The sequence below is a fragment of the Silvibacterium bohemicum genome (assembly GCF_001006305.1).
Taxonomy (GTDB): domain Bacteria; phylum Acidobacteriota; class Terriglobia; order Terriglobales; family Acidobacteriaceae; genus Silvibacterium; species Silvibacterium bohemicum.
In genome coordinates this window covers 114,856-171,877 of record NZ_LBHJ01000014.1, presented here as the reverse complement: position 1 = coordinate 171,877, position 57,022 = coordinate 114,856, and the positions used below count along the sequence as shown (strand labels likewise).

At 54.6% G+C, this 57,022-nt stretch carries 55 protein-coding genes and 1 pseudogene (2 of these 56 running past the window's edge); 31 read left to right on the top strand and 25 right to left on the bottom strand.

Annotated elements, in window-relative coordinates; all coding sequences use genetic code 11:
* The 4 genes from XX99_RS20710 to XX99_RS20695 all read right to left on the bottom strand — a co-directional run.
* On the bottom strand, positions 1–796 hold the 5' portion of the coding sequence (locus tag XX99_RS20710; protein WP_231581537.1) for an efflux RND transporter periplasmic adaptor subunit. 686 nt of this gene lie to the left of the window's left edge; only the first 796 of its 1,482 coding nucleotides appear in the window; its start codon is at positions 794–796; its stop codon lies off the left edge, out of view.
* A 113-nt stretch (positions 797–909) separates the two neighbouring features.
* Positions 910–2,169, bottom strand: coding sequence for a TolC family protein (locus XX99_RS20705; protein WP_050061315.1), 1,260 nt, complete (start codon positions 2,167–2,169; stop codon positions 910–912).
* 99 nt (positions 2,170–2,268) lie between these two features.
* A complete protein-coding gene (locus XX99_RS20700) occupies positions 2,269–2,571 on the bottom strand; it encodes a hypothetical protein (RefSeq protein ID WP_231581536.1) in 303 nt (100 codons plus the stop codon).
* A gap of 384 nt (positions 2,572–2,955) precedes the next feature.
* Positions 2,956–3,486 carry a TetR/AcrR family transcriptional regulator gene (locus XX99_RS20695; RefSeq protein ID WP_050061313.1) on the bottom strand — a complete coding sequence of 177 codons (531 nt, stop codon included), beginning with the start codon at positions 3,484–3,486 and terminating at the stop codon, positions 2,956–2,958.
* Positions 3,487–3,680: 194 nt separating this feature from the next.
* Between XX99_RS20695 and XX99_RS20690 the strand changes: the two genes are divergently transcribed.
* Entirely contained in the window at positions 3,681–4,556 is an 876-nt protein-coding gene (locus tag XX99_RS20690; RefSeq protein ID WP_050061312.1) for an alpha/beta fold hydrolase, read from the top strand.
* A gap of 506 nt (positions 4,557–5,062) precedes the next feature.
* Here the strand turns inward: XX99_RS20690 and XX99_RS20685 are convergent.
* Both XX99_RS20685 and XX99_RS20680 read right to left on the bottom strand, forming a co-directional pair.
* The gene (locus XX99_RS20685; protein WP_231581535.1) at positions 5,063–5,716 is read right to left on the bottom strand and encodes a response regulator; all 654 of its coding nucleotides are present in this window, start codon (positions 5,714–5,716) and stop codon (positions 5,063–5,065) included.
* Positions 5,692–8,778 carry a sensor histidine kinase gene (locus XX99_RS20680; RefSeq protein WP_050061311.1) on the bottom strand — a complete coding sequence of 1,029 codons (3,087 nt, stop codon included), beginning with the start codon at positions 8,776–8,778 and terminating at the stop codon, positions 5,692–5,694. Before XX99_RS20680 ends, XX99_RS20685 begins: the two co-directional genes overlap by 25 nt.
* A 956-nt stretch (positions 8,779–9,734) precedes the next feature.
* Between XX99_RS20680 and XX99_RS20670 the strand changes: the two genes are divergently transcribed.
* On the top strand, positions 9,735–10,529 hold the full coding sequence (locus tag XX99_RS20670) for a sensor histidine kinase (RefSeq protein ID WP_050061309.1): 795 nt from the start codon (positions 9,735–9,737) through the stop codon (positions 10,527–10,529).
* Between the two features lie 800 nt (positions 10,530–11,329).
* Here the strand turns inward: XX99_RS20670 and XX99_RS20665 are convergent.
* Positions 11,330–11,905 (bottom strand): TetR/AcrR family transcriptional regulator, encoded by a 576-nt coding sequence (locus XX99_RS20665; RefSeq protein ID WP_184085230.1) that lies wholly within the window; start codon positions 11,903–11,905, stop codon positions 11,330–11,332.
* Between the two features lie 155 nt (positions 11,906–12,060).
* On the opposite strand from XX99_RS20665, the gene XX99_RS20660 reads away from it, so the two are divergent.
* A complete protein-coding gene (locus XX99_RS20660; RefSeq protein WP_050061307.1) occupies positions 12,061–12,879 on the top strand; it encodes an SDR family oxidoreductase in 819 nt (272 codons plus the stop codon).
* A gap of 154 nt (positions 12,880–13,033) precedes the next feature.
* Positions 13,034–13,858 carry an alpha/beta fold hydrolase gene (locus XX99_RS20655; RefSeq protein WP_231581534.1) on the top strand — a complete coding sequence of 275 codons (825 nt, stop codon included), beginning with the start codon at positions 13,034–13,036 and terminating at the stop codon, positions 13,856–13,858.
* A 443-nt stretch (positions 13,859–14,301) separates the two neighbouring features.
* Here XX99_RS20655 and XX99_RS20650 read toward each other — a convergent pair whose 3' ends face one another.
* Positions 14,302–15,537, bottom strand: a complete 1,236-nt coding sequence (locus XX99_RS20650) for a tyrosine-type recombinase/integrase (RefSeq protein WP_050061306.1) — start codon at positions 15,535–15,537, stop codon at positions 14,302–14,304.
* Between the two features lie 264 nt (positions 15,538–15,801).
* Here XX99_RS20650 and XX99_RS27420 point away from each other — a divergent pair, with 264 nt between their 5' ends.
* Entirely contained in the window at positions 15,802–15,942 is a 141-nt protein-coding gene (locus XX99_RS27420; protein WP_156186118.1) for a hypothetical protein, read from the top strand.
* Between the two features lie 36 nt (positions 15,943–15,978).
* Entirely contained in the window at positions 15,979–16,209 is a 231-nt protein-coding gene (locus tag XX99_RS20645; protein ID WP_156186117.1) for a hypothetical protein, read from the top strand.
* A 518-nt stretch (positions 16,210–16,727) separates the two neighbouring features.
* Here the strand turns inward: XX99_RS20645 and XX99_RS20635 are convergent.
* On the bottom strand, positions 16,728–17,180 hold the full coding sequence (locus XX99_RS20635; protein ID WP_050061303.1) for a hypothetical protein: 453 nt from the start codon (positions 17,178–17,180) through the stop codon (positions 16,728–16,730).
* A gap of 153 nt (positions 17,181–17,333) precedes the next feature.
* Here XX99_RS20635 and XX99_RS27415 point away from each other — a divergent pair, with 153 nt between their 5' ends.
* A complete protein-coding gene (locus XX99_RS27415) occupies positions 17,334–17,510 on the top strand; it encodes a hypothetical protein (protein ID WP_156186116.1) in 177 nt (58 codons plus the stop codon).
* A gap of 45 nt (positions 17,511–17,555) precedes the next feature.
* Here the strand turns inward: XX99_RS27415 and XX99_RS20630 are convergent, their stop codons facing one another.
* Positions 17,556–18,731 carry a hypothetical protein gene (locus tag XX99_RS20630; RefSeq protein ID WP_184085233.1) on the bottom strand — a complete coding sequence of 392 codons (1,176 nt, stop codon included), beginning with the start codon at positions 18,729–18,731 and terminating at the stop codon, positions 17,556–17,558.
* A 185-nt stretch (positions 18,732–18,916) separates the two neighbouring features.
* Between XX99_RS20630 and XX99_RS20625 the strand changes: the two genes are divergently transcribed.
* The 5 genes from XX99_RS20625 (at position 18,917) to XX99_RS20605 (ending at position 22,544) form a co-directional block, all read left to right on the top strand.
* On the top strand, positions 18,917–20,038 hold the full coding sequence (locus XX99_RS20625; RefSeq protein WP_082125784.1) for a replication initiator protein A: 1,122 nt from the start codon (positions 18,917–18,919) through the stop codon (positions 20,036–20,038).
* A 300-nt stretch (positions 20,039–20,338) separates the two neighbouring features.
* Entirely contained in the window at positions 20,339–21,052 is a 714-nt protein-coding gene (locus tag XX99_RS20620; protein ID WP_050061301.1) for a ParA family protein, read from the top strand.
* A complete protein-coding gene (locus tag XX99_RS20615) occupies positions 21,049–21,381 on the top strand; it encodes a hypothetical protein (protein WP_050061300.1) in 333 nt (110 codons plus the stop codon). The genes XX99_RS20620 and XX99_RS20615 overlap by 4 nt, the downstream gene beginning before the upstream one ends.
* Positions 21,382–21,434: 53 nt before the next feature.
* Entirely contained in the window at positions 21,435–22,175 is a 741-nt protein-coding gene (locus XX99_RS20610) for a hypothetical protein (RefSeq protein WP_050061411.1), read from the top strand.
* A gap of 9 nt (positions 22,176–22,184) precedes the next feature.
* Entirely contained in the window at positions 22,185–22,544 is a 360-nt protein-coding gene (locus XX99_RS20605) for an SOS response-associated peptidase family protein (RefSeq protein WP_050061299.1), read from the top strand.
* A gap of 132 nt (positions 22,545–22,676) precedes the next feature.
* Here the strand turns inward: XX99_RS20605 and XX99_RS20600 are convergent, their stop codons facing one another.
* Positions 22,677–23,594: a hypothetical protein gene (locus XX99_RS20600; protein WP_050061298.1), complete on the bottom strand. Its 918-nt coding sequence runs from the start codon at positions 23,592–23,594 to the stop codon at positions 22,677–22,679.
* 132 nt (positions 23,595–23,726) lie between these two features.
* Positions 23,727–24,719 (bottom strand): ArdC family protein, encoded by a 993-nt coding sequence (locus XX99_RS20595; RefSeq protein WP_050061297.1) that lies wholly within the window; start codon positions 24,717–24,719, stop codon positions 23,727–23,729.
* Between the two features lie 507 nt (positions 24,720–25,226).
* Here XX99_RS20595 and XX99_RS20590 point away from each other — a divergent pair.
* From XX99_RS20590 to XX99_RS20575, 4 genes are all read left to right on the top strand, one after another.
* Positions 25,227–28,007, top strand: a complete 2,781-nt coding sequence (locus XX99_RS20590) for a class I SAM-dependent DNA methyltransferase (protein WP_050061410.1) — start codon at positions 25,227–25,229, stop codon at positions 28,005–28,007.
* Positions 28,004–28,861 (top strand): hypothetical protein, encoded by an 858-nt coding sequence (locus tag XX99_RS20585; RefSeq protein ID WP_050061296.1) that lies wholly within the window; start codon positions 28,004–28,006, stop codon positions 28,859–28,861. The genes XX99_RS20590 and XX99_RS20585 overlap by 4 nt, the downstream gene beginning before the upstream one ends.
* A gap of 89 nt (positions 28,862–28,950) precedes the next feature.
* Positions 28,951–30,924, top strand: coding sequence for a DEAD/DEAH box helicase (locus tag XX99_RS20580; protein WP_197081916.1), 1,974 nt, complete (start codon positions 28,951–28,953; stop codon positions 30,922–30,924).
* Positions 30,917–32,116: a GIY-YIG nuclease family protein gene (locus XX99_RS20575; RefSeq protein WP_050061294.1), complete on the top strand. Its 1,200-nt coding sequence runs from the start codon at positions 30,917–30,919 to the stop codon at positions 32,114–32,116. Before XX99_RS20580 ends, XX99_RS20575 begins: the two co-directional genes overlap by 8 nt.
* Before the next feature lie 100 nt (positions 32,117–32,216).
* Here the strand turns inward: XX99_RS20575 and XX99_RS20570 are convergent, their stop codons facing one another.
* The 4 genes from XX99_RS20570 to XX99_RS20560 form a co-directional block, all read right to left on the bottom strand.
* Positions 32,217–34,910, bottom strand: coding sequence for a S8 family peptidase (locus XX99_RS20570; protein WP_184085236.1), 2,694 nt, complete (start codon positions 34,908–34,910; stop codon positions 32,217–32,219).
* Positions 34,911–34,913: 3 nt separating this feature from the next.
* A complete protein-coding gene (locus XX99_RS20565) occupies positions 34,914–35,927 on the bottom strand; it encodes an AAA family ATPase (RefSeq protein ID WP_050061293.1) in 1,014 nt (337 codons plus the stop codon).
* Positions 35,928–35,970: 43 nt separating this feature from the next.
* A complete protein-coding gene (locus XX99_RS26865; protein WP_184085239.1) occupies positions 35,971–36,237 on the bottom strand; it encodes an HTH domain-containing protein in 267 nt (88 codons plus the stop codon).
* Between the two features lie 172 nt (positions 36,238–36,409).
* On the bottom strand, positions 36,410–36,598 hold the full coding sequence (locus XX99_RS20560) for a hypothetical protein (RefSeq protein WP_050061292.1): 189 nt from the start codon (positions 36,596–36,598) through the stop codon (positions 36,410–36,412).
* A 238-nt stretch (positions 36,599–36,836) separates the two neighbouring features.
* On the opposite strand from XX99_RS20560, the gene XX99_RS20555 reads away from it, so the two are divergent.
* Positions 36,837–37,430 (top strand): hypothetical protein, encoded by a 594-nt coding sequence (locus XX99_RS20555; protein WP_050061291.1) that lies wholly within the window; start codon positions 36,837–36,839, stop codon positions 37,428–37,430.
* A gap of 100 nt (positions 37,431–37,530) precedes the next feature.
* Positions 37,531–37,791: a hypothetical protein gene (locus tag XX99_RS20550; RefSeq protein ID WP_050061290.1), complete on the top strand. Its 261-nt coding sequence runs from the start codon at positions 37,531–37,533 to the stop codon at positions 37,789–37,791.
* A 544-nt stretch (positions 37,792–38,335) separates the two neighbouring features.
* Here XX99_RS20550 and XX99_RS20545 read toward each other — a convergent pair.
* The 3 genes and pseudogenes from XX99_RS20545 to XX99_RS20535 form a co-directional block, all read right to left on the bottom strand.
* Positions 38,336–39,610: pseudogene (locus tag XX99_RS20545) on the bottom strand (ISNCY family transposase); the annotation flags it as partial.
* 482 nt (positions 39,611–40,092) lie between these two features.
* Positions 40,093–40,899: a hypothetical protein gene (locus XX99_RS20540; protein ID WP_050061289.1), complete on the bottom strand. Its 807-nt coding sequence runs from the start codon at positions 40,897–40,899 to the stop codon at positions 40,093–40,095.
* 103 nt (positions 40,900–41,002) lie between these two features.
* Positions 41,003–41,449: a class I SAM-dependent methyltransferase gene (locus XX99_RS20535; protein ID WP_050061288.1), complete on the bottom strand. Its 447-nt coding sequence runs from the start codon at positions 41,447–41,449 to the stop codon at positions 41,003–41,005.
* 247 nt (positions 41,450–41,696) lie between these two features.
* On the opposite strand from XX99_RS20535, the gene XX99_RS20530 reads away from it, so the two are divergent.
* Positions 41,697–42,581: a hypothetical protein gene (locus XX99_RS20530; RefSeq protein WP_050061287.1), complete on the top strand. Its 885-nt coding sequence runs from the start codon at positions 41,697–41,699 to the stop codon at positions 42,579–42,581.
* Positions 42,582–42,682: 101 nt separating this feature from the next.
* On the top strand, positions 42,683–44,794 hold the full coding sequence (locus XX99_RS20525; RefSeq protein WP_050061286.1) for a hypothetical protein: 2,112 nt from the start codon (positions 42,683–42,685) through the stop codon (positions 44,792–44,794).
* A 65-nt stretch (positions 44,795–44,859) separates the two neighbouring features.
* On the opposite strand, the gene XX99_RS27410 is transcribed toward XX99_RS20525, so the two are convergent.
* The 6 genes from XX99_RS27410 to XX99_RS20495 all read right to left on the bottom strand — a co-directional run bounded on the left by XX99_RS27410 (position 44,860) and on the right by XX99_RS20495 (position 50,513).
* Positions 44,860–45,111, bottom strand: coding sequence for a hypothetical protein (locus XX99_RS27410; protein WP_156186114.1), 252 nt, complete (start codon positions 45,109–45,111; stop codon positions 44,860–44,862).
* Positions 45,112–45,513: 402 nt separating this feature from the next.
* Positions 45,514–47,355 carry a relaxase/mobilization nuclease domain-containing protein gene (locus tag XX99_RS20515; RefSeq protein WP_050061284.1) on the bottom strand — a complete coding sequence of 614 codons (1,842 nt, stop codon included), beginning with the start codon at positions 47,353–47,355 and terminating at the stop codon, positions 45,514–45,516.
* Positions 47,352–47,753 carry a plasmid mobilization protein gene (locus tag XX99_RS20510; RefSeq protein ID WP_050061283.1) on the bottom strand — a complete coding sequence of 134 codons (402 nt, stop codon included), beginning with the start codon at positions 47,751–47,753 and terminating at the stop codon, positions 47,352–47,354. The genes XX99_RS20515 and XX99_RS20510 overlap by 4 nt, the downstream gene beginning before the upstream one ends.
* A gap of 438 nt (positions 47,754–48,191) precedes the next feature.
* Positions 48,192–48,461 (bottom strand): hypothetical protein, encoded by a 270-nt coding sequence (locus tag XX99_RS20505; protein ID WP_050061282.1) that lies wholly within the window; start codon positions 48,459–48,461, stop codon positions 48,192–48,194.
* 331 nt (positions 48,462–48,792) lie between these two features.
* Positions 48,793–49,872, bottom strand: coding sequence for a sugar-binding domain-containing protein (locus tag XX99_RS20500; RefSeq protein ID WP_184085242.1), 1,080 nt, complete (start codon positions 49,870–49,872; stop codon positions 48,793–48,795).
* A gap of 134 nt (positions 49,873–50,006) precedes the next feature.
* Complete coding sequence (locus XX99_RS20495) at positions 50,007–50,513, bottom strand: MerR family transcriptional regulator (RefSeq protein WP_156186112.1); 507 nt, start codon at positions 50,511–50,513, stop codon at positions 50,007–50,009.
* 12 nt (positions 50,514–50,525) lie between these two features.
* Here XX99_RS20495 and XX99_RS20490 point away from each other — a divergent pair, with 12 nt between their 5' ends.
* The 11 genes from XX99_RS20490 to XX99_RS20445 all read left to right on the top strand — a co-directional run.
* Positions 50,526–50,792, top strand: a complete 267-nt coding sequence (locus XX99_RS20490; RefSeq protein WP_050061279.1) for a hypothetical protein — start codon at positions 50,526–50,528, stop codon at positions 50,790–50,792.
* A 242-nt stretch (positions 50,793–51,034) separates the two neighbouring features.
* Positions 51,035–51,478: a hypothetical protein gene (locus tag XX99_RS20485; protein ID WP_050061278.1), complete on the top strand. Its 444-nt coding sequence runs from the start codon at positions 51,035–51,037 to the stop codon at positions 51,476–51,478.
* Positions 51,475–51,678, top strand: a complete 204-nt coding sequence (locus XX99_RS20480) for a hypothetical protein (RefSeq protein WP_050061277.1) — start codon at positions 51,475–51,477, stop codon at positions 51,676–51,678. Before XX99_RS20485 ends, XX99_RS20480 begins: the two co-directional genes overlap by 4 nt.
* Positions 51,679–51,692: 14 nt before the next feature.
* Entirely contained in the window at positions 51,693–52,730 is a 1,038-nt protein-coding gene (locus tag XX99_RS28425; RefSeq protein WP_050061276.1) for a type IV secretory system conjugative DNA transfer family protein, read from the top strand.
* Positions 52,727–53,263 carry a type IV secretory system conjugative DNA transfer family protein gene (locus XX99_RS28420; RefSeq protein ID WP_050061275.1) on the top strand — a complete coding sequence of 179 codons (537 nt, stop codon included), beginning with the start codon at positions 52,727–52,729 and terminating at the stop codon, positions 53,261–53,263. Before XX99_RS28425 ends, XX99_RS28420 begins: the two co-directional genes overlap by 4 nt.
* Positions 53,264–53,283: 20 nt before the next feature.
* Positions 53,284–53,946, top strand: a complete 663-nt coding sequence (locus XX99_RS20465; protein WP_156186111.1) for a hypothetical protein — start codon at positions 53,284–53,286, stop codon at positions 53,944–53,946.
* 36 nt (positions 53,947–53,982) lie between these two features.
* Positions 53,983–54,156, top strand: coding sequence for a hypothetical protein (locus XX99_RS27405; RefSeq protein WP_156186110.1), 174 nt, complete (start codon positions 53,983–53,985; stop codon positions 54,154–54,156).
* A 189-nt stretch (positions 54,157–54,345) separates the two neighbouring features.
* Complete coding sequence (locus tag XX99_RS20460; RefSeq protein WP_156186109.1) at positions 54,346–55,116, top strand: VWA domain-containing protein; 771 nt, start codon at positions 54,346–54,348, stop codon at positions 55,114–55,116.
* Positions 55,117–55,165: 49 nt separating this feature from the next.
* The gene (locus XX99_RS20455) at positions 55,166–56,128 is read left to right on the top strand and encodes a DUF3991 and TOPRIM domain-containing protein (protein WP_050061272.1); all 963 of its coding nucleotides are present in this window, start codon (positions 55,166–55,168) and stop codon (positions 56,126–56,128) included.
* A gap of 27 nt (positions 56,129–56,155) precedes the next feature.
* Positions 56,156–56,380 carry a helix-turn-helix domain-containing protein gene (locus XX99_RS20450; RefSeq protein WP_050061271.1) on the top strand — a complete coding sequence of 75 codons (225 nt, stop codon included), beginning with the start codon at positions 56,156–56,158 and terminating at the stop codon, positions 56,378–56,380.
* A gap of 14 nt (positions 56,381–56,394) precedes the next feature.
* Positions 56,395–57,022, top strand: the 5' portion of a protein-coding gene (locus XX99_RS20445) for a tyrosine-type recombinase/integrase (protein ID WP_050061270.1). Its footprint extends 479 nt past the window's final position; only the first 628 of its 1,107 coding nucleotides appear in the window; it begins with the start codon at positions 56,395–56,397; its stop codon lies beyond the right edge, outside the window.

The following is a 57,022-nucleotide window of genomic DNA, read 5'->3' as shown; positions in this document are numbered from 1 at the left end:
GCACACGAACCGTGCGTGTCGCCATATCCACCTGTGGCAGGATCTCTTCGATCTGACCAGAGAAGGTGCGGCCCGGATACGAATCGACGGTAATCTGCGCGGTATCACCTGGCTTTACGCGGCCTATGTCGTCCTGGAAGACTTGGGCATACACCCACACGCGCGACAGGTCGGCGACGGTGTAGAGCTTCGTCGAGGGTTCAGCATACATATTGGGCAGAGCATTCCGCTCGGTAATGTATCCCTCAACTGGCGAGTTGATGGTGAGGTCTGTAACCGGCTTGCCGGTCTGCTTCAGTTTTGCGATTTCACTCTCGGGTATGTCCCATTGCTGTAGCCGCTGCTCCGCAGCGACCGAAAGCGTGGCCGCACCATCCGCAACACCATCGATAGTGCTTGCACTCATGGTCTTCTGGTTCTGCCGTGCCAGCAGATACTCCTGCTGCGTGGCGACGAGATCGGGGCTGTAGATGGTGAAGAGCGGTTCACCCTTGCGCACATACTGATAGGTCGCATTGGCAAACACCTTGCGGATGTAGCCGGGAAAGCGCACCTGCACATAGGAGACAAGACGCTCGTTAATATCCACCGTGCCGGTCGCGCGTATGTCGTCGCTTAGTTGTTTGTACTCGACCGTGCCAAGCTGCACACCAATGCTCTGCATCCTCTCGGGTGTGAGCTGCACGGGAACGAGCGGAGCATCTACCTTCATATTCGGCATATCTGACATGGATGGCTTGGGCTCGTCCGCTGTGGCTGGCGGACCGGAGGCGACCGGCTGTGGGTCTGCGGACATCGGCGACCGCTGTGACATTGGCAACTTGATTGAATGAGAGCGGTGGGCCCATATTCCTGCGAGAACGGCCAGGATGGTAATCCAGACGAGTGAGGTTCTCAAGATATATTTGTTCATCGCAGTGTCGCTCCTGTCAGAGTTTCAAGGTGGGCCAGAGCAGCTTCGTGATCCACGAGCGTCTGCGCGTATTCGAGCCTCAAACTCAAAAGGTCGGTGAAGTATGAGAGAACGTGAACAAACGGCTCGCGATTGGACGCATACGCGCTCAGTGTCGCCCGATAGGCTGCATCCGATTGTGGGACCAGCCCTTCCCGATATTCCTTCAACAACTCTTCATCGCTAGTTGCTTTGACATACCCTTCCTGGACCTCGGCGAGTTGCTGTTGCAGATGCGCGTTGAGCGTTTGTTGTGATTCGGAACGCTTCTCGGTGGCCTCTGCGATCTCTGCATCGACACGTTTCTTGCGAGGGAAACGTACATCGAAGGTGAACATGTAATAGTCCCGATACTTGCGGTCGGTGTTTTCGTAGAGATAGCCCACCTCGAAGTCCGGCTTTCCTTCACGCTTCGCGGAGGCCAACTGCGCTTCTTGCCTCCGAATGGAACTCGCATCGACCTGGATACGTGGGTTGTTCTGTCGGATCATCGCAAGCAATTCATCGGAGGTGTGTTTGATCGGAGTTTCGACCAGGTCTTCCGTGACAATGTCGGGCGAGCCCTGGTCCCGACTAAGCAGCCCTTTGAGATGGGCCTGTATCTCTCCCATCTGCTGATGGTGCATCGTGATCTCTTTCACGATCTTCGTCCGGTTCACCTGAGCCTGCAGGACATCCTGCTGCATCCCTTGGCCGACCTGATAATGGGTCGTCGCATCCTGAATGAGCTGGTCAAGCACAGACTCGTTTTGCCGCAGGATGCCAAGCGTCTGTTGTAGATAGGCCAGTTGGAGGTAATCAGCCTTCACCGCGTCTGCGATGCTGGTCTTCGTGACTTCGACTTCAGCTTGCTTCGTGTCGGCATCGCGTTCGGCGACATCTTCGCGCGCCCGCAATTTTCCTGGATACGGCAATTCCTGCGACGCTCCGACGCCGATGTACGCGAAATCGCTGTTGGTGTATCCGGCAAACGGCTTTGGGCTGCCCACACTGAACTGCTGGTAGGTGAATTTCGGGTCCGGCAATGTAGCCACCTGCGGCACCGTTTGCCGGACGGCCCGCACGCCGTGATCGGCTGCGGAGATTTGTGGGTTGTTTGCCCCGGCCTCAGCTAAAAGCTGGGACAAGGACGTGGGCGTACTCGCCACCGGCGTCTGCCCGAAGGCAGAAAGTGCGGTGACCAGCACGAGCGTGGCGGTCAAAGAGACCACGTTCATACGGAAGCTCCAATCTCAAATGCAGTTCAAGGCATTCGCCGAAATACACGCACACAGGTGTGCGCGCTCGGCAAAAGTAGAGTGCGAGAAAGGAGCTGACTAGATTCTTAGGATGGAAATGGTCGAAGGGGGAGACTTCGGAGGCGAATAGTCGGGGCGTTCTGTCCACCCGGTGACAACGGCGGCCGGATTGACGAGCTCGAAAGCGGCTAACCAGATAACAGGCGCCACAACCGGGTGGAACGTAACCGTCTTCGTGTCCAGAGCGTTATCGCGAACGCTCGGCAGAGTCTTCTGGCAGCAGCCATGCGACGCTGGCATGTTGTCCATCTGCCCGCACTGGTTCTTCATCATGCGGCAGCAGGCACGTTCTTCTGTGTTCATCTCCGTGTTGGAAACCACGCAGGCCATCGCCGGGGCCAGACATGACACGAGCAGCAGGACCAGCACACCGAATTGGCGGAGAATACACACTCGTAGGATAAGACTACGTCCTACTAGGTAATGAGAGCAACCACTATCGCCGCTGCGGGCAGCAAAGTTCGAGGCGCATCCGGTTGAAGATGCGCCATAAAGATGCTGTGGGATAAATCATTTATTTACAATCACTTAGCATAAGGGGTTCGGCAGAGGTCTGTAATCTTCAAAAGTGCAAGTGTCAGAAACGGCGGCGGATGCCGAGATTCTTTCGAAACGCGAAGGTGCCGACGGGTGCTGAAGAAGCTACCTGACGCGATGAGCGTTTACTTTACAAATCCTTTGAAACTGACTCTCCTAACTGACGAGTTAATCTTTTGCCAGGGCAAGCTCTACGATCTGCCTGAGCGTCTTGCGGGAAGCACCATCCCTGGACTGGAGGGCGAGTCCGTGAAGAACGGTGGTGTAGTACGCGGCCAAAGCAGCGACAGGTGCTGTTTTCGGGACGTCCCCATCTTGTTGTCCTTGCTTTAGGCGATTAAGTATGGCTTGGGATATCTGGCGACGTATGAATAACAGATGATCCTGTACCGCTTTGTTCTCCACGGCGCAATTGGTGGCTCCCAGAATCAGTAAGCAGCCTCCAGGTGCATCGGGCGCTGAAAATGCATCCACGGCAGCCTGCAACATGGCATGTAAGGCTTCGCGAGCATTTACTCCCTTTGTGAGAGCATCAGTCGTGCTGAAGCCTGCGGTCTGACGATAGAGATCGACGGCATCGCGGAACAACTGCTCTTTACTTCCAAACGCGGCATAGAGGCTCGCTTGCGTAATCCCCAACTCGGCACGCAGATCCGCCATCGAGATCGCATCGTAACCGCGCGACCAGAAGAGGCGCATCGCTTTCCCTAACGCCTGATCTCGATCGAACTCACGCGGTCTACCACGATCACGTCTGGGGCTGTCTGCACTATTTATAGATCGATTGATCTTTATATTTGCATTTTCGCGTCTCGCCATGTATGTATTTATAGACCAGTTGATCTTGAAATGGAAGGGCTGGTCTGTCCCTCATTTCAAATCAGGAGTACATCATGAGCCTCAGCGCCCCTAGTACCGGTTCGATATCCTTTCCCACAACCTTCGAGACCCGCAAAATCGAAACAAACGGTGCGACAATCCACACACGCGTGGGCGGCCAAGGACCGGCCGTAGTAATGTTGCACGGCTTTGGTACGACCGGAGATATGTGGGTTCCGCTGGCCTCGGTACTTGCAGCAGACCATACTGTCATCGTGCCCGACTTGCGCGGACTTGGATTGTCTTCCAAGCCGTCGGGAGGATACGACAAGAAGACGCAAAGCCATGACGTGGCAGGCGTGATGGATGCACTTGGTGTTTCTTGCGCCGATTTTGTAACCCATGACATCGGAAACATGGTCGGTTATGCTTTCGCCGTGGGATTCCCTGATCGGGTGACTCGCTTCGTGCCCATCGACGCACCTCTTCCCGGAGTCGGGCCTTGGGAGCAGATCGTTCAAGACCCCCGCATGTGGCAGTTTGGCTTCGGCGGCCCGGACATGGAGCGCCTTGTCGCTAGCCGTGAACGCATCTACCTTGACCGCTTCTGGAATGAATTCTCCCTCCACCCCGAGCGATTCGATGAAGCGAAACGCCAGCATTACACGGCGCTCTACGCGATGCCCGGCGCGATTCGCGCGGGCTTCGCACAGTTCGCTGCCTTCGGACAGGACGCACTCGACAGCAAGACATATCTTGCCAAGGGCAAGCTCACCATGCCCGTGCTCGCGATTGGAGGCGAAGCTGCATTCGGTCCGATGATGGCGGCTGTGATGCGCGTTGTCGCCACCAACGTGCAGGAGGCAATCGTTCCAGACTCAGGACATTGGATTATGGAGGAGAACCCAGCAGGAACCACGAAACTCGTTATGGACTTCATGCAATCATGAAGGGCTGCTGTCGTTGTTCCATTCGCAACATCGGCTACCCAGCTTCTGGTTCCTCATCACACTTCGAGCGACTGATTGGTAACGGGAAGTCGGATAGGCTCCAGCAATTCGGAAGTGGCGTATCGCGGTATGCTGCGGCGTCTCACAGGACTAATGGAGCCAAAGTTTCAGCCTACATCTGGTCAATGAGTGCGTTGGCCTGTTCTCGCCAGCTGAGACTGAACTTGCATTGCCAGTCACTCAGGCGCACGAGGAGCTTCTACTTTTGTAGGCTATTGCCGTTCCCGACCGATGGAAGGCAATTCCTTCTCCTTCCCAAATTCCCCGGAAGCGCTGTCTCAAGGAGAAAGGCCGTTATATGCAGCGAACCATCAATTTCTCGGTTTCGCATGCACCGCTTTGTCTTCTGTCAGTCCATATATACGATTCCATGTTCTGCTGGCAGGCCCTCCCTTGCCGTGATATGGGGCGGAGTCGATTTCGCTTCCTTGATGGGCGAAACCCGATCAGCCCAACTCGAAATAGCCTCTTTTGACAGCGATCGTCACCGCATGAGTCCGGTCATTTGCGCTTAGCTTGAAGAGTATTTTTTGAACATGGGTTTTCACTGTAGTCTCGGCGAGCGACAGCTCCGCCGCAATCACCTTGTTCGAAGTCCCCGCCGCAATCAGTTTCAGCACCTCAATCTCTCGCTCGCTCAGCTCGTCGTCTACGATGTGCTCTCCGAGCTCTCTCGCTATTTCTGCGGGGATGCGTCGACGTCCGGAATCCACGATCCGAATCGTGTCTAGCAGTTCCTTACGAAGCATATTCTTCAGGAGGTAACCGACCGCACCGGCTTTGAATGCTCGGAGTGCCTGAATATCTCCTTTATAGGCGGTAAGTACTACAATGCGGGCCGTCGGGAATTCGCTGCGTATGGCAACGATTGCATCAGTTCCGTTCATGGTCGGCATCTGTAAATCCATAAGCGTCACATCAGGACGATGTAATCGAAATTGTTCGATGGCTTCCTTCCCGTTGCTGGCCTCTCCAATCAATACCATGTCGCTCTGGCTGCTAATTGCTCCGACGATCCCCTCCCGCAGGAAGGGATGATCGTCTACGACGAGTATTTTGATATTTCTCGCCGCACTCATCTCGTCACGCTTCTGTCCCATAGAAGCTTTTTCATCCAGTAGAGGCCGAATTTACGGGTGCTTTTCTGATACGCCACCTCTGCTGGTATCTTCAGATCAATTTCGGTTCCCGCACCTGGACTGCTCCAGATGACCAAGTTAGCTCCAATGGCGTCTGCTCTCTCACGTATTCCGCGTAGACCCCAGTGTCCAGGTCGACCACTCGTCAGAGTCTCCTGCTGAATGCCTCCGCCATCATCTCGCACTCTCATGTGAATCATCGAGCGGTCATAAGTGACTTCCACTTCAATCTTTGTTGCCCTGGCGTGCTGGAAAGCATTGGCCAGTGCTTCCCGCCCAATGCGATACATTTCGTCTCGCACAAACGGGTCGACACATTTTGACGAGCCTACGAGCGCAACCGAAAATGCGATCGGGCGGTCCTCGGCAAGTTCCTCCCCGTAGTTTGCAAGCGCCTGCGATAACTCGTTTACAGCAACCGCTTCAGCGCGCAGTGCATGCACACGATCACGTCCCTCAAGCATCACCTCGTCGGCCGAATCAAGCGCTTTTTCAATCAGCAGCCGGCAACGGGTTTGATCAGGCTCGTTGAGTGCGGTCTGAACTCGCAGCATCAATCCATCGACACTCTGAATCAGGGTATCGTGCAGTTCGCGAGCGATTCGCCCGCGCTCCTCAAGCCGCTCTGTCAGACGGACTTGCATCTGCGCGGTTGCTTGTTTCAGACGAAGCGAATGAATCAGCCACGCGAGGCCGACCACAGCGAAACCCAGTGCCAGCTTAAACCGGACCGTCTGGTAGAACGCCGGAGCGATAAAGAAACTCAAAGTCGCTCCGGTCTCATTCCATACCCCGTCGCCATTACAGGCGATCACATGAAAAGTATGTCTCCCTGGCGGAAGATTGGTGTAATAGGCTTGGCGACGTGTTTGGGCATCCAGCCAGTCACTGTCGACTCCATCGAGCTTGTAACGAAAGCGAACGCGCTCCGGGGTCGAAAGATCTAGAGCGGTGTAGTTAATCTGAAGGTTTGCGACATTAGGAGGCATTTTCAGATCGCTAAGTGCTCTGTACGGTTTTCCATCGGCCACGACGGATTCAACAAAGACTGGCGAAGGCGGACTGCGGCGGATACGATCCGGATCCATCCAGAATATTCCTGTGTAGGCGCTGAACCAGAGCCGCCCATTTGCACCTTCGACGGCAGTCGGAAGGGGACGCACAATGCTCGGAGAACCGAAGTAGCCGTCGAGAGCATTGAAGAGTTCATAACTAGCGCGATAGTTTGGATCTTCTAATATCCGCCTAATCTCAGAGGCCTGAATGTGAACAATTCCGGAGACCTGGTTAATCCACAGATCTCCGTTCGATCTACCGACGATCCCCGAAATGTTCCTGACTCCATCTTCGTCTTCGAAATTGACGTGTTGGAAGCGGCCTTGCGAAAAGTATGCCAATCCGTTCTCACCACCGGCCCAAACCCGGCCGTCGGCTTCATGCAGTGCGGTCACATTTCCAGTCGTCAGGCCGCCTGAGGAGGAAAAAATCTGTACTTTGTTTCCATTCAACATGGCGATTCTGTTTGCTGTGTAGCCGAACCATAATCGGCCGGAAGAATCGGCAAGCTCGGTGATAGCTACCAGTTGTGGCAGATCGGATCGATTACCGTAAGGCTCCCATACGCCATTTTCAAGCCGGTAAACTCCTTTTCGGGTAATCGAAACCCACAGCGCTCCTGAAGGGTCCATGGCAATGGCCTGGATGGTGTTCAACGCGGTTGTGCCCGAGGGTAAGGAAACCGGAGCAAAAAGGTCTTCTGAATAACGATCCAGAAATCCCTTTCCTCCAAACCACAACGCACCGATCGGATCACGATATGCACACAAGACCCCATTCGGCCCTCCCAGCATCCTAGTGCCGGTGGTGTCGTTGTAGACCCGCATCGGCATATTGTCCTCGCCGTAGAGAAGCTCGCCTCGTTGGTTTACCACAATTGTAGAGCCGTTAAGCCCGGTCGGCGCCGGGGTCGGGGTCGTGAGTTTAGTGACTTTAACCGGACGAAATCGATCAATCCCATTGTCTGTCGCTACCCACATATCTCCCGCATTGTCTTCGAACACGGGCCAGCCGCCATTCGCTGTCAATCCATCCTTAGCAGTGTAGTGCTCGATACGAATACTCAAAGGAAGACCCCTTCCGGTGCCGAGCCGCCCCAAAACCTGTATACGCACAATCCCGTCACTTTGGCTGCCGCACCAAAGGCCTCCATCGCTGTCTATCAGGAGAATATGACTTTGTGTCCGTATCTCCGGTCCATCCACTCGCCACTCGCCTTTTGTCCAGTTGAGCCGTCGAATTACACCTCCTGTGTTCAACCACAAAGTACCGTCCGGAGCCTGCGCTATATTGACCAGACCCTTGATCGCTACGGTGGTCTCAGAAAACCTTTTGGCGCCTCGCGGTAGAAATAAGAGTTTCTCGTCCGTCGCAACCCAAAGCCTTCCCTGCGTATCGGTGAGAAGGAATGCTGCGTGGTCGGCCGGATAGTTCCAGTCCGATCCAACCTTGTGCCAATGCGAGCCATCCAGTCGCATCAAACCACGCGTTGTTGCCGCCCATATGAAACCTGCACCATCTTTTGCGAAGGAAGCGATGGAGGCAGATGGCAGACCCTCAGCCTCTGAATAGTTTGTCAGGTGTCCATCTTTGAGGAAGACCGCTCCCCCGAAGCTGTAACCGACCCAGAGTCCACTATCGGGCATTGCTTTCAACGCATTTACGCTTCTCGATAAGAATTTCTCACCGGGCGGCGCTAGATACCGTTCGAAATGAACGCCATCGAACCTGAAGAGTCCATCCTCAGTAGACATCCATAGGTAGCCGTCTTTCGTTTGTTCAACCGCTAAGATATTCGAAGGCACGCCGTCACGTTGCGTCCATCCGAAATGAACGTATTGACGCATCGCCAAGGTCTGGCCAAAAGCCGAAAACGATACGCCGAAAACGACGAAAAAGAGTGAAAGCGCACAAAGCTTCCGACGCCCCCATGTTTCGCTCGTTCGTTGTCGAGTTTTCGAGGTCATAAATTTCCTCGCGAGCTTCCAACCGATGTTGCTGAGTACGCCATTCTTGAAGCGTCAGGCGAGCTTATGAAGCAGTCGTCTAATTTGGATCAGTCTCCACTTCGTATAAGCATATGCCTGGGTGTGCTTTGCGCCTCCTCCGAAATAAGGATCAAGCGATACTCTCTTTAGCGATTCCCAATAAGCCCTACCGGGGTTATGATTCGTGTTCATGCAGAGACTTTACTTGATGTTCCCTGCCGGAACCGCGGGTATAGCGTTGCTCATCATGAGGGTTGCCTCAGGCGCCATGATGCTCCAGCACATTTGTAGACTTCCCCCTTTAGCCACGCCTGTCTCAGCTCTCATCCTCATTCTGCTGGCAGGCGCATTATTCTTTGGGTTTCTCACTCCTTACGCGTCAGCGGTCAGCTGCGTGATTGAGCTCACTTCGATGGTTCGATCTGAAGCTCAACTGGAACTCTTTATCGCCATCTCTATCGCTAATACGGTAGCCTTGGGCATACTGGGCCCCGGCGCATACTCCTTCGACTCCCATATCTTCGGCCGGCGAGTTATCAACTTTCCTATCCGGAACAAGTCTAAAACTCCTAGATAAGGACAGGGTTCCGTCCTTATTGCGAAGCTCCGGTATGCAGCTGCCGCGCGAAAGTGCCGCATTTGGCAGCCGCCCGAAAAGTCCGAAATGACGAGCTGGATCTCCTTCGAATGGCGGTTTCGGGGAGGTGACCCCTGCAGTAGGTTAACTCCATGGATGTTTGTCATCCGCGACCCTTTATTTTCTAACAAACGCAGCCGCGAGTTCACAATGCTGTTACGGCACGAAGACTTTCTTGGAGGAATGCATCGGGACCATCGCAAGCCAGCTTTTAGGTAGCGCCCTGTTAACCAGATGTGTGGCGCGTATCTCGTCGATTGTTTCCTACTGACGTAGGCGTTTCTATCGGAGAACTCAAATGCTCGCAGCTTCGTCTGTTGCAAAAGCTAACCTCGGATCTGGTATTGGCCAAAATAAAGGCGTTGACGTTCAGCGCCTAAGGCAGCTAGTTGTAGTCGGCAATGACAAGCCGCAACGTACAACAGAGGATCCGCCCTTCAGTAAGATGGCGCAGTTTGTCGTACATGATCTTCGCCATCATTTATGTGCCATCTATGCGAATGCGGAGTTCATGTGCAGTCGAAGCGAAAATCCGTCTGACCGCGAAGAGCTATTTGATGAGATAAGATCGGCCATCGTTTGCATGACAGATCAACTTGATGCCCTTCTCCTGCTTTCAAAAACGGGTTCTGCATTCCATCTTCGTCGCCAGTCACTGAAATCTATCGTTGAGCTTGCTACCCAGATGGTCCGTTCGCATCCCGTTGCAGAGCTGGTCAACCTCACCAGCAAAGATATGCCCTTTATTGAAGGGCACGTAGACGGTAAATGGCTCTGTAGCGCGATCTTTAACCTGCTGCTCAACGCATGCCAGGCAGTTAGGCTTGCACCTAAGCCGTGGGAGGTCGTCATTGCTCTGCAGCAAGATCTGAGTCATGTCGCCATTCGAGTTACAGATAGCGGACCCGGTGTACCTCGGTCTATTCAGAAGAGCTTTTTCCAACCATTTGTAGGAGCAGATCACCGGGACGGTATGGGGCTAGGCCTACCGATTGCCGAATGCGTCGCAAGAGAGCATGGAGGGGAAGTCTGTCTTGAAGAATCGCGGCCGGGAAGAACAAGCTTCGTTCTGAGACTTCCAAATACGCGTTAGACGCATTCGTCGCAGCTATCCCACGGCCAGCTTGAGCGCCTAAGCCGGAAATTCGCGACGCTTAAACACATAACGCACAGGGTCATTCCTTCCACCAACACGAGTAGTAGCGACCTCGAAGAATCGGACGATTGTTCAAGTGCCATGCCCCTCTAGCGCGGATTCGTCGTTCTCCCGGCAAATAGATTGGGAATGGCAGTTTATGCATAAGGGCACCAAATACACCGTCGGTCCGTCTTAATTTGCTTTCCAGGGGAGTTCTGCACTGCGGCGACGTTCCATTCCTCTCGGCAGCCGGGCGATCAAGACTTTGTCTCATCTTGTAAACGGGGTAGTGAAGTTGTAACCGGGCAAAAACTGATCGATTGTGCGTTCCGAGGTCGGCGACTGATTGCTGCCTCACTCCAGAGGCGTTCCAAGCGGTCGATACCGACCCGATCGAGCTACGTCGTTGAATGGTAGGCGCAACCATCAGCCACATGAACAAGACTGCGGAATAAGGAGATGAGGTTCCGCCCGGACGCACTATCGAATGAGGTCGTGCTTTACTCTGATCGGGATCAGATCGCAATTGGTGCTAAATCGCCAATGCGCTCACCGACACCGGATTAGTACCGATAAGTCTGGGAAGCAATCCCCGAGTGACGGACCTCTACTGAGGTTCGGCAGAGATCAGCCCACTCATGCCCGTCCTTTTCTTAAAGGAATCAATCACGTAGGACGCGCACTTGGAATGCCGAGGGTGCTAGTGCGGGTGCTGGAGCAAAATAGGAAGATGGCATCCGATGCAGCTTTCTCTCTTAGAACACCCTGTTGGCGATCTCGACAATTCGCTTCAATGCGGCGCGGCTCATTCCGCCCTTCGCTGCGACCCTGAGACCCGACAACGTAACGTCAATGAAGTCTGCCAGACCTGCAAGGTCCGTATCAGCCGACAACTCTCCTTCTTTTTTTGCCCTCCTCAGCGTGTCGAGGAGAACCTGACGCTCTAGCCTGGCGGCATCCTGCATGGCTGCGAGGACTTCCCGGTCAGTCAGACCAAACTCACAGATCGCGTTGACTCCCATGCAGCCATATGGAGGAGAGAGATCCTTTCTCTCGGTGAACTGAATGAGGACGTTGCGGATGTTGCCCAAAGGAGAACCGGGCTTTCGCAACTCCGCCACAATTACGCCGATGCTTTCCCGGGAATAAAACTCCAGAGCCTTCAGGAACAGGGCTCGCTTGTCACCGAAGGTGTCATACATACTCTGGCGGCCAATGTTCATGGCGGCCACCAGATCGTCGGTTGAAGTTGCCGCGAAGCCCTTCTGCGAAAACGCAGCTATAGCACCGCGCAATGCCTTCTCCTGATCGAATTCCTTATGCCGTGGCATGAAATCGGCCCTACCTTCCATTATCTGCCTGGCGCAGTTCCTCGGAAGCTGTCCCCCTGACCGCAGCGTTCTAAAGACAAAGGCATGACAATGTTTTGACTATACTGTCACAATCTGGAATAAATATTCCAGAATAATTACTGCTGAGGTATGCGATGAAATCGGTCTTGATCACCGGAACATCAAGCGGCATTGGCGAGGCAACGGCGCAATATTTCCTGAAGCGGGGATGGCGTGTGTTCGCCACGGCTCGACAGCCAGAGAAGCTTGGAGCATGGAGCCATACGGAGCAGGTCATCCCGGTGCCGCTAGATGTTACGAAGCCAGAATCTGTCCGGTCGGCCATTGGCGACGCGCTTCGAATCGCCGGGCGACTCGATGTCCTAGTCAACAACGCGGGAGTTGGACTGGCCGGCCCTTTGGAGGCAATCCCTGTAGAGGAGATCGAAAGGCACTTTCAAACGAACTTCTTTGGTTCGATCCGAATGATCCAGGAGATCCTACCCGTCTTTCGCAGGCAGAGACAGGGAGTCATTGTGAATGTTTCATCCGTCGCAGGAAGATTTGGGGTGCCTTTCCTCTCTGCCTATTGCGCGGGTAAGTTCGCATTGGAAGGTTTGAGCGAGTCGCTCTACTACGAACTCCTCCCATTCAACATTCGGATAAAGCTGATAGAGCCCGGCGGGATCAAAACAAGCTTTACGCAGAGATTTTCTCGGCATGATGACTATCAGCCCAACTTGGATACTGTAGAGACGCGCGTGAATCAGGCGTCCGGGCCGGCTTCTACGCTTCCAGGACCGGAGAGGGTTGCGGAGGTCATCTTCAAAACTTCTACCGATGGCACCGAACGGTTGCGATATCCGGTGAAGACCCAGGGCGCGTCCATCCTCCAGCGAATGCTTCCAGAGCGGCAATGGAGATCGATTATCAGCAAATCGTTTGGCATCACGAGGTCGAAGGCCGAGGTGTAGGTCCACCTGGCTCGAATGTAATACGCCCCGTGAAAGGTCGAGAGGAAAGCCGCTGCCCTAAAATTTCCCCTCCTGCGATGAGAGCGGCCAGCTCATTGTTTTTTATCGTAGAACTTCAACCGGGATGTATTTCCAACCACGAAAAGGAACGTTCATGAATCAACACTTCGCAAACGGTGCCCGCATGATACAGCTCATGCGACGCGTGAATATTGCCGGTAAAGCCACTCTTTGGGGTCTACTCGCCCTGACACCGATGAGTGGAAAGGCACAGACTGCTCCTGCACAGCCTCTCCATGTGCACAACATCGTGCTCGTCCATGGCGCATGGGCTGATGGTTCGAGCTGGAATAAGATCATCCCGCTTCTGGAAAAAAAAGGGTTCCATGTCACCGCGGTACATCTTCCTTTCACCACACTCGCTGACGATGTGGCCACTGTCAAGCGCACATTAGCTCTCGAAGACGGCCCTGTGCTCCTGGTCGGGCACTCCTACGGAGGCGCTGTGATTACAGAAGCGGGAAATGATCCAAAGGTCGTAGGCCTGGTCTATGTCGCTGCCTTCGCACCCGATAACGGTCAATCGGCGGGCGACTTGAACAACCAATATCCTCCTACGCCAGGCGGCAAGGAATTTCGTCCCGATGCGAGCGGCTTCCTAAGACTGACCGACAAAGGTATTGCAGAGGACTTTGCTCAGGACTTGTCGCCTGCTGAGAAGCAGATCCTCGCTGCAACCCAGGGCCAGACAAGTGGTCCAAACGAGCTCGGAGCGAAGGTCACGACGGCCGCGTGGAGACACAAACCGAGTTTCTATATCGTGGCCGATCAGGATCGGATGATTGTGCCTGAACTGGAGAAGAAACTCGCGGAGCAGATGCACGCGAAGACCATCCACATTTCTTCCAGCCACGTTCCCATGCTGTCGCATCCTACCCAGGTTGCCAATTTCGTTTCGGAAGCTGCAGGCATTCAGTGAACGGATCGTGCCCCGTCTAATCGACGGGGCACTATTCACTAATCTAAATTTCGATGAGTGATAGATCGCCAATACGCTCATCGATCGGGCGGACGACAGCTAGCGAACTCGTATGCAGAATCGCTGACCTATGTCGAACGAAGGCAGAGGTCAGCGACTCTTGAGCTGTGTGGAGCGAGGGTGCTGGCGAGGGTGCTGAAATTTAAAAAGTGTGGTTTTCACAGTGTTTTTGGGTGCTTAATGGTGCTGTTGTTAGCCATCAACGCCCATGAAATAATTTAGATACAACCAGTTAGCGTAACTGTCACGGCAGGGATCAAGGTGGTTGTTCAGATGAGTGATCGCCTATCCTACCAAGAATCGACTGAACGGGATTACGAGCAAATACGCGACGTTGCAAGGCCTCGCAACTATACGAATTTTCCCGTACCCAGATCAATTGGTCACGCTGATTTCTTAACGCCATTTGAATCCTGCCGTTCTGCATGCTTCTTCGAGGATGAAGCTCTCTTCTTCTGAAGCGATTGAGTTGGCTTCTTCCAAGCCAGCTTTACGGAAGCTGCAAGCTGTTCCTGCCGAGCCTTGCAGAACGGCGCGTAGTGTCGTTCCGTGATCTTCACGCTGGAGTGTCCCAACAGCAGCGAGACTTGATCGATAGGCACGCCGGCGAGTAGCAGCTCGACGGCGAAGGTGTCGCGGAACATGTGCGGATGGCACCGCTTCGGCGCTCCGTCGGGTTTCTGAATGTCTGCCAACTTGAAAAGCTTCCAGTACGACCGCTGGAACGCTTTTGCTGCGCTGCGCGCATCGCCATTGCCCGACCAGAAGAAATAACGTGGATTCGGGTTGGGCAGCGCCCGCAGTTCGTCGCCAACTTCGTTCGGGATGACGACATTAACAGCTACGCCTGTCTTGGCGCGATAGAGGAAGATCTGGTCGTCGCCATCCTCGTTCGTCGAGAGCCGCTCTCGTTCAAGCGAGGTGGCATCGAGGATGGCGAGTCCCGACCAGCGCATCAGCAGCGTCAAAGCGCGGAGGCGTTGACCACGATGCTCATTGTCGTTGCCCCCGCCGTATGCGTACTTCTTTGTGGCTGCGACGATCTGCTCGAACTCTTTGGGAAGGAAATAATCGGTTGGCACGACGTCGGGCGTCTTCGGCTTCTTGAGCGCATCCATCGGATTCTTGCGGAGCATGTCGTTGGCTACGCAGAAAGCGAAGAAGGAGTGCATCCGCTCGTGCTTGCGATGCGTGGTTGCCTCGCCGTTATTCCAGGTGGATCGGAACTCGGTCAGATCGATAGGCAGAAGCTGGTCGATGTGAACGAACTTCCGCGCCTCGCAGAAGGGAAGGAACTGGCGCTCCAGCAGCGTGCGCGACTTCTTGCGCGACGAGTGTTCCAGACCACGCGCCTCCTCATCCTCCAGGCACATGCGAATGGCTTCTTTGACGGTCTCACGTCGAGGCTGCACTTGATCGACGCGGGTGGGATCGGCCTCGACTTCCTTCTTCCGTGCGTTCCGCTCGGCCTGCTCCCAGCTTCGCGTTCCGGCAGACTCACGGACAGTCACTCCATTGGGCAAAACACCACGGAGCCATTTCGGACAGCGGCAGCGCCTCCACTGCGTGTTGTCGGCGTGATCGCAATCGGCGGCGTGGCGTGTATAGATATGGAGCATCGGAATCAACCTCCCATAAGAAGGTTAACTCTGGTGGCGGTACAAAGTTGGTACAGTTCGCCTGTATCGCTTGTAAGTCTATGATTTATAAGCAAATAAAATGGTGGCCAGAGACGGGATCGAACCGCCGACGCCGGCCTTTTCAGGGCTGCCTACCGATGGAACTAACTGGTCTGGAATCAACGCAAGTGATTGACAGCGAGTGCTTTACGAAAATTCATTTTAGGATTGTGTGGGACGATTTGGACTGATTTCGGCCCTACGATGTACGTTATATGTACGTTGCCCGGCGTCGCTCGCAAGCGCAACGCAAAGTGGTTCCCTGCCCGCCAGTGGCGTATCGACGATCTGATGGCGCGGGTCCATACGGGCGCAAAATACAAGGAAACGCAGATTGTGCAGTAAGGCGGGATAGCGATTATGGATCAGTCGTGCGTCCGAATGCATGCCAGCACGCTCGAAGATTTCGAAGCAAGGCGCTCAACTGCCATCCGGGCAATGGTGGCCATGATCGCAGGCTTCATGGAAGCCTCCGATGAGGACGAAGAACGCGTCGCCGAAGCGCGGGTGTCCCTGACCGAATTACTGGCCGAATGGTGGGACGAGCGAAATCTGTGCCTTGAGGCGATCCAGCCTGAACACCCCGCCATTCAGAGGAAAGCAAATCGATGAGGGGATCGGCGTCGATGCGCTAACGCATTGTGTCGTTTGCACCCCTTTCGAGACGAAATTGGTTCATCTTGTTACCTCATCAGGTAGCCCAAGCGCTTCGCGCACCCATGCCATAGCGGTGCAAATATCCCCCCACTCTTCGTCATAGGCCGCGTCGAGGCCCTCCGGAATAGAGGTCTCCCGGTGTGACTGAAGAGCGTTCCAAATTGTTTCCAGCCATGTTTCAGGGTCGTGGGCATGTAGGGTGTTCATGATTGCCTCTTTCGTTTGAGTGACCCCCACGGCGGGGGCGAGAGAGGGCACGTCTGCCGCCGCAACTGAGCGCGGCTGTCATAGCTTTTTGGGGGGACCGCTTCTCCAGCGGGGGAACCAAAACAGCGTCATTGACAGCAAGCGGCGGCGGTTAAAGTGCCTTCGCCCTGTCCGTGTTCGGGTCATGAAAAAGGCAATCATGAGCACAGCGCACGGGTCACAATGGACCCCTTCTAAAACGTTGGTCTGTTTCTTCCCAACCGATATCAGTTGTGGCGAATAGAGGCGCGGGATGCGAACCGATCTGGGTTTTCGTTCATGCTCTGGGGCAGAATTTGCCTGCTCACCCAGGCCCTCATTTTCTCGTATCGTTGTCCCGGCGTATCGCGGTCATAGAATTCATCGTTCATGAATACAATCTGACGTGTGAGCTGTTCGGTAATCCCAAACAGTGACGCGACTTCCTCATATTGTTCGGGATCAACATTCCTCATGTCCAGGCCGCGAGCTTTTCCCAAGACGCCCAAGGCACACAATGCGCCATTGGACGTTTCCAGCTCGTTGGCTATGAGCTTCTTCTCCGGCATTTGATCGAGAGCCTGGAGAAGATCGGTGAGCAGTTTCTGGCCGCGCTTGCCTCGGATGGAACTTCTTACCTGAGCGCGCCAGCGGCCCTTTGCCAAAGCATCGTTATCACGGACATAATCTGACCGGCTCATGTGGCCTCCCGTCGATGCGCAGCCGATGCTGCGAATGTTCTGACATTATTTCATTTTCGCTTCCTTCATGATGTGTCGACTGCGTAGTGAAGGGCTGCGCTTCCCGCTGTTCGCGATATGCGGTGAGCGTTGTGGAGCGGTAAAATCCGGATCATGAAAGATGATGTTCCCGAAACCGTGTCGAAGCGCCCCGCACTCCCTTCAGGCTGGAACACCTTCGCCGATATGGTGACGGATATAAACGATGGTGACGAGCGTGCGATGAACGCATTGATCGAGGAGTGGAAAGCCTACAAGCGTGCGCAGCATGAGAACGAGCCGGAAGCCTGAAATGAGTTGGGGGGATGTCGCCTTACCGCTTTGGGCTCACAGTCTTTATCCGTCATTTCCCTGGACGTTCACTCCGTGGACAAACGGCGATGAGCAGTACACCTGGCGATAGCATTGATACATGACGTTCTGGTTGTATCGGGCGAGGGCGGTAAGGTCATTCAAGAACGGAACTACGCGGACATCCTTCTTCTGCTGCCGGTAAAGCTCCATCATTCGTGGCGTAGCGCCGGGGACATTCAGTTCATCGACCGATCCGAAGATGTAGGTGATGAAAGCAGTCGAACGGAGATTGAAGTTGAACGCGAGGTGAGGCTCAGGCAAAGGATTTGCAAAGCCACGATCTGAAAGAAGGCATCTTTTGTCGGCATGTTCCCCGGCGTACCGATAGACACAGACCATGGGAAATCCAGACGGGTTCTCAAAAAGCGCCTTCACCATGCCCTCCAGGAAATTCACCCCGTCCGGCGCGGGTCGCATGAGCATCAGAAACAACGCCGCGAGCCACATCCGATATTGGTCTTGGCTGATCTCAAGCTTTTCACACAAATAAGCCTGCTGCGGCTTCCGCCCATCAAGTACGGCCTGGTATTGCGCCAAAAGCACTGGATCGGTCGGGTGAAATTGCAGAACGTCGCCGACGGTGTTCAGGACTTTCGTTACGGAATACGGGTTGCGAAAAAAGTTCATCAGTTTCGCGACGAAAATCTCAAGAATTTCCTGTTTGATGTCGCCCACACCTTGATCGAGCTTTGCCAGAAGCCCGATGGTGTTGGCTTCCATAGTGTCTTCATATTGCTGAAAAGCCTCTTCGAAGTTCAGACGTGTGGTGCCATGTGATGCAACCTCGAAACTGAACAAGTCTTGAAGCGCTAGGTTCTTCGAGATAGGACAGCCGCGAGGAGAATCCAGATCGAGAGTGAATGTTTCTCTATCGCGGACCTTAAAGGAATAGATGCGCTGTCTGTGCTGCTCTGCTTGGGGATTGAATGAATTGAGCCGCTGTTCAACTTGCGACACATAATGCTGATTGCCAGTGTCGTTCGTGAATTTCATCGACTGACCCCTGCCCTTCTTTCCTACTGTCCGATTTCCGCCTTCCTGATTGAAGCCGATCTTCCTGCCCGCGTCCTTAGTGTTAGAGAGGTTAGAGTCTGTGTTAAGTAGTGTTACGCCTGCGAAGATAGCCGTTAAGCTGCTGGTTCGCTTTGGCAATTTCACAGGTTCGTTACCCGAAAGCACGAACTTCTACACCCGAAAGCACGAATTCAAAAACCCGAAACCACGAACTTCAGCACCCGAAAGCACGATTCCTGCCCTCGTCACCCAAAAACACGAATCTTAGCCCCCGTAACCTGAAAGCACGAATCTCTTGACGCGCCACCTAAAAGCACGAATGTAGATGGATGCCTGCTGATTCGACGAACCCTGATGACCACCTTCTGCCAGCGAAACACGCGAATGGCGACCTCTTCATCTGCGACGTGGCCGACGCTGCTCTTAAGGATCTCATCCCGCAGATGGAACATCCTTTCTTCTCGTTATCGAAGCAGAAGGATACCAAGATTCGGAGATATGAGCACAACGGGAACTGGTTGGAGATCGTCCCGAGCGTTAAAGGTCTTGCGACCATCTATGACAAAGACATCCTGATCTACTGCATTTCGCAGATTATGGAAAAACTGAAGCGACAGGAAAAAGTCAGTCAGCGGGTCAAGATCACAAGCTACGATTTGCTGATCTTCACCAATCGAGGCACCTCGGGGCGCGATTATGAGCGTCTGGTGGAAGCAATCGACCGGCTTGCAGGCACCCGCATTACGACTAATATCCGCACGGGCGATGAAGAGCAGCGCGAAAGCTTCGGCCTTATCGATGCTGCTGCCATACGCCGAAAACATGGCCTCGATGGCCGGTTGCTTTGGGTTGAAATCAAGCTGTCAGATTGGGTATTCAACGCCATTCGCGGGCAGGAGGTTCTGACCCTGCACCGGGACTATTTCCGGCTTGGTAAGACTCTGGAGCGCCGCATCTACGAGCTGGCGCGTAAGCATTGCGGTCGCCAAAGCTCATGGCAGATTTCACTTGAGACACTGCTCAAGAAATCAGGTTCACAAAGTTCACTGAACCGCTTTCGCCAGCATCTGAAAGAAATCGCGCAGCACGACCACCTGCCGGATTACAGGCTGATCTTCGACGAAGCGAAGGACATGGTTGGTTTGTTCAATCGCGATAATGCGTGGGTAGAGAAGCCCCTCCCCTCCTCGTCCGATGACGAGAGCCTGCCGCCTCTTCCCGAAGAAGCCTATGAAGAAGGCCGTGCCGCCGCACCCGGATATGACATACACGCTCTCGAAAGAGACTGGCGCGGATTCTGGGAAGACTCTGGAAAGCCGACGCTCACCAATCCGTCAGCGGCTTTTGTAGGCTTCTGCCGGTCCCGCCACAAACGCGCTCCGATAAGCCGTGAGACGCACCGAGAGCCTGACCAACGCCCTGCCCGCGCCCAAAGACGAAAGGCACGATAAATGGCTAAGGAAGCGTTTCGGAGAAATTCTGGATCAGGAGTGGCCGATCAGCCCCCTGCCCTACTCCTGCGTGAATCTCGGTGCCCTGGCGTTGATGCTATTCGGCCATTAACCATCCATTATCTTGAAAAGCCATGTAATGGTAGCTATCGGATATCCGATTGGTATCCGGATAGCTTACGGATATCCAAAGGAACTCCTCTAAGTATCGGAAGGCTTTCGGAACCCCGTTAGATAGCTGTTGGTCATCGGAAAGCTATCTGATATCTTTCCCTTTCTTTGAACTCGGGAGGAGGGGCCATGCCGACCATCGCTTTCGTATCGCCGAAGGGAGGAGTCGGAAAAACGACTTCAGCCTTTTTGTTCGCGACCGCCATCGCTGAAATTTACGACGTAACGGTCATCGACGCCGATCCCAATCATCCCATCCAGACCTGGGCGACAGGTGGCAACACGCCGTCGCGTCTTACGATCATCTCGGGCGTTGATGAAGACACGATCATCGAGCGCATCGAAGATGCGGCAGCACAAACGCCCTTCGTCATCGTCGATCTTGAAGGCACAGCATCGAAAACGGTGATCTACGCAATCTCGCAGGCGGATTTTGTGGTCATTCCAACGCAAGGCTCGCAGCTCGATGCGAATGAAGCGAGTAGGGCGATCCGTGTTGTGTTGCAGAGTGAAAAGATGACCGGCAAGCCAAAACCCTATGCGGTGCTGCTGACGCGGACCAGCGCGTCGATCCGCACGCGTGGCCTTGCGCATATTCAGAACGGATTGATCGATGCCGGTATTCCTGTGCTCGAAACAGAACTCAACGAACGCGACGCATTCAAAGCCGTGTTCTCGTTCCGGCAAACGCTTGACGGGCTCAATCCGGCGGAGGTGCCCAACATCGACAAGGCGAAAATCAATGTCCTGAAATTTGTCGAGGAAGTATTCGCGCGTTTAGCAGCAGAGGAGGGCGGTAGGAAAGAAGATCAGAAATCATCCGCTGTCGCAGGTGCCGCATGAATGAACGCGTCAATCCGTTTGCCAATCTCAAAGACGCGCCCGTTTTTACGACAAAAGCGAAACCGGAAAAGCCTGTCGAGGAAGAGACGATCACGAAGCTTGCCGAGCAGAACAATTTTCCAAGCCGTCAGGCCGCAAAGCAGACCAAGGCGGAGCGGCGAAAGCCTCGGACCTATCGCACAGGTCGCAATGTGCAGTTCAATACAAAGGTGACGGCGGAGACACATGCAAGAATCTACAGGCTTGCGGACGACAGAAAAATTACCCTTGGAGAATTGCTGGAAGTGGCGACAGCGGCTTTGGAAAGGGAAGGGGGTTCTCGCTCTTGAACCTTCCGAGAGACTCCGATGGTAATGTCGTATCGGAAGGCATCTCCATAAGCATGGAACCATTTCCCGATGGACTGACTGAACTGCGTCGCGTGTTGAGCTTGCGCGAAATCATGGCTTTGATCGAAAAGACCGCAAGGTGGGTTTCACCCGAAACCTTCAAGCTGCTGCCAATATGGTTTCCTGAGCACGCAAGAAGAGGATTGTTCTACAAAGGCAAATGGTCAGAACCGCAGATGAATACCAGTCGTGCGACGGGACAGTCTGTCCACAAAACCGAAGGCAACATTCATGCGAATAAAGCGCTGACGCTCGCTCTCGGCCTTCGAAAGAACCTGCGTAAGAACTGGTCGTGCTGTCACATTTGGGGCGTTGATGATGCGAGCTATCAGCTTTCCAATCTCGTCATCCAAGATCATGCGTTCTTCTCATGCGTAGGAAACATGGTGCTGTTGCCGACGCCGCTGAAGGCTTTCACCGACACCATGCCTGAGGTGAAAGCTTTGCTGCGGATTTGCGCGTTTAACCTTTATGGCTGGCAATGCGACCATGAGCATCTGTCCGCCACGAATGAGGCTCTAAGCAAATGGACCGACTGGGAGGCCTATCCAGAGTCCTGGCCGATGAAGCAGGGGGAAGGGGTGCCGCTCGGTGTGGTCGAACTCAACGCGACGATAAGAACTTCGGCAGACAAACGCCTCGCTGCTATTCGGCATGATCTCGAACATGCGGGCGAGTTTTATCCACGCGAAAAAGTTCTCGCGGCCCTCGAATACTGGAAGGTTGAGCTGTAAGGAGAAACGATGTGCGGGAGATACGTCAGAAGAAGCGATAAGCAGAAGATCGCTGAGTGGTTTCACTGCGAAGGCAATCTTGCCGAGATGCCCATGCCGGATTCCGATTACAACGTATCGCCCACAACCAATCAGCTCATCATCAGGCAAAGCCGGGAGACGGGCGACCGCGAACTGGTCCTCGCGCGGTGGGGTCTGGTTCCGTTCTTCACCAAAGATCTCGACTCCGTAAAAGGGCTTTCTACAATCAACGCTCGTGCGGAAACGATCACGACTTCCAAAACGTGGCGCGAACCCGTCAAGAAACGTCGCTGCCTTGTCCCGGTCAATGCGTTCTATGAATGTCATAGGATTTTTGGGGGACCGTGACCGTAGGGAAGGGGGGAGCCAAAATCCGTCATTGACAGCAAGCGGCGGCGGCTAAAGTGCCTTCCCCCCGCCCGTAGCGGGGTGGCTCGCAAATTCTTCAGAGAGGCTCGACGGAGCTTCGGGACTTAATCGTCACCGGCGCAGCAATTCGATTTGGCTGAGCCGTTCCAGCATCGCTACAACTGCGTCGAGGTATTCGGCACACGATTTGACCAATTCACTAAACCGATATTCAACAGGTGGCCGGGTTCGAAGAGTATGCACTCTTCGAACGACTTTGCCTTGCGCGTCTTTAACTTCCTCTCCGGTGCGCGACTCCAGCGAGGAAAAGAACATGGAATAGTCCACCGAAGGCCGCATGTGGTGCATCAGACGGTTCCTGTAGGCAATGGCTATATCCGCTCCGGGTTTGCTGCTTGGAATCGCTAGGGCCTGGGTTATGGCATCGAAGTCTGCCTGCGAAATTGCGCCGTTGGCGCGCCTCGTTTCCAGTCTCTTTGCGACATTTTCACGCGTGAGTTGAGACTTCTCCCAGGTCGGCTTACTGGTATCGACAAGATCCCCACCGAGGCTTTCGTGAAGAAGGCGATTGACGAGGTCCTGCACTTTTATGAGGTCTTGAATCGACTGATTCAACAGGGTCATTTTGCGGTCGTGGATATAGTACAGATCGTTTATGGCTAAGTCGTCTTCGAAGGGTGGCTCCTGGGATGGTTCGAGAGCTTTGTAGGTTTGGGCAAGGACGAGATCGCCTTCGGCACCCATAATCAGCTTCGTCAGTTCAAACCAAATGGCTTGCGAATTTCGAACATCGAAATACTGCGCGATGTTCGACGTAACGCCGGGAAATTCCAGCCATCCACGGGCCGTGCCGTTGTGTTTCGGTTCGGCTTGTTCGCCGACTATAACCTTCATCTCCGTGGCAAGATTATGAGCGAGTCTATGTTCCCCGGCGCTATCCGGTGTGTAAGACGTTTCCGCGCTTTGGCTCTCTTCGCGCGTTGTCCCGTCATCGTCGATGAAGGTGATTTTCAGTTCAATGCGTCTCATTGAAGACCTCTGATATCAAACAACGATAGTGCATTATGCATGGCTGCAAAGCATCCGAAGATTTCTCCGTATCGACGTGGGGCTTAGATTGAACAACAGACCGACCTCAAGGGCCAACCAAGGACTCCGGGATCAGCCCGGAGTGGGAATGGCTCGATCTGAGCCTGATTCGACCGAGGCGGTGTTTGCCAGTCCGCTCTCCACTTGCGCCGCGTAGTCGGGATGGAAGCCAAGTTCCATGGAAGCGATCCGCTGCGCGTCGGCTGCTGCACGGAAGATCTCACGCTTGTCGTCCTTGAGCGCTTTGATCCAGGTCGCGATGTAGCTGGCGTGTTGCGGGATGTCGGTCGGGATACCGATTTCATTGGCGACAAAAGCTGATGCCAGCTCGGCACGAAGTTCTTCCATCGCATAGGCGGATGATCCAAAGCGATTTCGAAGATCGCGGTTGAGGCGGGAAGGATGCCCGGTCCAGTGGGCGAGTTCATGCAATGATGTTGCAGCAAATTCTTCGGGTCCGCGAAACGCGTGTTCCGGTGGCAACTGGATGTGATCGGTTGCGGGCGAATAGAAGGCTCGATCTCCGCCAGTCCTTACGACAGCGCCGCTGTTTTTCAGGATGATGTCGGCGGCTTCAGGGCACGTCCATGGTGCGGCTTCGACGGACGGTGCCTCATAGGCAGGGATACCATCGATCTGCGATGCATGAAACACGGCGTAGTGTTTCAGAACCCTAATCATCTTCCTACCGTCGTCTGAATCTTCGTCTTCGACCTCGTAGGGCTTGGTGAAGAAGATGGTCGTTGACCGCTCCCCTTTGCGAACCTGCCACTTTCTTCCTACTGCCTGCTGGTAGGTCATCCAGCGGGGATCGCCGCTCTGGAAGGCACGAAGGTCCATGCCAAGGATGAGCACATTGATGCCGTGATACCGTTTGCCGGTAATGGGATTGAAGGGAGCCTGCGGCCCACCGGCCTTGTCCGGGTCCCAGGGGCGAACCCAGGGCTTCACGCCGTTCTCAAGTTCGGCGATGATGCGGTTCGCGAATTCCTGCATCGGATCGCGGGCAGGGGTCTCGCTCGCGCGGTGCGTTTCGGGTTTTCTGTGCGCTGTTGCTGTCGTCATTTTGAGCCTCTTTCGCTTCAAGTGACCCCCAACGGCGGGGGCGAAAGAAGGCACGGGGATGCCGCCGCAAATGAGCGCAGCAGTCATAGGAATTTGGGGTTACTGCCCCGCCCGAACAGGCGTTCTTTGCCGGGCGGGGGAGGGGAGCCAAAATCCGTCATTGACGGCAAGCGGCGGTGGCTAGAGTGCCAATCGCCCGCCGTATCTCGGGGTCACGGGGAAAGAGGCTTGAGACGACAGAGCGCACACGGACCAGAACTCCACGGGCAGGGGCCAGTAACCGTTTCTGATCTAAATTGAAAACGCTTGCGCGGGCCGAACGGTCCGGCCACTTTGAGTGCGGGCCTCTGGCAAGGTCTAGAGACTGACACGGGGGCCTTGGCCTGATAATAAGGAAACGGGAAACGAAGACCGACGAACTTCCGGACCGCAAGTTTGCTCGTGAAAGCGATTATCGCGACGGTGGGGCTGGATGAGGCAGGTTGTTGTGGCTGGAGGAGCGAACCGTTGAACGCAGTTGAGATAGAAGAAGCAATTTCGCAGCTGGCGGATCAGGCGTTCGACTCGGCAAATTTTCCGTATGCCTTCCTCGAAGCGTTCGGGAACAAGGAAACCACGATTAAGCGGCTCCGCGCCGGAGCCTCGAACAAGTCTGACCTCGGCGGAGTTCTCCAGACCAACAATATTCATATCGCCACATGCGGCAACGGGCAGGTCACGAAGACACTCACGGCACTTAAGGACAGTCCATCGACTGCCAAGGCGAAAGCAAAGTTCATCCTGGCGACTGACGGCACGGATTTTGAGGCAGAGGAGCTGGGGAGTGGGGAAACCGTCGCCTGTGCCTATAGAGACTTTCCCGATAAATTCGGGTTCTTCCTGCCGCTCGCTGGCATCACGACCGTTCGGCAGATCGCCGAAAACTCATTCGACATCCGGGCGACCAGCCGCCTCAACCGGCTCTATGTCGAGTTGCTGAAGGACAATCCCGAGTGGGGGACGGCGGAACGACGCCACGACATGAATCACTTCATGGCTCGGCTCATCTTCTGCTTCTTCGCTGAAGACACCGACATCTTTATTGGAAAGGGCTTGTTCACTGACACCATCGCGCAGATGAGCGCGAAAGATTCTTCCAACACGCATGAAGTGGTCGGCGCTCTGTTCCGCGCCATGAATACGCGAGTAGCAGATCGTGACAGCGCCGGATTGCCCCGGTGGGCTAACACGTTCCCTTACGTGAACGGTGGGCTGTTCTCTGGCAATATGGACGCGCCCCGATTTACCAAGATTGCGCGGTCCTATTTGTTGCATATCGGCAACCTCGACTGGACGAAGATCAACCCAGATATTTTCGGTTCGATGATCCAAGCCGTTGCGGAAGATGAGGAACGAGGTGCGCTTGGTATGCACTACACCAGCGTGCCGAATATTCTGAAAGTGCTTAATCCGCTCTTCCTCGATGATCTACGTGCCCAGCTCGCAGAAGCAGGAGAGAATTCTCGAGCATTGCTCAACTTACGCAAGCGCATGGCGAAAATCCGGGTATTTGATCCTGCTTGCGGCTCCGGCAACTTTCTTGTTATTGCGTACAAAGAGATGCGCGCCATCGAGGCCCAGATCAACCGGCGACGAGGTGAGCCGGACCTTCGCAGCGAAATTCCACTTACCAACTTCCGGGGCATTGAGCTGCGTGACTTTCCGGCCGAGATTGCACGTCTTGCGCTTGTTATCGCTGAGTACCAGGGCGACGTTCTATATCGCGGACAAAAATTGGCCCTGACTGAATTCCTACCGCTTCGGGCAGACAACTGGATCACATGCGGCAACGCGCTTCGGCTCGACTGGCTTAGTATCTGCCCTCCGACGGGAGTTGGCGTGAAGTTGCAGGCAGATGACCTATTTAGCACGCCGTTGGATCAAGCACAGATCGACTTTGAGAACGAAGGCGGAGAGACATATATCTGCGGTAATCCCCCGTATAAGGGCGGAACTAAGCAGAATGATGAACAGAAGAGTGACATCGAGACCGTGTTCTCCCCACACTCCAATGCATTCAAGTCACTTGATTACGTAAGCGGGTGGTTCTTTAGGTTTTCCCAATACGCGCAACATGCGCCTGCGTCTTGTGCCTTCGTTAGCACCAATTCGATAGCTCAAGGTGAGCAGGTTGCAAGGCTTTGGCCCTTAATTTTTGATCGCGGACAGGAGATTTTGTTTGCTCACACCTCTTTTAAGTGGGCGAACCTTGCGTCGCACAATGCCGGAGTCACCGTCGTAATTATCGGCCTAGGGATAAAAGCGGGGCGAAAAGCTGTTCTATTTGAGAACGCAGCTGGAGCAGCTCCGCTTCGACGCGAAGTTGAGAATATCAGCCCATATCTGGTGCCTTTCAAGAATTTGGTTATTGAGCCACGTTCAACCGCCATCTCCGACGTGGCTGAAATGGTTAACGGAAGTAAACCAGCCGACGGTGGAAACTTACTTTTCGGATTGGATGAGGCTCAGAAACTTCGCCGATCTGATTCATCGGCAAACGAATTTATATATCAATATGTTGGAGCTAGTGAGGCGATTGACGGGGCTCTTAGGTATTGCTTGTGGATTGACGCCGAGAACAAAGAGCGCGCTTTGAGGATTGAAAAGATTGCGGTACGCGTGTCGTTGGTCAAAGAGATGCGAGCAAAGAGTACTAAGAAGCTGACCAATGAGGGCACCAAAACGCCATGGGCTTTCCAACAAGTACGGCAGACTGGAAGAGAAGCTGTTCTGGTAGTTCCGAGTGCCTCGTCGGAGTCTCGCGAGTACCTGCCAATTGGGCTGCTCCCGCCTGGTGCAATTCTCTCTAACGCTGCTTTCGGATTCTTCGATGCCCCAATTTGGAATTTCGCGCTAATAGCCTCGCGAATGCATCTTGTCTGGATTGCCGCCGTATGTGGCAGGATCAAGACTGATTACCGCTACTCAAGTACTCTCGGCTGGAACACGTTTCCCGTCCCCACGCTGACCGACAAAAACAAAGCCGACCTCACGCGCTGCGCCGAGGATATCCTGCTGGCGCGCGAGGAACATTTCCCTGCAACCATCGCCGATCTCTACGATCCCGAAAAGATGCCCTACGATCTGCATCATGCGCATGAGCGTAACGATGAGGTATTAGAGCGTATCTATATTGGCCGCCGTTTCAAGAACGACACCGAGCGGCTGGAAAAGCTATTTGACCTCTACACGAAAATGACAGCATCGGCGGGAGCAACCAAAAAAGTAAAGATGGGAGCACCCGCATGACGGAATTCAACAACATGACCCTGGTCGCCGCTGTGGAGGTTATTGCCGAATTCAAGTCCCACGGTGATATGTCGGTTTTAGAAGTTCAGTGGGGCTTTGCTGGTAATTCGACGAGCAAGGCCGCGCGCGTTGCCAGTTGGGCACAACGCGCCACCATGCCGCATGCCCCCCAAGTAATGACCGAAAACGGCCTTATGAATTTAGGGCGAGCCTTTGTGGAGACGGCGATTAAGGCTCCCCCCGGCGTCGGCGACAGTGGCGCTTGGAAGAAGTTTGTCGCCGGGCTTCGGTTTGACGGTTTCGAGCTGGTTGAAATGGAAGTTCCACCGCCTTCAAACACACCCTGGCAGTCCCCGCGCACTATCGTCACGCTCACGCGGATGTTGCCTGCCGACATACCCGGACTAAATTTCCGCGAAGCAGAAAGCGAGGTGACCGCCTTGCTTATCCAGAGTGGCTTCACTGTTGCCAGAGGACACTTGGAACGAGCGGTATCCTCTTTCCAGCGTGGCGAATGGTCTTCGGCGAATGGAGAGCTTCGCAATTTCTACGAGAGCTATTTGAACGAAGTCGCCGTCCATCTCGGTTGCGACAGTCAGCAGGACAGCAAGGCGAAGCGTGATTTCCTCGGACGCCTTCAACCTCCCTTCCTGTTGACGGAATACAACGAGTGGAATGAAAGCAATCAGAAGCCCCAATTCGCTCAGGGGTTAATGAGCCGGATGCACCCACATGGGGGACACCCCGGGTTGTCCGAGGAAGAAGATGCGACTTTTCGCATTCAAATTACCCTTGTTACGGCTCGCTTGTTTTTGCGCCGCTATCGCCAACGAATAAAAGAGGTGACTGCATGACAGTTGAGTTGAGATCAGTCCCGTCTATTTCCGTCACATACGCGCGCAACGGTAGCTCGACCAAAGCGAACGCCCTCGGAATGAGACCGATGCAGGAGCGCGCTTATGAGAAGCGCGGTGAACAGTTCCTGCTTATCAAGTCGCCTCCCGCCTCTGGCAAAAGCCGCGCGCTCATGTTCATCGCGCTCGACAAGCTCCAGCATCAGGGGCTTAAGCAGGCGATCATCGTCGTGCCCGAAAAGGCTATCGGTGCGAGCTTTCACGATGAGCCTTTGGCCAAGTTCGGCTTTTGGGCCGATTGGCGCGTGGAGCCGAAATGGAACCTGTGCAACGCACCCGGCGGGGACAACGGAGGCAAGGTCAAGGCCGTTGGTGCCTTTCTTGAAAGCACGGACAAGGTGCTGGTCTGTACTCATGCGACATTCCGCTTTGCAGTCGATGCGTATGGGTTAGAGAAGTTCGACGACCGATTGATCGCAGTGGACGAGTTTCACCACGTCTCGGTCAGCCAAGACAATAAGCTCGGCCTGCAACTCGGGCAGCTGATAGCGCGGGACCGCGTTCACGTCGTTGCGATGACCGGCTCTTACTTCCGGGGAGATGCCGAAGCAGTGCTGGCCCCGCAAGACGAGGCAAAGTTCGACACCATCACTTATACCTACTATGAGCAACTCAATGGCTATGAGTATCTGAAGCAGCTCGACATCGGCTACTTCTTCTATTCCGGTTCTTATGTGGACGACATCCTGCACGTCCTCGATCCGGCGGAGAAAACAATCGTCCACATTCCGAACGTCAATTCACGCGAAAGCACGAAAGACAAGATCAGGGAGGTGGATCACGTCATTGGTGCATTGGGCGAGTGGCAAGGAGTTGACCCGGCAACTGGATTCCAGCTCGTCAAGACGCCTGATGGCCGGGTTCTGCGCGTCGCTGATCTCGTCGATGACGATCCCTCCAAACGTGACCGCGTCTCTATCGCGCTCAAAGATCCCGCGCAAAAGCACAACAGAGACTATGTGGACATCATCATCGCTCTCGGCATGGCGAAGGAAGGCTTCGACTGGATTTGGTGCGATCATGCGCTGACGGTGGGCTACCGGTCGAGCCTGACCGAAATCGTCCAGATTATCGGACGCGCAACCCGCGACGCACCGGGCAAGATCCGCGCACGTTTTACAAACCTGATTGCCGAACCTGACGCTTCCGAGGAAGCCGTTACCGAGGCGGTGAACGATACCTTGAAGGCAATCGCGGCGAGCCTGCTCATGGAGCAGGTGCTTGCGCCGCGTTTCGAGTTCAAGCCAAAGCATCAGGAGAACGGCCCTGCGCCTGGCTTCGACTACGGCGAAGGTGGCTATGACCCGAACAAGTGCAATGTCGGCTTCAATGAGCAGACCGGACAATTCCAGATCGAGATTAAGGGGCTCGCCGAACCAAAAAGCAAGGAAGCAACGCGCATCTGTCAGGAAGACTTGAACGAGGTGATTGCCGCCTTCGTCCAGGATAAAACGGCAATCGAGCGCGGCCTGTTCGATGAGGAGCTGGTTCCAGAGGAACTGACGCAGGTCCGCATGGGCAAAATTGTTAAGGACAAGTATCCCGAACTTGATGAGGGTGATCAGGAGGCTGTGCGCCAGCACGCCATAGCCGCGCTCAACCTTACTCAACAGGCCAAGCAGTTCGGGCTTAGCGGTGGTGGCGAAGCCAATGCCGAGCCTTCTATCAATACCGCACTGATCGACGGTGTGCGCCGATTTGCAATGGATGTGCGCGAACTCGATATCGACTTAATCGACAGTATCAACCCGTTCGGTGAAGCCTATGCGATCCTCGCAAAGACGATGAGCGAAGATAGCCTGAAACAGGTGGCGGCGGCGATAGCCGCAAAGCGAACAACTCTGACGCCTGAAGAGGCGAGGGAGCTTGCGGTTCGCGCCGTGAAGTTCAAAAAGGAGCGGGGACGCCTTCCGTCGCTCGATGCGCAAGATGCATGGGAAAGACGGATGGCCGAAGGTGCCGCCGCCTTCGTCCGGTACAAGGATGAGGGGCGCTATGCGTGAAATTGATCTTGATGAACTCCGTTCGGAGCTGGAAGACTTCGCGGAACCGGAGAAGAAAGGCGGACGCCCGCCGCGCGAGGAGCGCGTCATCGCCGGGTTCGAGGAGATACAGCGATTTGTTGAAAAACACGGTCGCGCTCCGCAGCATGGAGAGGACCGTGACATTTTCGAGCGCCTATATGCGGTGCGCCTCGACCGCCTCCGCGCCCTTGCAGAGTGCCGTTCTTTGCTTGCTCCGCTCGACCATCAGGGATTGCTCTCCGGCGTAGAGATTTCCGTTGCCGATGCGCCGACGACTGTCGATAACGACGAGTTGCTGGCTGAACTGAAGGAAGCTGCGGGACCGGACAGCATCACCGAACTGCGCCACGTCCGCAAGAGCGCCGATAAGCGCGCCGCCGAAGAGATCGCCAATCGCGCAGTCTGCGAAGAATTTGAGACCTTCAAACCGCTATTCGAGCAGGTTCAGAGAGAACTAAAGTCCGGCGTTCGCAAGACGCTTCCAGTGCACAACATGGAAGAGATCAAGCTCACCGAAATACAAAAAGGCGAATATTTCATCGTCGGCGGGCAGATTGCTTATGTGGCCGATGTTGGTGAGGATTTCACGACGCAATATGACCGTCGTGATAGCCGGTTGCGTGTCATCTACGACAATGGAACCGAGAGCAATCTGTTGATCCGCTCTTTCCAGCGATCTCTCTACCGTGATGAGGCTGGACGGCTCATCACCAACCCTGCAACCGGGCCATTGTTTGCGGACCAACGGGCTGACGACGATCTGGCGAGTGGCACGATCTACGTCCTGCGGAGCAAATCCGAACATCCGGTCGTCGTAGCTAATCGCAATCTTCTGCATAAGATCGGCGTGACAGGGGGTAAGGTCGAGACACGAATCACGAACGCATACCTGGACCCGACATTCCTAATGGCCGACGTGGAAGTGATCGCCACCTATGAACTTTACAACATCAGCCGAATCAAGCTCGAAAACCTGATTCATCGCGTATTCGATCCTGCGCAGTTGGATATTGAAATCAAGGATCGCTTCGGCAATCCCGTGAAACCGCGAGAGTGGTTCCTTGTTCCTCTTTTCGTGGTGAACGAAGCGGTCGAGCGAATTAAGGACGGGACAATCATCCAATACGTTTATGACCCAAAAGCCGCACGGCTCGTGAAGACGGCATCCTGATCAGTATGAGAGGTGCCATTTCATAGTTGCTCTCACGCAGGGCTCGAACTGATTACAGTAACTTGCTTCGGCGACGCATAAGTCTATCGAGCATAGCTGCTCAATCATCAATTTGAACCTCGACCTCGTCTTCAACCTCCGCTTCGACCTCGACCTCGACCTGCGTTTGTAGTTCAATTACAGCCGTTCTCAAAGGATCATAGATCGCGATTTCCTGTCCCATGATCTCGAAGCTCACCGCCAATGCGTAGCGAGCTGCTGAATCTGGATCGTGACTCCAACCGGGGTGGCCTACCACTGCGATACAGAATTGGTCAGGTAACGAGTTCGATTTGACGACCGCCCAATCCTTCTGGACCGTCCCACAATTCCTTTTTGTGTCGCGGATCAAGCCCCAATCGGACTTCTCATTCAGCGTCCACGGAAGCGCGGAGCCGGGAAGGGGTTCATCCTCATTGTCGTCCTCTCGTAGCGCCCGCACACGAAAATCATTCAGGCCCTCGCCCAGATTACTGCTTTTCCAATCCACCCAGGTTGAGAGGTATCGACGTAGATTGCGACGGGTGCGGCGCGGTTGTGCCACGTAGGACAGGGTCACCTCAATCCTGATATCAAATTCGTCGGCTTGGCCGCGCAACTCAGGCGGGATAGGAACTTGATAAATGTGGCACTCCCTGGCTCGAACCGTCTTTTCACCACTGGTGATGAATGTTGTCCGAAAATCGGTGTTAACGGTTGCGCCAGTTTCATCAGGGACGCCGTATCCAATCCAGCGGATGATCTCTGACACTTGTTGAAGCAATTGTTGCCGTCGCTGTGGGTTACGGCGACAATCAGGGTGGCGAAGCTCCACCAGAAGCGCATCGGCCCAAGCAGGCCAGCGTGCAGACTGAACGATCAGGGCACGGTAGAGCAGTGCTGGTTCCTCGGGTAGGACATGCTGGAGCATGGCAGCAATGCGGGCAACCTTGGGAGCAGCGAATGACGTACCGACATCGTCACGATCAAATGGCGGTCCCGGTGGAAACATAGTTGAACGAACCAACTCGGGACAACCTGCCGGGATCAGGCCGCCGCCTTGTACGTCTGCTGGGACGTTAGCGGTGCGCAAATCATCGCCCGCATATTCGACGACCTCTGGCTTGATGACACCCCAGATACCAAACCCTGATCGTGAGAAAGCTGACGGATGCCCACGTTCCGAAGCAAAAGTACGCCAAGCTCCGTCTTGCAAAGAGCCATAAGCGACTGAACCCACCGTAATTGCCTGGAGGCTTTGAGCAGGGTTGGCGACGCGGGATGATGGTTCAAGGAGATAGGCCGGATAATCTCGCCCTGCGGCCAAATGATCAGCTACTCCCGGCTGAGGCATAGGCCCTGATGATGTAAGGTTCCCCGCGCTCTGGACGAACAGAACATCGTGGGTAAAACATAGCCAGTCAATTTCCGCAGCCCATGCAGACATATATCTGGTGCGGCAATAGCTGTTCGCATTGATCGAGTGATTGAAAATGCGCGTGTGGCGCGGTCCCAGATGAAACCGCTCCACGGCGGCGCGGACGGCTTTTGGGGGAAATAGCTCGACAGGCATCATGTTGTTTTCGTCCAACACGCGAGCATTCTGAATCCAAAAGGGCAGTTGCGGGGTACCTTCTTTCGCTACGACTTCGCCGTACAGAATTGCGCCTGCGACCCGTGTGCCGTGGCCCCCAGGAGCTACGAAGTCCCCTACGTCGTCAACGTTCTTGCCCGGCAGGAAGCAGCGCGAGGATGTCTGTTCGATAGCGGGCTGAATAAGAACGTGTCCTTCCTGTATGCCGCTATCTATCACGCAGACAGCCGGGGCATCGGCCTCAGGGGCAGTAGGTGTTGCAAGGTTTCCCGGAAGCGGAACTGCCTCTGCCGCTCTTTGCGGCAAAGCGATGTCCTCCGGCTCAACCACTTCGAAGATGTAAGCGTAATTGAGGATGAAGTCTCTGAGGCCCCTGCCGACGATTCTGAAGCGAACTGTAAAGCTATCCGGCAGCACGGCAGAATCGAACGGAGCACCATCTATCAGGTGCAAAATCTCAGCCCCATAGGAGCGCGCAAATTCCTCGATCTCAGTTTCGCGCAACTCCTTGATGCTGTCCCATGCGTTATAAGCATCGGTTCTGGCTTGGGACCACACTAGCTCTTTACGCGCCCAAGTTGCATCTGTGTCGCGCTTGCCTTTTTTCGGAAGCTTGGGAATCTGAGAAACGCCTGTGCATGCAATCCCGATATCGACAATGTAGAGCTGGTCATCGGCAATTTGGGGCCATTCCGTGAGCAGTCTTTCAGAAAGGATGCGACTGAGGCGATCTGTCTGTTGCGGATCGTCTAGCAGACGATGAACCTCAGCAATTTTCGCCGATCCGCGAACCTGCACGGCGAAGGCTCTCACCATTGCTAGAAACGGTGCGACCTCAATGTCCTCCGACGCGACAATTACGTATCCTTCTTCCTGTTCAGCTACGATCTCAAATGAAAATTTTTCGCGCAAAACGTCCAATTCGAGGCTTGGGTCAACCTGAAGCAAGATAGGTACGCCACCAGGGATAATCGGGAGTTCTTGTTCTTCCCTGAGCGCTTTGCGTTGTTGCCAGCCAGCACTCCAAGACTGCGCAGAAGCCAACAAAGCATTGCTGTGCGCGGCTCTGGCTGCATTGTTTGCTCTCGTTTGCGGCGACGGCTTACCAAAACCTTGGAGACGTGCTCGTCCACGGAAACGAAGGAGTAATGGAAGGTGCTCGAAATTATGCGTGCCGGGCATCCGTTATGCCTCGCGCTCTGGGGCATCGCTTCTCCGGAGTTCTGCCACCGCTAAGTGCAGGTCTGCTTCAGTGATGCCTTTTTTCCCGCTTAGTACTGCAGCTTTGGCCGCATCTTGAGCCGCCTTCACAACCATCGCCGCTGAAACGCCGGATAATTGATCGACGATCCGATCCCAATTGATTAACTCGATGACTCGCACGGCGGATAGCGTCATCTGGAGTAACTTACGAATTTCATCGGGCCCGGGGAGGGGTACAAGGAAAACGTCGTCAAAGCGCCGGAAGATTGCAGGATCAAGGGACGATTCCACGTTTGTCGTCGCCACAAGCAGACCTGGCGCGTCGTAGTCCTCCATCAACTGCAATAACGAATTGACGATACGAGATGCTTCGCCAATATCCCGACCGTTGTTTCGCGAGCGAGCGATAAAATCGCACTCATCGAGCAAGAGGACGCAGGGGCGTTCTTTCGCGGCGACAAAGATAGATCGGAGATTTGAGGCCGACTCTCCAAAGTACGACGAAATGAGGGCGTCGAAACGAACCTTCATGAGTGGAAGGCCGGTCTTCCACGCGAGCCGCTTGGCTCCAAGCGATTTGCCGCATCCCGGAGGTCCGTAGAGCAAAATCGTTCTTCTGGGGCGCAACCCATAGGTTCCCAAGCGATCCCGAGCGGCAAACTCACACTCAATGCGAGAGAAACGTTCCTCTGCTCCTGGAGGAAGCACCATGTGGTGCTCTAAAGTTTCTGCTGGTAAAAGTGAGGCAAGGGACTCCCCCTGTCTCCGACTGAGCGGGAGTTCCTTCAAGTTGCGGTCGGCGTCAATTGGGGTGGCGTGTCCGTTTCCAATTCCGCGCGACTTCGTTTGCTTAAGAATAGCTTCGAGCTGATCCGCCAGTTTATTGTGGCCTGTCTGTCTCTCCGCTTGGACGATCTTGGTTGCGAGACGATCAAGGTCGTTTTGCGAACCATCGGCAATCGCACGAACTACTCGCTTTAGAATGTTCGCGTTCATGTCGTCCCTCCTCCCAACACCTGATTATCTTCTGGGTACATGATCACTGTCTCGCTTCCGTTGGGGCCGCGTGCGTCACGGGCAGTACCTTCGATGGTTCTGGTGCCAACACGTAGCGCCATCCATCTCGCAAACGTTCGGACCGGATTTCGTAACCACGCTCCCGCAATGCTGTGACGTCGCGGGAAACAGTTGGAATTGAGACGCCGATCTCATCGGCAATCATCGGGGAAGAAAACTGGCCGGAGCTGATCAAACGCAGCACAGATTGCAAACGTCGCTCAATGTCGAGTGACCGCTGATACGGCATCTTGAAGTTCTCCCAAGCCCTTCCGCCTTGTCTATCGTCTGATGATAGACATGTCAATTGACCTGCGCCAGTTAGCATCGGCGACTGCCCGTGGAAAAGGCGACATCAATTGCGTGAGCGCCCATTTTTAACGACTTGTCTGCCAAAGACACCCTTTTCGGGGAAAATTGATTCATCTCGTTACTTCATCAGGTAGTCCAAGCGCTTCGCGCACCCATGCCATAGCGGTGCAAATATCTCCCCATTCTTCGTCATAGGCCGCGTCGAGGCCCTCGGGAATAGAGGTCTCCCGGTGTGACTGAAGAGCGTTCCAGATAATTTCCAGCCACGTTTCAGGGTCGTGGGCATGTAGGGTGTTCATGATTGCATCTTTCGTTTGAGTGACCCCCACGGCGGGGGCGAGAGAGGGCACGTCTGCCGCCGCAACTGAGCGCGGCTGTCATAGCTTTTTGGGGGGACCGCCTCTTCAACGGGGGAACCAAAACAGCGTCATTGACAGCAAGCGGCGGCGGCTAAAGTGCCTTCGTCCCGTCCGTGCTTTGGTCACGGGAAGAGGGACCCTTTTCGGGACACTCTATACCGCTTAGACTGAAGACGTTATGCGAGAAATTTCTGTTGCTCTCAATGCCTCGGTCGAAGACACCTTCGATATGTTCCCGCCGCCGTTCCGCATTTTGGTCGAAGAAGTACGGCGTCAGAAGCTCGCAGGCGAAAGGCGACTGCCTTCTGCGGTGCTGATAGATCGGTCATCTTTGTTGACATCCTCAGTCAGAGGGAAGCTCCTGGATGCGGTCGCCGCCTTAGTCGACGAAAACTGCACAGGGCGGGGGGATATGTGCCTTCAGTTCGCCGCGTTGCTCAACAAGGCCCAAGTACACCTGGAATTTCCATCGCGGGCTGTGTTAGGAACGGCAATCTACTATGACACGCAGGGCAAAGAGATTTTTCGATGGGAACATGCATGGGTGCGTATCGGGAATGAAGTTATTGACGGCAATGTCGATTCAACATCGGAGAACCCTCGGGTGCCCAGCGCTGTATCTGTTGCTCCATACTGGGGACCGGTCACAGAAACACCTAGAGATCGCCAGCTCAAGGAACATCACGGTATGCAATTGGCTCCAGATGTAGATGTAGAGGAGACATGGTGGCCAGACCTGAGAGGCTGGATTGATCGGGAAATGCTGAGTTAAGGGCAGGCGGCTAAGGAAAGCAAACGTATGATGAAGGCTTTGGAGCTAGACAGTTAATTAGCGCCGCGATAAAGGACGGAGAACGTGGGGGGAAGGAAACATGAAAACCTGGTCCATTCTTAGTGTCGTATTCGCACTGGCCGCAGCGTTCTTTTGGGGTTGGTCGGCGATAGTGAACGTGCCACTGCTTCAGTCGGGCTACGGAACACTTGTGACCGTCATGAAAGATGGTTCTACCGTAATCGGCGAAGCACCTTTCTATGCGGCGTTAGCAGAAATTTCACGCCTAAATGCCGTGGCTGCGGGGTGCGCTTTCCTTTCAGCTTGCACTCAAGCCGTGACGCTGTTGGCACGCAAATAGCTGCTACAGACGTTGGCAAAACCAATTAGAGATGTTGTTGTCTAGCATTAAAAATGTCCTCTTCTCCCCAAAATAGAAATGTCCCGTATCAGGACCACTGTAAAGAATAATGGCCGGCAGGCCGAAGCAACCCATTGAGCGAAGGCCTGTCCGGCCATTGGTTGGGATAGGCCGACCTTTAGCCCTCTCAATGCTACGCCGCCTGCTTGTCCTGGTGTTCCTGGACATCCATAGCCTTGAGATTCTTTTGGCTATTGTAGCGACGGCGGTTTAACAGCATACGTTTGCGGTCGGCGTTAAGGTTGCGCCGTTCCATTAAGAGCAGCTCGCGCTCCCACAACAGGTCCGGCGACGCAATTGGGTTGGATGGATCGAAACCAACCGGAAGGCGCGAAGAACGGTCCACAACACGCTTGCTGGGTGTTGTGTCGCGTTCGATCGATAAGAACGCAACGTTTTGAGTAGCCTTCTTGATGGCGTTCTTTTGAGCACGGCGCTTCTTGCGAAGGGCAGAGATCGACTCTGAAGGGCGACTGAAGATGCTATCGTTCTGATCGAGTCGTCGCGGCCCATGCTGGCTACGATGCGCTCCGTTTCTCTCCTGACCTTGTTTGATCACCGCGAGCGCCGCACCCAGTCGTTTATTATCGACAACCGCACCCTGCGTCACTTGCCGAAGTGTGTCGAACTTGCTGTAAGAGAGGGGACGGCCATTGTAAGTAATGACCAAGCGACCATCCGGATAATCGCTGACGGTTACGCGCTTGCGAGCCAACTCACGGGTGAAATCATTGGGTTCCAGCAAGAAGACGACTTTGTCATATTGCAAGGTGAGACTGCCTGAGACAGTTCGTTCCTCGCGCCAGGCGAAGGCTTCGCGAATGTTCTCTTCAGATCTTATCGGACGATGCAGATCCTTTGGGTTGGCTGCATCCTTGGCGAAGCGCTTGTTATAGTCCTCCATAAACTCGGGCAAAAATTGGTTTGCCTCATCCATCGTTGAAAGTTGTCGAAGCCTTAACTCTTTGACCAAGCGATCCTGAAGTGTCCTGTTGGCTCGTTCAACCCGGCCTTTGGCTTGAGGTGTATTGGCGCAGATAATATCGATGTTCAGGTCGTGTAGCACCCGGCCAAACTGGGTCATTCCGTTACCGCTGAGTGCTCCTTTTCTCGTCAGCCGGAATACGCTGTGCTTGTCGCTATAGAAAGCAATGGGTTTGCCATGGCGCTCTAAATACTCAGCCGTAGCGGCGAAATAAGAAAAAGCAGATTCAGATTGCACGAACTTCAGTTGCATCAACCTGCTGGTGGCATCGTCGATATAAACCAGAAGCGTGCATTGCGGACCACGATCCTCAAACCACCAGTGTTCCGAGCCGTCGATTTGAACGAGTTCGCCATAGCACTCACGGCGACTCCTTGGCTGATGAACGGGCTTGCGACGCGCTTTTCGATCAACCCAAAGCCCTTCTTCCTTCATCCAGGACCTCACGGTCTCAGCGCTGAGAGAAATCCTGTGCCGTTCGCTTAGCTTTTGAGAAGCAAAAGTAGGACCAAAATCCGAATAATTAGCTCTGAGTAGGGCGACTACTTGTTGTTTGAAATCAATGGGCATCTTTCTGTTGCTCGGCTTCCCTCGGTGAAGGGAGACGAGGCCCGCGGGCCCAAGCTCGACAAATCTCCACCGCAACCTTCTAACTTGACGCGCCGTTAGCCCGAGGAGCTCTGCCGCGTGCCTGAGGGTTATATTTGTTGCGATCAAATCCTGAATGACTCGCAGCCTCGTCAGTTCGTCCGCGCTCATAGTAATAAATCCCATATCCGTTGCCCCTTTGATTTTGGTTCAAAGAGGACACTTCTAAATTGGAGAATGGGGACATTTCTATCTTGGATTCATAGATTTCAGTCGCATAATTTATCTTATGACAAGTAATCTCGTATTTGTCCTTGTAATTCTGTGCTAATGTCACGAGTCGTGATAGACATGTTATGTTAAATCGCTGACTCGCGTTGGCGTGCCGGAGCCACCTCTAGCTCTTGCCAATCGACCTGGTGCGAGGGCATTCGTTGCCGCTGAATACCCAGCACGCCACACCCAGGTGGCTTAGTTCGAATTGATGTCGGGCCGCCTCCTATACGAACCCCGGCGCAAGGACAAGACGGAATGCACCGCGACCTTCGCTATCAGCTACGGACAATGGGATCGCCGTCCGGATCGACATCAAGGAATTGCGCTGCTACGTCTTCCGATGCGACTTTCCACGTCTTTCTGTAACACTTTCGAAAGCGACACGTATGACTTCACTCGCCAAAGAACTCCGCCCTTAAGTCCTCTGTCAGAGCGTGAGGCTGGATTGCCCGGCCAATATAGTCAACAGGTTGCCCCAAAGAACCGCCTAACGGTTCAGCAATCGCGGGCACTCGGCTGTGTGATTGGGTGTTTCCAACTCTGTAGATCGCGCCCGGAAAAGGCAATGGCGCCAGGGGAGTACCTTTTCTGTCGAAATATCTGCGAGTGAATCGGTGACTCGCAAGTACGCGAGTAATAAAAAACTCCGAGGCCTCATCAAGCGAGGGGGGAAGCTTATAAAGATCAGCTCGGACGATATGCGATGAGCCGCAAAGCGCCGAGAAGTCGGGATGAGAAAAGAGGAAACGGCTGCCTTCGCTCCATACATAGCCATCGCGTATAACCCAACCGTTGCTGTTCGAATTGTGCGCAACGAACGAAGTCAATTTCCGGCTAACAAAATCATCATCGTCTACAATCATGAAATGTCCGACATCACCAGCATGTAACATCCCAGCGAGAACACGCCTTCCCTTACTGAGCCGAAAAGCCCTCCAAAACTTCCCTTTCCTCACTTTCTCTAAGTTATCTTTTTCATGTAGGGCGTTCGGTGCAAAATCAACCCACTTAACTTCGACTCCCCGCGGCAAGGGTGGAAGATCAGCCCCATGATTGGCGACGATCACGGCTTTCCAGCCTTCACCTTCCTGGGCCGCGACGGAGCGCACTGTCTGCGTCAATATTTCTTTGACGCGACGCCAATCACGCGCGTTGTCCTGATGGCGAACGGGGATGATAAAGGCAAGTACACTTTTCATTTACGCTCAGATACGCGAATTATTGACAAATATCATTCCGGTCGCAGCCATGTATACCGCGTTGTCGCGTTCAGCGAGCTTTCGAATCCTTGCCGTGTCCTCCTCAAGAAGCGTGCAGCCAACACGCTCCATATGCGTTCTGTCCCGGAACAGCGTGCGTCATCAGAACAAACTTGCCCGTTAAAAGGGAGGCCAGCAGGCTATCAATGTATTTCTCTTCTATATGCTCTACGACTTCCTGGCAGTGCACCAGATCAACACGGGTATGGACAGGTCCATTTACAAGATCGTGCATTATTGCCGGATAGAGGGACAATCTTATGTTGTCTGACAAACCCTCGACCGCAACAACTTTTAGACCCTTCCGGCAAAAATAATGGCTGGCATTGCCGCAGCCGCTACCAAGATCCAACACGGAATCGATGCCAAATCTTGAAATCACGTAATCCCAAACGGATGGACAGTAAGTATATGGATCACCGACTTTGACGTTTCCGCCGAGATGGGGGGTGTCCACGTTGATGTTTTTCACAAGGCTTTTGTAGCTCATAAACCCTCGTTCATTTGTGTGGCTCAAACACCATAACCTCTTACGACGGAGTAACTCGCGATGCAACCACAAACCCCACACGAGCGGAAGAGTTGTTTCAGCTTAAATAAAATTCCGCTCATACTATCGCCCGCGGGGCCTTAGTCTATACGAATTCTGGCGCCAGAGCGGAGGATAAGCACACAACTTGCTGTGTGCTTGAGAAGTTCTATCATGGCATATATATATAGAGAGAGAGACCCTCTACATGGTGTATGCGATGCCCCTCCACAAAGAGTTTGAATATCTTGGCGATAAAATAGAGGCAGCCTCTTTTAGAGAATCTCCTTTTACCCACTTGTACATTGAAGACTTCCTGTCGGACAAACATTTCGATCTCGTCGTCAACCAGAAGCAAATCAATATCCCGGCACAGAAAACGACGAAGGAGCTTATCGACGTGTTATCGGGCTGTGGGTGGGAGATTAAGCCGTTTCCCGGATGCACGACATCCATCGAGGAATATCTCAGTTGTTATGAAAAGAACGAATACCCCGTGGATAAGAGACGACTCGAGGGTTTCGGGCTGGCCTATAGGTTGATGCGCTTCGACGATAGCGTGATTTCGCGATTGGTGGAGTATCTTAATTCTCCGCACTTCAAGAGCGCCCTTGAGAGAAAATTCCGCATCAGCCGCCCCAACAGGATTGATACAGCCATTCACAAATATCTCTCCGGCTATGAAATAAGCCCTCACCCGGATATGAGATCCAAGTGCCTTACCTATCTGGTCAATATCAATACAGATCGGCGTTCTGAAGACATACCCATGCACACGCATTTGTTGAAGTTCAAGGACGAAAAACGTTTTATTTATGAGTTCTGGAAATATAACGAACAGTATGACACGGACTGGGTGCCGTGGGAGTGGTGTGAAACCAAAGCCGAGATTAGAAAAAACAACAGCCTGGTTATGTTCGCCCCGTCATGGAACACCCTACATGCCGTGAAGCTGCGCTATGATCATCTTTTGTTTCAAAGAACACAGTTATATGGAAACCTCTGGTATACAGACGTCCCTTTTAGACTTGACTCCGTTCTATATGATCAATTTGATTTTAAGCCTTCGAAGACGAGGGAAGACGGCATGTAATTGTCCAACGCGCACGCCACGCTTAGTGCGTTAGCAATTTATTAGTCTGTTTATTGTTATCGATGTTGCGCCTCTCCACCGCATCTACTCGGGGTGCAAACATGAAAAAGTCGATTCTTGCCGCTCTCTTGCTGATTGCGCTACCGCTCCATGCTCAGACGGTAGCTATTGGAACTTCTTCTTCAGCCGCCAATCCGCAACGTAGTGGTCAGGCGGGCACGGGGCTGTTCAGCTCGACTTCTGACGCTGTTTCGGTTTCCGCCGGCGGCATCGAAATTATGCGGGTTAACGGAAACGGAGTCGGGATCGGGACGGCATCGCCTGTCACGGAGCTAGATGTGTATTCGACTGGCCCCACAACCGGAATCAGGAACGTTGATACGCAGGCGTTGGGCACAACTTCGGGAGGAGCGTTTCTGGCGGTAGCGAGCGCGATACCCGCGGCGTCAGGTCAGCGCGTCGGCAGTTTTATCTTTGGCGCATATAATGGCACGAGTGCCTACTACCCAGCAGTCATTACCGGCTGGGCTTCGGAAGCTTGGTCAAGCACGGACGAAGGCAGCTACATCCAGTTTGAGACGACCGCAACCGGCACGAACTCCCGAACTGCGAAAATGCTCATCAATCCTTCTGGTGATGTCGGTATTGGCACGACGACACCCGTCAATCTTCTTGATGTTGATGGCGGGGTAGCGATTGGCACCAGCTATGCTGGTGCTGATACAGCGCCAATAAATGGATTGATAGTGCAGGGAGATGTCGGTATCGGAACATCGTCCCCAAATCTGCCGCTTGAAGTCACCACCAACACAACAGCGCTTCCTGCGCCCAACTTTTCTTCTCAAATCCAAATTGGAGGGCCAGACGGCTCCTTTGCTTCTGTTGATATGGATGCTTTTCAGAACTCAAGTTCTGGGGTTGGGACTGCTATTTTTGGTCGTATTTATGGCGGCACCAATGCTTCTCGGACCACGGCAAGCGGAAATATACTCGGGCTTTGCGGACAGGCTTACAATGGCACAGGTTTTCCGACCGCTAATTCTGTGTGTATCGGCGAGGCCACGGACGGAACGCAAACGACTACATCAGCTCCAACTAGCATTACCTTCGGCACGACACCAAGCGGCAGCACAACCCGCGCAGTAGTTATGGAAATCAACAATGCGGGCAATGTTGGCATCGGCACTACGGCGCCCGCCGTCTCGCTCGATCTCAGCAGCAGGACGGATGCCATATCATTACCGCCCGGCACCACAGGGCAACGTCCGGGAACGGGTGTTGCCGGTATGCTGCGCTACAACTCGACGAACGGCATACCGGAATTCTATACGAGCAGTTGGCTTCCTGTTCCCCTGACGGCTTCATCACCTATTGTCATCAATTCCTCCACGGGCAACATTACATGCCCTACATGCGGCATCAGTTCCGGTCGTACGCGTCTCATGGCGAACCAGACCTTCTATATCTCTACGACAGGTAACGACGGCAATAATTGCCTGACCGTCGGCACGGCATGCGCGACACTCAATAATGTTTGGAATCTTATAGCGAATAATTACGATCTCGCCGGGTACACGGCCACCATCCAGCTTGCCGATGGAACCTATACAAGCGGCCTTGCTGCGGAACTCCCTACTACCACGGGGCCTATCGTTATTAACGGCGACAGTACCACGCCTTCGAATGTCGTTATATCCGTTACAGGCGAGAATGCCATTACGGGCGCAGGGGCGGGCGTAAGTTTTACGATCCAGAATCTTGAAATGACGGCGTCAGGGAGCGAAAATAATGACCTGACGGCCCAGGAATCTGCTGTCATAACAATGGGGCCGGGCCTCGTGTTTGGGGCGGTGGATGCGACGAGTGGTGGGCAAATTGTTGCTCAAACGCAAGGCAGTATTATTGTTAGTGACTCCTATTCAATCGTCGGCGGCGGTGGATTTCATTATTACGCTGCTGACGGATCGCTCATAAGGGTAGTATCAACTACCATCACCGCAACGATTACCGGCACGCCTGCTTTCGGGCAGCAATTTGCTTCTTCGATACAGGCATCACAAATCATCCTGATAGGGCTTGGATATTCTGGATCAGCGACAGGCTCCCGCTATACAGCGGTCCTCAACGGGATCATAGATACCAACACGGGCAATACCAGTTATCTGCCGGGCAATGCAGCGGGCACCACGTCACTTGGCGGGCAGTATGACTAATTCCTCGCCTCCCCTGACAAATAAGGTTTCAAACTACTACTGAAAATGTACAGCGAAAATCCCGTCTAGGGCATCTCGACCGCGTCTTCCTCTTCTTCTTCCGGGTCCGATGGAAATGGCTCATGCACCGCGTCGATGGGTCGCAACAGGATATGGCCGTCAAACCCGGTGACCGGTATCAGCGGAAGATAGACTTTTAAGTCGATGCCATTATCAGCGACCGATGCTGATCCAACTTCCATCCAGTGTCCGGCTGCGCGGCGTCCCTGACGAACGACGCAATAGGCATTATGGGTTGGTGGCTTCCTGACGGTCATGGGTATTGCTCCTATCATGGTTGAAGTCGTCGGAGTAGAGGCCGTGAACGGGGCCTGTTGGGACGTGAAGGATCGCGGCGGCGTTGGTGAGCACGATATCGCAGCCAGATGCGCGGTTGTCCGATGAATGGAGTGTGCTCCGGCACTGGCGGAAATCCGGAAGCTCCGCCTGCGCTTCCATTGCGGCACTTCGCTCTCCGCAGAGGGGTCGGATGCGGATGAGTCAGCCATGCGGCAAGCTCAATGAATTTTTGCCGGATGGTCTTTAGGGAAGCCGTGACGATCCGGGCAACCATTCGGAATGATGCAGCGACCGTGAATGCTGGAACTCTGCGCCGAACCTTTTGCTCTCTTTGTGGGAAACTTTGGTCCTTGCCTCGGGGTTCCCGATACCCTCGGCTTTTATCGTTCTCGTCCGATACTCTGACGTTCTCGCTCGGCCTCACGGTCTCGTGCATCCTGCATATGCTGCTGCGCAGATTCGGCAGTCGCCCTTGAAAAGTCGATGACCTGGTCAGCTTCGGCTTCTCGCCTGTCTCTGGCCTTGCCACCTTCGTATACCTGGGCGGGCGTCAGTGTCGGTGCCGCAAGCGACTCAATCATGCCGCCTATAACGTCAAGCGCCTTGCCTAGTGATCCTATGGCTCCTGCGGCCTTCCCGATGGTCGCAACGGCTTCAGGAGCGGCGTGTTTGATAACGCTGCCCGCCGCTCTGCTGGCCTGTCTCCCTACCCTCGTTACCGATAGGGGCTTCTTGAAGTTTGTCGCGTGCTCAAATCGTATTTCTCGCCACTTGGCGGCACGTTGCTGTGCTCGTTCATCGGATGCCTTCAAAGTTGCATCTACGCCCGGCAGCCTGTCGCGATTGTCGAGGCCCTTTGTAAGTTTGTAAGCAAGGGACTGGTCGATGCTGTGAATGCGGGTCGGCTCGATCATCTGGCCGTTTCGGCGGCGTTCCAGTGGCGGCTCTACAATGATGACGATTTCACCCTCCTTGAAACGTGGTGCTCGGTTGCCGATAGCTTTGGCAAATTGGCGCTCCCGTTCGATACGATATGCCTCCTCGGTCGTCACAGCGGCGAACATGATTCCCCTCTCGTCGAGGGCAGCGGCATAGGCTTTGGCGCTATCGCTATGTGTGAACGCCTCCCAGACCCTGGCCACGGGGCCTCTCAAATTCTGCGTGCGGTCGTCGCGGGTCGCTTCACTCGCTGCCTTCTCGAAACCTTGCAACGATTGATACTGCGGCGGATCAACAGACTTATCATCTTCTTTCCTACTGCCCGCCTTGCTTCGCGTTTTTTCTGAAACCGGCTCCACGAATTCTTTTGCGACCTTCTCCTTCTCTATCGCAGCATCCATAACCGCGTCCTGCCATGCGCGGTCGTCGCGGTCTCGATCCCATATCGGCGCGGGCTTCTCCCGCAGAGACTGCTTCTCCTCTCGCGTTTCCCGGATGAGGTCGCGGAGCATTTCGAGGGTCGGCAATTCATCACGGGAAAGATCGGACAGGCGTTCTCGTATCCTGGCTGCCGTCATATCGAGAATTCGCTTTCCGAGTGCGTGAACGCCCCCTGCCCGATCTATGACGACAAAATCACGGCGGTCGCCCTGCGCTAACGTCAGACCTTCATGCTCAAGCGCTCCCTGAAAACTCATGCCGCAATCGGAACGATCCCAGCAATTGCGAATGCTGTTCCGCACCTCATGGATATCCATACCCAGCCGCCGCGCCTGCTCATCCTGTGCTTTGGTCGGTGCAAATTTGATCGGACCCTCACGGTGGCTCGTCACCGGCTCCAACACAAACTCCAGTTCAAGTTCACGGCTGAGTGTCTTGAGCCTTCGCTTGAAAAAAGGGAGGGGTCTGGCCGTCATTTTGTCCTGGTCGATCCGGCTCCACGCAACGTGCATGTGCTCGTCATCATTGTGCTCATATGTGTGGAACGCAATGGCGCGGGGCTGTCCGGCAAGCCCGAGCATTCGCTCGATCCGGTCAGCGGCGTATTCCCATTGCTGGCGAGAGAGCTTCTCGCCCTCACGGTTCCTCACCTGGACATGAAAAAACGGCTGCTGCGCCTTTGTCGCCCCGGCCATGATCTGCGCATCCCGGAATGCGGCCTTGATTGTCGTGGCGACGAAGCCGCGTAGCTGCCAAAGCTCTGCGCGTTCCCCGTCTTTACTCGTCTCCATATAGGCGGCGAGCCTTGCGCCGTTATTGTGGGTCGTCCCCTTGGCAATCATGGCCGGTCTTTGTGCCCCAGAAGCTCACGAATGGCCGCTGCCGCCGCACGGGTCTCGGCAAGAGCGGCGAAACATTCCTGCGTCGTGAGGCTCGTTCCTCTGGCGTTCAGGACATGAGCAATCTGATTCAGATTGCTGCCGACCTTGTTGAGTGCCGCTGTAGCGCGTCCCAGAGCCTCCGCATTAACCGGAGGGCTGCGACGGGCGCGGGGGCCGGGCGTTCCGAGGCCGCAAGCACGAAGGAAGCTGGGGCGGCTAAGCCCGACTTCGCGTGCACGTTCTTCAATCCGCAAGAATTCCTCATCGTCGCAGGCGACAGGAATTTTGCGGATACGGACGCGCTTCTGGCTGCCACTCCGGGTGGCAGGCTGAAGCTGCGGGTTGTCGTTTGCCGTCATGGGCACACCGCCCATACGGCAAACACAACGACCGCGAAGCGGGCCGAAGGCGCGGAAACGGGCACGGTTTCCGCTGCCGTTTGCGGCATCAAGGAGGGGATGCAACGGGGAGGAGCGAAGCACCGCCCCTTGCCAAGTTGAGCCACGGCAACGGCTGAAAGCCGCTGCCCGGTGGCGTGGCGCGTGGCACACGCGCACAACTTGCTGTTGTTCTTATCCGCATAAAACATGGCGCGACTGAATCGAAGAATCAGACGCGCTGCAAATGATTTTGCATTTCGATTGCGGAACAATCCGAGTGTGGGGGAGAGAGAAAACGCGGGCAGTAGGAAAGAAGATGGTCTCTGTTTGGGAGAGAAATTCGCCGCATACGATTGCGTGCCGGAATACGGGAAGCGAAAAAGGGGCAAGGCGCATGAAGCGCCCTGCCCCGACTGCTTAGGCTGCGTCTTCGTCGGTCTGATCTGCCTGACGATCTTTGGCCCGGAGCTTAAAGATTTCGCTATGGGCCTGGTCTGCGACCTTTGCGAGAAGCAGGAGGTCGTTCGCGTTGAAGGTGGAAGCGCTTTGCCACTTGCCCGCGTCATCCTTGAAGCTGCGTTCAAAGGTGACGGAGTAAAAGACGCCGCTCGGGTTCTGGTTCCGCCAGATGGCTGCGGTGACCGGATAGAGAGTGACTTTCGCTGCGGGTTTCTTTGTGTCTGACATGGTGTTTCCTTTCGTGTTTGGGTTGCATGATCGCAACCGATGCAAAGTTCAAAGCGCACCCAATAGGCGGGAATGTCGAAAGCGCGTAGCGGGATCGCAGGAATTTTCTGTGCGCGAGGAACCTTCGCGAATGCGAAGGGAGCACGCAGGAAAATTCCGAGAACCCACCTTTTGACAGGCACGCCGGGTGCGCCAGAATTTGCATCGATAAAGGTTGCGATTATGCGACCCGGTAAACCGAAAGATGGGAAACCCATGGCACACGGGCATACCCGGCGATGCACAACGACCATCGGGATTGGCAGGAAGCATGGCATAGTAATCTGCGGCGTCAGTCGCTTTCCGCGATCTGCCGCGCTGTGTATTCGTCGGTGATCCAGACGTTGAACATCTTCGTCTTCAGGGCAACCTTGATTGCGTTCAACATGAAGGGTCCGCCGAAGCAGACCACCTTTCTTCCGGTTGCGACCATGTGCTTGTAGAACTCGACCCCTGCGTATCGGGTTCCATGCCCGGCTGTGACAAAGAATTCCCACTTCTTCTGCCAGTTTCCCTGCGCATCGAAACAGCAATAGACCATCTCACCAACCGCGCCTTCCTGTTCAAGCTGCGCTGGAGTCACGATCTTCTCCAGGAGGCTCGTCATCGTGACGCGATTCCGGGTGATGGGATTAACCCTGCCGGGATTGACAGTGCCCATGCTGACAAAAGCAATGTCGATGCCGTCGATACGACGGATTACATCCATGAGGGTCTGGTTTGTTTCGAGCTTTGCAATCTCCTCTCGCACGGCGCGACGGCCCTCGGCTCCCGGCGCTTTGCTCACATAGGGCGAGACGGTCGCGTATTCGATGTGGCCGGGCAAATACCCGCAATGGCTCCAGAGAATGGTCGCGGCGACAACCGGATCGATATGGCTCGACCCCAGAGAGAGCCTGCCGCGCCCAACGAGCGCGGTCACATGGACGTAGACGTTTTCGCGGGTGACAGGCTGGACCGCGTTGACGAACTCCAATAGATGTTCTCCGCCACTGACCCCGATATGGATTGGCTGATCGATGGGTTGCTTCTGCAACAGTTTCTCGAAATAGTCCGCAGCCATGATCCCCCAGCGACGATGGAGTTCCGCATGTTTCTCCGGCGCTGTGACCTGATTGCCGACCGCAATTATTACCTTCTGGATGTGCGGGTACTTCGATCTGATTTTTTCTTCAAGGTCTGTCGCTATCGTTCCCTGAACCTGTATTTTGACGATGCCTCGCTTCTTCGCTTCCTCCAACAGCCATGTGACCTCACGAGTATCCGTGGTCATGGCTGTTGCAATGTCACCCTTCCGCTTCCCATTCACGTAGAACAGCGTCGCGGCCTGAATCATGTCGGCGGTTTTCGGGCGTTTCGATGGTCTGGGCACAGTGCCTCCTGTGTCCAAAAGTTTATGCCAAACCATGCGTAGTGGAAGTTATTTACGTAAATAAATCTGCATAAATGCCGCAATTGACGGATTCAAAATCACAGCTCAGGCGCAATATCTCTTCACGCAGGAGGTCATTTAATATGCAGATTTCCCAATTGTCGCTCACGGCGTTTCAGCGCATTGGCTCTCGCTTCCAAAGTCGCCATCTCGTATGGGGACCATGGACCCGGCTCGGTACGACCCGCAGCGTGAAGTATCTCTTTCAGGGCAAGAATGTCCGCTTCAAGAATGAGCTTGCGCTCCTTCATGGGACGCTTTGCCCCAGCCTCGCCCTTGCGGTAATACCTGTGATGCTCCACGGGCACGCGCTTGATGTGAAGCTTGAATCCGAACTTTGTCTGTCCCTCATTTGCCCAATTCCACAAGGTCGGTTCGGAGACACCTGTGAGGAGTTTGGACGCCTGATGAATGTTCAGGTATCTGCCGGTTTCGTCGATGTGCGGTTCGAGCTTCGCCATCCCGACACACAACGACATTTCCTGCCGCAATTCAAGGATGACGATTGGGGGCCTGACCGTGGCTTTCAGGTGCATCCGTGCGACCAGGCTGATGGTTTCTACCAATGAAAGTGAGGTCAAGAAGCGCCCTCTATGGTTAACGCCAATTCGGTTAACGCAAAACTCGAAGCCTTACGCAGACGCGAAGCCGCCCTGAAAGCGGCAATCGCGGAAGAGAAAGTCAGGCAGCAGAAGCGCAACGCAAAAGATGACGCCCGCATGTTTTTGGTCGTGGGCGAGGCACTCACCCGTCACGCCGCAAAGTCTCCCGATTTCAGACTGATGCTCAAACAGGTTCTGCAATCGGCGGAACTGCGCGACACGGACCGCACATTCCTGACAGGGAAAGGATGGTTGTGAATTTATGAAACTGCTTATGCGAAGGGTACTAAGAGCGCTCGGGCAATTCGTACAAATGGTGGCATGGGAGTGCTGGTGGTCATGGTGGTGGAGCTTCAAGAGGCTGCCCTTATCGCTCTCAATACTCGCCGTAACGCTTTACCTGCTGGCCTGCTTGGGTGAGGGAAAGCCTCAACGATTACTCAGTGTCCGGCAAGCTTACGTCGCACTCAGCCACGGTTTGAACAACGGTACGAGAAAGGATGTCCGCAATGATAGGCGAATGGATCGTCGCTGTAATTGCTCTGTTACTCCTCACTAAGGCCTGCCTGAAATGGGGCTTCACCGCTGCGATCAAATGGACCTCGCTGCTTTGTCTAGAACTGCCGGTCTTCTGGTTCGTCGGCCTGATCGTCAAAGGCTGGCTCGGGAAGATGGGCGTCAGAACTTTGTCCCCTCTGGTTTGGATCGTTCTCGGCGTGGTCTTTGTTCTTGTCCTGCGGTACATCGTGAAAAGAGCCGGATGGGGCAAGACGCTCGAAGGACTGTTCATCACAGCGCTCTGCTTCTCCACCATCGTGGCGGTTCTCTTCTGCTTCCTGTTGATGGGCGTTGTCATCCACGCGACACCGCAGGCCATGGTTTTCATTGCCGGTACGACTGCCGTGATCATGGCATTCGGTCGAACCCGGAAAAGGGGGCGATGATGGGTCGCATCTGGGAACCTCTCAAGACTATTGGCGGTGTTGTTCTTCTCGTGATGCTTGGCATCTGGCTCATAGGTTCATCGCAGGCAGGCCATCTGCTCGGTCACGGCGAATTCGCAAGGGCGCTCGATCACTTCATTTCTGGCGGTGTCCGCGTTGTGGAACAGGTCATTCACTGGCTGAGGCAAACGGGGCGGTAGGAAAAAAGGGATTTATGCACATACTGGCGATGTTTGCAGACAATTCGAGCGGTGTATGGCCATGGAACGCTCTGCCATGGTTCATAGGTGTTGCGTTCCTCGCACTTGGCCTGGTCGAAAAGATTGAAAAGTCGTCGGCGTTCAAGTTCCGGCCTCCCAACAGTCACGGCGCGGCGAAATTAGCAGGCAACGATGACCTGAAAAAGGCTGGGCTATTCGGCGGCAAAGGCGTTCCCATAGGCTATTCGCCTGACGGGAAAAGGCCCCTGCACTATCCGGGCTTCGGGCATCTTCTCACGGTCGCGGCTGCAAGGACGGGCAAGGGCGCAACGCTTCTCGTGAACGCCCTGCTTTCCTGGCGTCATTCCGCAATAATCATCGACCCCAAATGCGAGAACGCGCTCGTAACGGCAAAATTCCGTCAACGGTTGGGGAAGGTTTACATCCTCAACCCGTTCAGGATGTTTCCCGAAGAACTGAGAGGCATGATTGCCCGGTTCAATCCGCTGGATATTCTCGATGCGGCTGCACTTTCTTTTCATACCCTGTGCGACAAACTTGCAGCGGCGCTGGTATGGGATGAAGGCCACGAAGGGCAACACTGGACCACAGCGGCGCGAATACTGGTCTCCGGCATCATCGCGGCCCTGGTTCGTCATGGACTTCCCGGCAAAATCACTCTCGTGGAAGTCGCGCGGGTCATCAGCAGCGGTGATGGCTTATTCGACTTCTGCCGGAATGCGATGAAGTCCAGGGACCCTTTCATCATTACGAAGCTTCAGAGGTTCGCACTGGCTCCGGGAAGTGAACCGAGCCGCGAGATGAACGATGTCATCAGCACGGCAATTACGCAGCTCGCCTTCATCGGAAACGCCGCGATAGCCGAAAGCCTGAGCGGGTCCGATTTCCGCTTTGCCGACCTCAAGAGACAGCCTGGCACGACCGTGTTCATCTGCCTGCCGCTCTCCATGCTCGATGTCACTGACAAATACTTCAGGCTGGTGCTCGAAACCGCGCTCGCGGACCTCCTCAACGAAGGGACACGCTCATGAAAGGTAAACCCGTCCTCGTCATCGTCGATGAAATGGCCCAGCTCGGGCCGCATATGAAGATCCTGGAGAACTGCATGGGCATGGCTGCGGGCGCTGCCGGTATCCAGTTGTGGTGCGTGTTGCAGGACATTTCGCAGCTTCGCGGCATGTTCCCGAACACCTGGGAAACCTTCATTCAAAACTGTGGCGTGACGATGTGGTTTGGTGCGCGGGATCAAAGCACACGTGAGTACGTCTCGAAGCTGAGCGGAACAACCGAGGTGCTGACGCGCTCTCGATCTATCAGTATCGATCGCAACACAGGCGAGCCGAACATCAACGACAGTGCTTCGCAATATGGCAGGCCCCTCCTCCTTCCCCATGAAGTCGGCGAAATCGCTCCTGACGAAATGATCGCCTTTGTAGAGGGTCGCCTTACTGTGCGGGCAAAAAGAAAACCTTATTTCCTGCTGCCGGAATTCCGGGGCAAGTACCGCGATAACCCCTATGTCGGCAAACGCAGCGGCGGCCTCCTCAGTTGGCTTTTCAAGTAAAGGATTGGTTCGGATGACTTATGGCAACCACACAACAACCCGGAATGTTCGACGCGAAAGCCGCTGAACGCTTCGCGGCGCTGTGGGCAGGCTTCGATACTGACAACTCTTCCGAAGCCGAAGCTATGGGCAAGGGTCGCGCCCTACGCCGCATGGTATCCGATAGAAGCCTCCGGGTCATCGATGCGCTTGAACTGCCAGAAATCAAACAGGCGCTTGACGATCAATTGCAGCCCGTTCGTCTTCCGGTCCCCGCACTCGCGACGTTGCAAGCGGAAAACGATGAATTGCGAAACAAGCTGGCGGAGGTCGTGCCGGAGGTGACGCGCCTGGCAGAAGCTCTGACGCGAGAGATGGAGCTAACGGCGCGATTGAATGGCCGCCTTCAGGGATCGCATAGAGGACGAAACATCGTGGGCCCCGTCTTGTTCGGCGTCCTCGTGCTGGCTCTCATCGTTGAATCTGTTAGCGGCATGATCGGACGTATCGGCGGCGCATGGCATCACGCCAACCCTGCGAATTATGGTCCGGCAAGTGCGAGATACGATCCTTTCAACGATCCCACATTCAAACCTCCTCCCGCCTACGTCCCTCCCGATAAGTTTGCTGAAGAAGTCCGGCGTGCTTGGAAACCGGAAGTGCAGCCTCTCTCGAAGCGGAAGAAGAAGTCGCAAGAACCTTAGTCGTCTTTTTAGCCCGTGTTTGAAAGGAGAAGTGAAATGGACATTCAACTTTGGAAAGAGAAAGCGGTGCTCTGGTACGGCTGGGCATCGCAGGCTTTCATGCTGTGCAACCTGCTGCTCTACGTTGCCTGCTGGATCGTCGCAGGCGGACCTGTCGGGCCTGTCGGCTATATCGGCTGGCTCAATCATTGCTGCCAATGGAAGGGATGAAGCCATGGCAGATGAGCGAATTGATTTCTCACGGACAGTCGAAAGCGAAAGCGTAAGCCATCAACAACGTCCGCAACGGGAGACGAGGCCGCAGGCAGAGAAGGAACGCGCACCCGATACGACGCAGCGCACGGCGGAAAGAGAAGGCCGCTCGGAATGGTCTGGCGGCTCATGGGGAGGAAGATCGCGATGAGTAACGAGATGATTTCACGACACGGTACCGATCAAACAATGAAGTCGCTCGATGCCAAATGGCGTTTGATGAACGCGGCGCTTGAGAAGCTTGGTCAGAGCGTCACCACGAAGCCGCTACCGGCGCGTCGTACTGGGCATCTGCTCGTTGCTCTCGATCTCACCGGGAGCCGTGCTGAAAGCCTGAAGCAGGCGCGAAAGGCGACAGCGGCGATGTTTGAGGCTATCCGGGCGATTGGCTCTGTCGCGGTGAAGCTGGCCTACTATCGCGGCTCCTGTGAGTGCAAGGCGGGTGCCTGGCACGATGACGCAGAGAAGGTATGCCGGTCGATGCTGTCCCTCTCCTGCGAAAGCGGAGAAACGCAGATTGCCCGCGTGTTGCGCCTGGCACTGTCGGAGAACGAAAAGCTCTCCGGGTTAGTGTTCATCGGCGATCACTGTGAAGAGCGTCCCGAACAATTGCTGGCCCTCGCGGAAACGCTCGGCACACGGTCCCTGCCCCTGTTCATCTTCCACGAATGCGCGGATCACGATGCCTGGTCATTGCAGGCGAAGCCTCTCTTCGAGCGCATGGCAAAACTCAGCGGTGGGGTGTATGTCGAATTCAAACCGGATAGCGGCGCTGTGCTGAAAGAACTCTTGTCGAGTATCGCGGCGCTCTCGGTGGGTGGGGTCAAAGCTGTCGAACGGATGGCGTTACCCACTACGTCAGAAGGCCGCCAATTACGGGGACGATTGCTGCTTGGCTCCGGGAATGGGAAGCACTAATATCCGCCGTTCTAACAGAAAGAAGGCGGGCAGTAGGAAAGAAGAAATCATGGTTGATGCGGAACTGGAAAGCTTCAAAACGAATATCGATCTCCGCGCCTATGCAGCGGGCCAAGGCTATCAGCTTGATCGCAAGGAATCCTGGCGTGGTACATCGGTCATGCGTCACCCGGTGAACCATGACAAGGTAATCATCAAGCGCGGCATGGATGGCCATTACGTCTACTGTTCCGTGCGCGATGATCGCGACAATGGCTCCATTATCGATTTCGTGCAGTTTCGGCAAAGGGTCAGCATCGGCGTTGTACGGAAGGAATTGAGGCCCTGGATCGGTCAGTCCTCATCTCCGGCCCCGCTCTTCGCTCCTCTCCAGAAAAGCGAAAAGGACCGCATGAAGGTAGAGACGGCCTGGGCGCGGATGAAGGATGCTACTGATGGCCATCCCTATCTTGAGAGAGAACGCGCCCTGCCCGCTTCACTGCTAGCCCTTGATCGGTTTGCTGGCCGTATCCGCATCGATGACAGGGGCAACGCGGTGTTTCCGCATTTCGATGAACAGGGATTGAGCGGGTATGAGCTGAAGAATGTCGGCTTCACCGGCTTCGCGTCAGGCGGGGTCAAGTCTTTATGGATGTCTCATTCGCTGCTCGATGATGCACGAATGATTATCACGGAAAGCGCCATAGATGCTCTTTCCCACGCTGTTCTGTTTCCAGACACTAGCGCCCGTTATGCCTCCATCGGCGGCAAGCCCAATCCGCAACAGTCGGAGCTGATCCGGATGGCGGCAGCGGCAATGCCGGTGGGTAGTGAAATTGTCTCCGCGATGGACAACGATGCCGCCGGTGCCGAGCTATCGGATGTCGTGAAAAAGGCCGTGGGCCTAACAGGCCGTCTCGATCTGCGCTTCTCGGTCCAGGAACCCTTCGGCTTCAAAGACTGGAACGATCAGTTACGCAAGAGACCCCAATCTTTATCTTCCTACCGCCCGGAGGTTCCTACCGTCGCCTGATGGCGGGGGGACAGAGGTGAAACACAAATGTTTCGCAAGGAATCGCACGAAATAGAGCACAATGGACTCATCGGTAGGCGGCTCCTGAATGTCAGGGAGGCAGCCCTTTATCTGGGTCTCGAAGTAGACACCATCTACAAGAAATCCAGGTTGCGGGAGGTTCCCTGCGTCAAGGTCGGTCGTGCGTTGCGGTTCGATGTGAAGGCGCTTGAGCGCTACATCGAGCAACACACAATCGAAACCATTGACTGAAAGGAGAAGCAAAAATGTCCATTAGGAAGAAATCCGATGGAGTCTATGAAGTGCGTTGGTGGGAAGGAGGACGCAACAAAAGCCTGACGGTTCACGGCGCATTTGCCCTCGCGCAGAAGATCGAACGCAAGAAGATGTCGGTGAGGGATGAAAACCGGCATCTCGATGTGAAGCGGGAAATCAACTTCCGAATGCGGGAGCTGATCGAACGTTACCGAACACAGTACGGCGACAAAAAACGTTCCGCCGACAGGGAGAAAAGCATCCTCGACAATATCCAATCTGAAATGGGCCGGATGTTCGTCAGGGAAGTTGACGGGGTCGCTGTGGGGAGATGGTATTCAAACCTCACGACCGTCAGGGATTTGTCTCCAGGCACGGCGGTACGACACTTCAACGTCATGCACCACATGATGGAGAAGGCTTCCGGTATCTGGTCGCAGGAAACCGGTCTTGACCGGAATCCGGCGGATCAGGTGGAAGTATTCCGGCCTGATGATTCAAGGGACCGTTATCTGTCCGAAGAAGAGCTTGGCAGGTTGAGACGGGCACTTGACGACCGGATGCTCCGCAAAGGCACGAAGGATCTCAACAAGACCAATGGTCGTCTGAGGTTGATCGTCCTGATCGCGGTTTCAACGG

Excerpts from the sequence above, each read along its gene's own strand:
- XX99_RS20535 (WP_050061288.1), bottom strand. The coding sequence starts at position 41,449 with ATGAGCTACAAAAGCCTTGTGAAAAACATCAACGTGGACACCCCCCAT.
- XX99_RS20510 (WP_050061283.1), bottom strand. The coding sequence starts at position 47,753 with ATGACGGCAAACGACAACCCGCAGCTTCAGCCTGCCACCCGGAGTGGC.
- XX99_RS20645 (WP_156186117.1), top strand. The coding sequence starts at position 15,979 with ATGCATGCCAGCACGCTCGAAGATTTCGAAGCAAGGCGCTCAACTGCC.
- XX99_RS20525 (WP_050061286.1), top strand. The coding sequence starts at position 42,683 with ATGAAAAAGTCGATTCTTGCCGCTCTCTTGCTGATTGCGCTACCGCTC.
- XX99_RS20460 (WP_156186109.1), top strand. The coding sequence starts at position 54,346 with ATGAGTAACGAGATGATTTCACGACACGGTACCGATCAAACAATGAAG.
- XX99_RS20605 (WP_050061299.1), top strand. The coding sequence starts at position 22,185 with ATGTGCGGGAGATACGTCAGAAGAAGCGATAAGCAGAAGATCGCTGAG.
- XX99_RS20690 (WP_050061312.1), top strand. The coding sequence starts at position 3,681 with ATGAGCCTCAGCGCCCCTAGTACCGGTTCGATATCCTTTCCCACAACC.
- XX99_RS20585 (WP_050061296.1), top strand. The coding sequence starts at position 28,004 with ATGACGGAATTCAACAACATGACCCTGGTCGCCGCTGTGGAGGTTATT.
- XX99_RS28425 (WP_050061276.1), top strand. The coding sequence starts at position 51,693 with ATGCACATACTGGCGATGTTTGCAGACAATTCGAGCGGTGTATGGCCA.
- XX99_RS20455 (WP_050061272.1), top strand. The coding sequence starts at position 55,166 with ATGGTTGATGCGGAACTGGAAAGCTTCAAAACGAATATCGATCTCCGC.
- XX99_RS20490 (WP_050061279.1), top strand. The coding sequence starts at position 50,526 with ATGGTTAACGCCAATTCGGTTAACGCAAAACTCGAAGCCTTACGCAGA.
- XX99_RS20695 (WP_050061313.1), bottom strand. The coding sequence starts at position 3,486 with ATGCGCCTCTTCTGGTCGCGCGGTTACGATGCGATCTCGATGGCGGAT.
- XX99_RS20570 (WP_184085236.1), bottom strand. The coding sequence starts at position 34,910 with ATGCCCGGCACGCATAATTTCGAGCACCTTCCATTACTCCTTCGTTTC.
- XX99_RS26865 (WP_184085239.1), bottom strand. The coding sequence starts at position 36,237 with ATGCCGTATCAGCGGTCACTCGACATTGAGCGACGTTTGCAATCTGTG.
- XX99_RS20680 (WP_050061311.1), bottom strand. The coding sequence starts at position 8,778 with ATGACCTCGAAAACTCGACAACGAACGAGCGAAACATGGGGGCGTCGG.
- XX99_RS20650 (WP_050061306.1), bottom strand. The coding sequence starts at position 15,537 with ATGCTCCATATCTATACACGCCACGCCGCCGATTGCGATCACGCCGAC.
- XX99_RS20600 (WP_050061298.1), bottom strand. The coding sequence starts at position 23,594 with ATGAGACGCATTGAACTGAAAATCACCTTCATCGACGATGACGGGACA.
- XX99_RS20575 (WP_050061294.1), top strand. The coding sequence starts at position 30,917 with ATGCGTGAAATTGATCTTGATGAACTCCGTTCGGAGCTGGAAGACTTC.
- XX99_RS20660 (WP_050061307.1), top strand. The coding sequence starts at position 12,061 with ATGAAATCGGTCTTGATCACCGGAACATCAAGCGGCATTGGCGAGGCA.
- XX99_RS20635 (WP_050061303.1), bottom strand. The coding sequence starts at position 17,180 with ATGAGCCGGTCAGATTATGTCCGTGATAACGATGCTTTGGCAAAGGGC.
- XX99_RS20615 (WP_050061300.1), top strand. The coding sequence starts at position 21,049 with ATGAATGAACGCGTCAATCCGTTTGCCAATCTCAAAGACGCGCCCGTT.
- XX99_RS20540 (WP_050061289.1), bottom strand. The coding sequence starts at position 40,899 with ATGAAAAGTGTACTTGCCTTTATCATCCCCGTTCGCCATCAGGACAAC.
- XX99_RS27415 (WP_156186116.1), top strand. The coding sequence starts at position 17,334 with ATGAAAGATGATGTTCCCGAAACCGTGTCGAAGCGCCCCGCACTCCCT.
- XX99_RS20560 (WP_050061292.1), bottom strand. The coding sequence starts at position 36,598 with ATGAACACCCTACATGCCCACGACCCTGAAACGTGGCTGGAAATTATC.
- XX99_RS20465 (WP_156186111.1), top strand. The coding sequence starts at position 53,284 with ATGGCAACCACACAACAACCCGGAATGTTCGACGCGAAAGCCGCTGAA.
- XX99_RS20480 (WP_050061277.1), top strand. The coding sequence starts at position 51,475 with ATGATGGGTCGCATCTGGGAACCTCTCAAGACTATTGGCGGTGTTGTT.
- XX99_RS20705 (WP_050061315.1), bottom strand. The coding sequence starts at position 2,169 with ATGAACGTGGTCTCTTTGACCGCCACGCTCGTGCTGGTCACCGCACTT.
- XX99_RS27410 (WP_156186114.1), bottom strand. The coding sequence starts at position 45,111 with ATGACCGTCAGGAAGCCACCAACCCATAATGCCTATTGCGTCGTTCGT.
- XX99_RS20620 (WP_050061301.1), top strand. The coding sequence starts at position 20,339 with ATGCCGACCATCGCTTTCGTATCGCCGAAGGGAGGAGTCGGAAAAACG.
- XX99_RS20685 (WP_231581535.1), bottom strand. The coding sequence starts at position 5,716 with ATGGGACAGAAGCGTGACGAGATGAGTGCGGCGAGAAATATCAAAATA.
- XX99_RS20450 (WP_050061271.1), top strand. The coding sequence starts at position 56,156 with ATGTTTCGCAAGGAATCGCACGAAATAGAGCACAATGGACTCATCGGT.
- XX99_RS27405 (WP_156186110.1), top strand. The coding sequence starts at position 53,983 with ATGGACATTCAACTTTGGAAAGAGAAAGCGGTGCTCTGGTACGGCTGG.
- XX99_RS20625 (WP_082125784.1), top strand. The coding sequence starts at position 18,917 with ATGCCTGCTGATTCGACGAACCCTGATGACCACCTTCTGCCAGCGAAA.
- XX99_RS20550 (WP_050061290.1), top strand. The coding sequence starts at position 37,531 with ATGAAAACCTGGTCCATTCTTAGTGTCGTATTCGCACTGGCCGCAGCG.
- XX99_RS27420 (WP_156186118.1), top strand. The coding sequence starts at position 15,802 with ATGTACGTTATATGTACGTTGCCCGGCGTCGCTCGCAAGCGCAACGCA.
- XX99_RS20530 (WP_050061287.1), top strand. The coding sequence starts at position 41,697 with ATGGTGTATGCGATGCCCCTCCACAAAGAGTTTGAATATCTTGGCGAT.
- XX99_RS20555 (WP_050061291.1), top strand. The coding sequence starts at position 36,837 with ATGCGAGAAATTTCTGTTGCTCTCAATGCCTCGGTCGAAGACACCTTC.
- XX99_RS20505 (WP_050061282.1), bottom strand. The coding sequence starts at position 48,461 with ATGTCAGACACAAAGAAACCCGCAGCGAAAGTCACTCTCTATCCGGTC.
- XX99_RS20485 (WP_050061278.1), top strand. The coding sequence starts at position 51,035 with ATGTCCGCAATGATAGGCGAATGGATCGTCGCTGTAATTGCTCTGTTA.
- XX99_RS20565 (WP_050061293.1), bottom strand. The coding sequence starts at position 35,927 with ATGAACGCGAACATTCTAAAGCGAGTAGTTCGTGCGATTGCCGATGGT.
- XX99_RS20670 (WP_050061309.1), top strand. The coding sequence starts at position 9,735 with ATGCTCGCAGCTTCGTCTGTTGCAAAAGCTAACCTCGGATCTGGTATT.
- XX99_RS20595 (WP_050061297.1), bottom strand. The coding sequence starts at position 24,719 with ATGACGACAGCAACAGCGCACAGAAAACCCGAAACGCACCGCGCGAGC.
- XX99_RS28420 (WP_050061275.1), top strand. The coding sequence starts at position 52,727 with ATGAAAGGTAAACCCGTCCTCGTCATCGTCGATGAAATGGCCCAGCTC.
- XX99_RS20655 (WP_231581534.1), top strand. The coding sequence starts at position 13,034 with ATGAATCAACACTTCGCAAACGGTGCCCGCATGATACAGCTCATGCGA.
- XX99_RS20610 (WP_050061411.1), top strand. The coding sequence starts at position 21,435 with ATGGAACCATTTCCCGATGGACTGACTGAACTGCGTCGCGTGTTGAGC.
- XX99_RS20665 (WP_184085230.1), bottom strand. The coding sequence starts at position 11,905 with ATGCCACGGCATAAGGAATTCGATCAGGAGAAGGCATTGCGCGGTGCT.
- XX99_RS20580 (WP_197081916.1), top strand. The coding sequence starts at position 28,951 with ATGCAGGAGCGCGCTTATGAGAAGCGCGGTGAACAGTTCCTGCTTATC.
- XX99_RS20515 (WP_050061284.1), bottom strand. The coding sequence starts at position 47,355 with ATGATTGCCAAGGGGACGACCCACAATAACGGCGCAAGGCTCGCCGCC.